At 55.6% G+C, this 57,108-nt stretch carries 43 protein-coding genes and 3 pseudogenes; 25 read left to right on the top strand and 21 right to left on the bottom strand.

Annotation, left to right across the window (positions count from 1 at the left end; all coding sequences use genetic code 11):
• The coding region (locus OHL14_RS01025; RefSeq protein WP_263377446.1) for a hypothetical protein at positions 1-876 on the bottom strand (876 nt) is incomplete at its 3' end.
• A gap of 410 nt (positions 877-1,286) precedes the next feature.
• Complete coding sequence (locus OHL14_RS01020) at positions 1,287-2,129, bottom strand: oxidoreductase (protein WP_263377445.1); 843 nt, start codon at positions 2,127-2,129, stop codon at positions 1,287-1,289.
• A gap of 93 nt (positions 2,130-2,222) precedes the next feature.
• Between OHL14_RS01020 and OHL14_RS01015 the strand changes: the two genes are divergently transcribed.
• The gene (locus tag OHL14_RS01015; RefSeq protein ID WP_263377444.1) at positions 2,223-2,834 is read left to right on the top strand and encodes a TetR/AcrR family transcriptional regulator; all 612 of its coding nucleotides are present in this window, start codon (positions 2,223-2,225) and stop codon (positions 2,832-2,834) included.
• Between the two features lie 187 nt (positions 2,835-3,021).
• Here OHL14_RS01015 and OHL14_RS01010 read toward each other — a convergent pair whose 3' ends face one another.
• Positions 3,022-4,842, bottom strand: coding sequence for a winged helix-turn-helix domain-containing tetratricopeptide repeat protein (locus tag OHL14_RS01010; protein ID WP_263377443.1), 1,821 nt, complete (start codon positions 4,840-4,842; stop codon positions 3,022-3,024).
• Between the two features lie 241 nt (positions 4,843-5,083).
• Here OHL14_RS01010 and OHL14_RS01005 point away from each other — a divergent pair, with 241 nt between their 5' ends.
• On the top strand, positions 5,084-7,912 hold the full coding sequence (locus tag OHL14_RS01005) for an FG-GAP-like repeat-containing protein (RefSeq protein ID WP_263377442.1): 2,829 nt from the start codon (positions 5,084-5,086) through the stop codon (positions 7,910-7,912).
• A gap of 275 nt (positions 7,913-8,187) precedes the next feature.
• Here OHL14_RS01005 and OHL14_RS01000 read toward each other — a convergent pair whose 3' ends face one another.
• The 4 genes from OHL14_RS01000 to OHL14_RS00985 form a co-directional block, all read right to left on the bottom strand.
• Positions 8,188-8,700: a phosphate-starvation-inducible PsiE family protein gene (locus OHL14_RS01000; protein ID WP_263377441.1), complete on the bottom strand. Its 513-nt coding sequence runs from the start codon at positions 8,698-8,700 to the stop codon at positions 8,188-8,190.
• 117 nt (positions 8,701-8,817) lie between these two features.
• Positions 8,818-9,339 (bottom strand): Hsp20/alpha crystallin family protein, encoded by a 522-nt coding sequence (locus OHL14_RS00995; protein WP_263377440.1) that lies wholly within the window; start codon positions 9,337-9,339, stop codon positions 8,818-8,820.
• A gap of 189 nt (positions 9,340-9,528) precedes the next feature.
• Complete coding sequence (locus OHL14_RS00990; RefSeq protein ID WP_263377439.1) at positions 9,529-10,377, bottom strand: DUF3300 domain-containing protein; 849 nt, start codon at positions 10,375-10,377, stop codon at positions 9,529-9,531.
• 739 nt (positions 10,378-11,116) lie between these two features.
• Positions 11,117-11,242, bottom strand: coding sequence for a hypothetical protein (locus OHL14_RS00985; protein ID WP_263377438.1), 126 nt, complete (start codon positions 11,240-11,242; stop codon positions 11,117-11,119).
• A 402-nt stretch (positions 11,243-11,644) separates the two neighbouring features.
• Between OHL14_RS00985 and OHL14_RS00980 the strand changes: the two genes are divergently transcribed.
• From OHL14_RS00980 to OHL14_RS00960, 5 genes are all read left to right on the top strand, one after another.
• Positions 11,645-13,996 carry an Ig-like domain-containing protein gene (locus tag OHL14_RS00980; RefSeq protein ID WP_263377437.1) on the top strand — a complete coding sequence of 784 codons (2,352 nt, stop codon included), beginning with the start codon at positions 11,645-11,647 and terminating at the stop codon, positions 13,994-13,996.
• Positions 13,997-14,228: 232 nt separating this feature from the next.
• Positions 14,229-15,521 (top strand): OmpA family protein, encoded by a 1,293-nt coding sequence (locus OHL14_RS00975; protein ID WP_263377436.1) that lies wholly within the window; start codon positions 14,229-14,231, stop codon positions 15,519-15,521.
• A 980-nt stretch (positions 15,522-16,501) separates the two neighbouring features.
• Positions 16,502-16,957 carry a type II RES/Xre toxin-antitoxin system antitoxin gene (gene parS / locus OHL14_RS00970; RefSeq protein ID WP_263377435.1) on the top strand — a complete coding sequence of 152 codons (456 nt, stop codon included), beginning with the start codon at positions 16,502-16,504 and terminating at the stop codon, positions 16,955-16,957.
• Between the two features lie 10 nt (positions 16,958-16,967).
• The gene (locus OHL14_RS00965; RefSeq protein WP_263377434.1) at positions 16,968-17,414 is read left to right on the top strand and encodes an RES family NAD+ phosphorylase; all 447 of its coding nucleotides are present in this window, start codon (positions 16,968-16,970) and stop codon (positions 17,412-17,414) included.
• Between the two features lie 285 nt (positions 17,415-17,699).
• Complete coding sequence (locus tag OHL14_RS00960; protein WP_263377433.1) at positions 17,700-20,033, top strand: alpha-L-fucosidase; 2,334 nt, start codon at positions 17,700-17,702, stop codon at positions 20,031-20,033.
• Between the two features lie 405 nt (positions 20,034-20,438).
• Here the strand turns inward: OHL14_RS00960 and OHL14_RS00955 are convergent, their stop codons facing one another.
• The 4 genes from OHL14_RS00955 to OHL14_RS00940 all read right to left on the bottom strand — a co-directional run bounded on the left by OHL14_RS00955 (position 20,439) and on the right by OHL14_RS00940 (position 22,715).
• Complete coding sequence (locus tag OHL14_RS00955) at positions 20,439-20,639, bottom strand: CsbD family protein (RefSeq protein WP_263377432.1); 201 nt, start codon at positions 20,637-20,639, stop codon at positions 20,439-20,441.
• 107 nt (positions 20,640-20,746) lie between these two features.
• Positions 20,747-21,436 carry a lipid-binding SYLF domain-containing protein gene (locus OHL14_RS00950; protein ID WP_263377431.1) on the bottom strand — a complete coding sequence of 230 codons (690 nt, stop codon included), beginning with the start codon at positions 21,434-21,436 and terminating at the stop codon, positions 20,747-20,749.
• A 75-nt stretch (positions 21,437-21,511) separates the two neighbouring features.
• Positions 21,512-22,381, bottom strand: coding sequence for a hypothetical protein (locus OHL14_RS00945; RefSeq protein ID WP_263377430.1), 870 nt, complete (start codon positions 22,379-22,381; stop codon positions 21,512-21,514).
• A 58-nt stretch (positions 22,382-22,439) separates the two neighbouring features.
• On the bottom strand, positions 22,440-22,715 hold the full coding sequence (locus OHL14_RS00940) for a CsbD family protein (RefSeq protein ID WP_263377429.1): 276 nt from the start codon (positions 22,713-22,715) through the stop codon (positions 22,440-22,442).
• A gap of 255 nt (positions 22,716-22,970) precedes the next feature.
• On the opposite strand from OHL14_RS00940, the gene OHL14_RS00935 reads away from it, so the two are divergent.
• From OHL14_RS00935 to OHL14_RS00925, 3 genes are read left to right on the top strand one after another with little or no spacing between them, the layout of a single operon-like run.
• Positions 22,971-23,510, top strand: a complete 540-nt coding sequence (locus OHL14_RS00935; protein ID WP_263377428.1) for an RNA polymerase sigma factor — start codon at positions 22,971-22,973, stop codon at positions 23,508-23,510.
• Positions 23,507-23,788, top strand: a complete 282-nt coding sequence (locus tag OHL14_RS00930; RefSeq protein ID WP_263377427.1) for a hypothetical protein — start codon at positions 23,507-23,509, stop codon at positions 23,786-23,788. The genes OHL14_RS00935 and OHL14_RS00930 overlap by 4 nt, the downstream gene beginning before the upstream one ends.
• Positions 23,785-24,606, top strand: a complete 822-nt coding sequence (locus OHL14_RS00925) for a mechanosensitive ion channel family protein (protein ID WP_263377426.1) — start codon at positions 23,785-23,787, stop codon at positions 24,604-24,606. Before OHL14_RS00930 ends, OHL14_RS00925 begins: the two co-directional genes overlap by 4 nt.
• A gap of 1,091 nt (positions 24,607-25,697) precedes the next feature.
• Here the strand turns inward: OHL14_RS00925 and OHL14_RS00920 are convergent.
• Positions 25,698-27,107, bottom strand: a complete 1,410-nt coding sequence (locus tag OHL14_RS00920; RefSeq protein WP_263377425.1) for a hypothetical protein — start codon at positions 27,105-27,107, stop codon at positions 25,698-25,700.
• 282 nt (positions 27,108-27,389) lie between these two features.
• Between OHL14_RS00920 and OHL14_RS00915 the strand changes: the two genes are divergently transcribed.
• Together OHL14_RS00915 and OHL14_RS00910 are read left to right on the top strand one after the other, a co-directional pair.
• Complete coding sequence (locus tag OHL14_RS00915) at positions 27,390-30,713, top strand: carboxypeptidase regulatory-like domain-containing protein (protein WP_263377424.1); 3,324 nt, start codon at positions 27,390-27,392, stop codon at positions 30,711-30,713.
• A 79-nt stretch (positions 30,714-30,792) separates the two neighbouring features.
• Positions 30,793-31,992, top strand: coding sequence for a CehA/McbA family metallohydrolase (locus OHL14_RS00910; RefSeq protein ID WP_263377423.1), 1,200 nt, complete (start codon positions 30,793-30,795; stop codon positions 31,990-31,992).
• Between the two features lie 695 nt (positions 31,993-32,687).
• Here the strand turns inward: OHL14_RS00910 and OHL14_RS00905 are convergent.
• Entirely contained in the window at positions 32,688-32,888 is a 201-nt protein-coding gene (locus OHL14_RS00905) for a hypothetical protein (protein ID WP_263377422.1), read from the bottom strand.
• Between the two features lie 566 nt (positions 32,889-33,454).
• Between OHL14_RS00905 and OHL14_RS00900 the strand changes: the two genes are divergently transcribed.
• A complete protein-coding gene (locus OHL14_RS00900; protein ID WP_263377421.1) occupies positions 33,455-34,324 on the top strand; it encodes a hypothetical protein in 870 nt (289 codons plus the stop codon).
• Between the two features lie 265 nt (positions 34,325-34,589).
• Here the strand turns inward: OHL14_RS00900 and OHL14_RS00895 are convergent, their stop codons facing one another.
• Positions 34,590-35,135, bottom strand: coding sequence for an integrase core domain-containing protein (locus OHL14_RS00895; RefSeq protein ID WP_263377420.1), 546 nt, complete (start codon positions 35,133-35,135; stop codon positions 34,590-34,592).
• Between the two features lie 312 nt (positions 35,136-35,447).
• On the opposite strand from OHL14_RS00895, the gene OHL14_RS00890 reads away from it, so the two are divergent.
• The 3 genes from OHL14_RS00890 to OHL14_RS00880 all read left to right on the top strand — a co-directional run bounded on the left by OHL14_RS00890 (position 35,448) and on the right by OHL14_RS00880 (position 42,322).
• On the top strand, positions 35,448-39,434 hold the full coding sequence (locus tag OHL14_RS00890) for a TonB-dependent receptor (protein ID WP_263377419.1): 3,987 nt from the start codon (positions 35,448-35,450) through the stop codon (positions 39,432-39,434).
• A gap of 264 nt (positions 39,435-39,698) precedes the next feature.
• Positions 39,699-41,891, top strand: coding sequence for a polysaccharide lyase family protein (locus tag OHL14_RS00885; protein ID WP_263377418.1), 2,193 nt, complete (start codon positions 39,699-39,701; stop codon positions 41,889-41,891).
• A 125-nt stretch (positions 41,892-42,016) separates the two neighbouring features.
• Positions 42,017-42,322: a helix-turn-helix domain-containing protein gene (locus OHL14_RS00880; RefSeq protein ID WP_263377417.1), complete on the top strand. Its 306-nt coding sequence runs from the start codon at positions 42,017-42,019 to the stop codon at positions 42,320-42,322.
• A gap of 555 nt (positions 42,323-42,877) precedes the next feature.
• Here the strand turns inward: OHL14_RS00880 and OHL14_RS00875 are convergent.
• From OHL14_RS00875 to OHL14_RS00865, 3 genes and pseudogenes are all read right to left on the bottom strand, one after another.
• Positions 42,878-43,096: pseudogene (locus OHL14_RS00875) on the bottom strand (transposase); the annotation flags it as partial.
• Positions 43,097-44,252: 1,156 nt separating this feature from the next.
• Entirely contained in the window at positions 44,253-44,525 is a 273-nt protein-coding gene (locus tag OHL14_RS00870) for a GlsB/YeaQ/YmgE family stress response membrane protein (protein ID WP_263377415.1), read from the bottom strand.
• 109 nt (positions 44,526-44,634) lie between these two features.
• On the bottom strand, positions 44,635-45,177 hold the full coding sequence (locus OHL14_RS00865) for a YciE/YciF ferroxidase family protein (RefSeq protein WP_263377414.1): 543 nt from the start codon (positions 45,175-45,177) through the stop codon (positions 44,635-44,637).
• 237 nt (positions 45,178-45,414) lie between these two features.
• Between OHL14_RS00865 and OHL14_RS00860 the strand changes: the two genes are divergently transcribed.
• Positions 45,415-46,515 (top strand): IS110 family RNA-guided transposase, encoded by a 1,101-nt coding sequence (locus OHL14_RS00860; protein ID WP_263377413.1) that lies wholly within the window; start codon positions 45,415-45,417, stop codon positions 46,513-46,515.
• Positions 46,516-47,202: 687 nt separating this feature from the next.
• Here OHL14_RS00860 and OHL14_RS00855 read toward each other — a convergent pair.
• The gene (locus tag OHL14_RS00855) at positions 47,203-47,598 is read right to left on the bottom strand and encodes a putative quinol monooxygenase (protein WP_263377412.1); all 396 of its coding nucleotides are present in this window, start codon (positions 47,596-47,598) and stop codon (positions 47,203-47,205) included.
• A gap of 69 nt (positions 47,599-47,667) precedes the next feature.
• Positions 47,668-48,621 (bottom strand): AraC family transcriptional regulator, encoded by a 954-nt coding sequence (locus tag OHL14_RS00850; protein WP_263377411.1) that lies wholly within the window; start codon positions 48,619-48,621, stop codon positions 47,668-47,670.
• Between the two features lie 179 nt (positions 48,622-48,800).
• Here OHL14_RS00850 and OHL14_RS00845 point away from each other — a divergent pair, with 179 nt between their 5' ends.
• The 7 genes from OHL14_RS00845 (at position 48,801) to OHL14_RS00815 (ending at position 53,687) form a co-directional block, all read left to right on the top strand.
• Positions 48,801-49,568: an SDR family NAD(P)-dependent oxidoreductase gene (locus OHL14_RS00845; RefSeq protein WP_263377410.1), complete on the top strand. Its 768-nt coding sequence runs from the start codon at positions 48,801-48,803 to the stop codon at positions 49,566-49,568.
• Between the two features lie 32 nt (positions 49,569-49,600).
• Positions 49,601-50,452, top strand: a complete 852-nt coding sequence (locus OHL14_RS00840; RefSeq protein WP_263377409.1) for a carboxymuconolactone decarboxylase family protein — start codon at positions 49,601-49,603, stop codon at positions 50,450-50,452.
• A 26-nt stretch (positions 50,453-50,478) separates the two neighbouring features.
• On the top strand, positions 50,479-50,973 hold the full coding sequence (locus OHL14_RS00835) for a (R)-mandelonitrile lyase (protein ID WP_263377408.1): 495 nt from the start codon (positions 50,479-50,481) through the stop codon (positions 50,971-50,973).
• Between the two features lie 19 nt (positions 50,974-50,992).
• Entirely contained in the window at positions 50,993-51,367 is a 375-nt protein-coding gene (locus OHL14_RS00830; protein ID WP_263377407.1) for a DUF2255 family protein, read from the top strand.
• 50 nt (positions 51,368-51,417) lie between these two features.
• Positions 51,418-52,398, top strand: a complete 981-nt coding sequence (locus OHL14_RS00825; RefSeq protein ID WP_263377406.1) for an aldo/keto reductase — start codon at positions 51,418-51,420, stop codon at positions 52,396-52,398.
• A 28-nt stretch (positions 52,399-52,426) separates the two neighbouring features.
• Entirely contained in the window at positions 52,427-52,822 is a 396-nt protein-coding gene (locus OHL14_RS00820) for a (R)-mandelonitrile lyase (RefSeq protein ID WP_263377405.1), read from the top strand.
• Positions 52,823-52,895: 73 nt separating this feature from the next.
• Entirely contained in the window at positions 52,896-53,687 is a 792-nt protein-coding gene (locus OHL14_RS00815) for a shikimate dehydrogenase family protein (protein WP_263377404.1), read from the top strand.
• Positions 53,688-53,768: 81 nt separating this feature from the next.
• Here the strand turns inward: OHL14_RS00815 and OHL14_RS00810 are convergent.
• Both OHL14_RS00810 and OHL14_RS00805 read right to left on the bottom strand, forming a co-directional pair.
• Positions 53,769-54,933, bottom strand: a pseudogene (locus tag OHL14_RS00810) (helix-turn-helix domain-containing protein).
• Positions 54,934-55,288: 355 nt separating this feature from the next.
• The gene (locus OHL14_RS00805) at positions 55,289-56,425 is read right to left on the bottom strand and encodes an IS481 family transposase (RefSeq protein WP_263377402.1); all 1,137 of its coding nucleotides are present in this window, start codon (positions 56,423-56,425) and stop codon (positions 55,289-55,291) included.
• Between the two features lie 364 nt (positions 56,426-56,789).
• On the opposite strand from OHL14_RS00805, the pseudogene OHL14_RS00800 reads away from it, so the two are divergent.
• Positions 56,790-56,987, top strand: a pseudogene (locus tag OHL14_RS00800) (DUF1738 domain-containing protein); the annotation flags it as partial.
• Positions 56,988-57,108: the final 121 nt, after the last annotated feature.

The raw sequence follows: 57,108 nt of genomic DNA, 5'->3' as shown, positions 1-57,108 counted from the left end.
CGGTTTGAAAGGAGACCGGGTCCACGTGAATGCGGCAGTGCTATGTGATGTGCCAAGATCACGATGCCATTCCCTCATCAGGCGGAGCATGGACGACACTGTTCGCCCTTTCATGCAAAACGAAGGCTGCGGCGGGGCGGCTTCCATAATGCCGTCCTGTGTCTCTATTTGGATTCGATCGTGCCGGATGGACTGAATGTAGTCGATTATGGGCCCAATCTGTGTAGGCTCAAGTTCTTCGACGTGCGCGATGAAGAACATCCAGACGGTGCGCCAGAAGCCACCATTGCGCAAATCCGTCGCTAGTCGCGTGGACAGGATGGCATTCATAAATGCGGTAGGCATGCCTAGAGCAAGCAACTCGGCTCTGCGAAGTGCTGGCTCCAGCCCCAAATGGTCGTCCGATGCAAGAAAGATATGTTCCATCTTTCGCGTCATGGTGACTGGCAGATCGAGTGAACGAAAGCTCGCTCCGCGTGAATGTGCGATCACCCATGAACGTTTCTCGTCCCCTGCGGCATCAACTGCAAACCAGACCGAGGCCATAAAAGCGGGGATTTCGTATCGACAGGTCAGATGGTGCGCTAAGGACGCCACTGAGGAGCGCCAGGAGGCTAACGTACCCGTCCACTCCGCTGTTGGGCGAATGTGCGCGCTTCGGAAGCGAGCCAGGTGGAAGAGCGCGTCGACGCCGAGATGCCTGCCATCCTTGACCGGCGCATCAAACAATCGTGGCGCGCGGGTGCGAGCACAAATCAGCAGCTCGTGGAACTTTGCAAAAGTAAGTGGATCAGAGGCGAGGTGGCTGCAAGCGCGATGAATGGCGCGATCCGTCCGCTTCCTGTGATCCTGAACGAGACGTTCAGACCAGGACATAAAATTCCCCAATTTCTAAACCGGTGAGTGGACGACGGTGGTATGCGTCGTCGAGTCAGATTTAAGGCAGGGATACATATGACCGCTGGTAGCAGCCTGCCTGCTTCTGAATCCGGTTTAGCTCTTGGAGAAATACATCGCACTAACATCATCCCATCGGGCAGATAAGCGCGTCAATCGGTATTTAGTCGGGCAATGGGTGCAGTGACCTTTAGAAAACACGCGCGAAAGCTCGACTGTTGATAACTCCTCATAAACGCTCATCTCGTCATCTGTGATATGGATGAGTGCATAATCGTCAATGCGCTGATCGATAAGTGCAGATCACCTCCGATGAGCCTATGTTTCGTTGCCCAAGGGCCTCGGACAGATTGTGAGTGAACCTATACGAAGCCAAAGGCAGTGGCGTCTTAGGCTGTCTGTTCGAAGTTGGTGGATCGCGTAAGGGGTTTCCAGGTCGAAAACTCGCTTTGGAGTACCTCCAATTCCTTATGCACGTAGTCGAATGCGTCAGACCCGAGTAGCAGATGCAGCGGTGGCTCAGGCGCAATGATGAATTCCGCAATGGCCTTCCCGGCCTTGGCCGGATCACCCGGCTGATGGCCGCTTCGCGATTTCCGAGCCTCGCGAATCGGATCGAAGATCGCGTCATAATCAGCGATCGTTCGTGCCGAACGCACCATCGAGCGACTGGCCCAGTCCGTTCGAAACATGCCAGGTTCAATTGCGGTCACATAAATCCCCAAAGGCCTCACCTCTTTGGCGAGAGAGGATGAAATTCCCTCGAGCGCAAACTTACTGCCGTGGTAACACGAAAGTCCGGGCATTGTCATAAGGCCTCCCATGGAGGTCACATTGAGGATTCGGCCCTCCCGCCGTGCACGCATATACGGCAGAACGGCCTTCATCATTGCAACCGCACCGAAGACATTGACCTCGAACTGCTGCCGTAGCTCATCCAACGAACTCTCCTCCAGCGTTCCTTCATGGCCATACCCCGCATTGTTGATCAACGCATAAGTCGGGCCGACATTCTGCTCTACTTCTCCGACGACGGAAGAAAGTCGCTCGGGTGTATCCGTTACGTCAAGAATGCGCGCAAATGCCGAGCCGGGCTTGAGCTGCTCGAAGTCTTCCACAGCCTCTTGCTTTCTCACAGTTCCAACTACTTTGAACCCCGCTTGAAGCAAAGCTGTTGCAAATGCCTTGCCCAGCCCACTGCTGACGCCAGTAATAACCACAACCCTGTCCATTGGATCTCCTTACGATACCCATGGTATCGATTCGTATAGAGCATATGATACCGTAAGTATCGAAAAGGGTGCATTCGTGGAGAGGAATTCTAAATGGGTGAGATCGGGAGACCGCGAAGCCAGGCTGCACACGACGCCGTACTTAAGGCTGCTCTGAAGATGGTGACGAAGCGTGGCTTTCGGGCCGTCAGTGTAAACGAGATCGCGGCCGAAGCTGGTGTGGGGAAGATGACGATCTACCGTCACTGGCCCAATAAGGCTGCCCTGGTCATGGATTCGCTTCTTGTTCTCATCGGAAGCGAGACCGACTTTCCGGAAGCCCGCAGTGCAGTCGAAAGCCTTCGGGGGCAACTTGAACTGCAGGTAGCGTTCTTTCGGAGTTCCCGCGGGAACCTCATCCGCTCCCTTGTCGCCGAGGCCCAATCCGATCCCGAGCTCGCGGTTGCATTTAGGGAGCGCTGGCTAAATCCACGACGTGCAGGCGTTCGCCAAATCATGCAGGCAGCTATGGCGGAAGGCTCTCTCCGAAGTGACTTGGATATCGACGCCGCGATCGATCTCTTGTACGGATCGCTCTACTATCGCCTGCTCGTGGGTTCAGGCGCACTCGACGAGCGTTTCTCTGACCACATCTACCGTCAGTTCCTCAAAGGACATGGCACGTCTGCGCAATCGCGAACAAGGCGCGTACCCATCACTGATTAACCTGAGAAATTGGAACAGTCTGCTCCTTTTCGGGAGGCACTGCTCATCCCATTTCTAGGACTGATCCCGTTGCTGAGCGCATCGGTGGTTCGGCGTTTGTTGACTCTTCGCAGCAGATGCGGGGGGGGGGAGAGGCCCATTTCGCCTACAGCGGTTCGTCGCGCTGGGTCCGTCTAAACCGATCCACCTACTGATGCATACGTTTTAGGAGAGCTACGTAGCGGGAGTCGCGGCGCACGGAGTCAAACAGCGGGTCTACTCGGATGAGCGTCATGTAGAAGCAGTGGGTGTCGAGCGCGTGTTGGAAAGCGTCGAAGGCCTGATTAAGTTCGTTCACTCGAAGATCGTTGATACCGATCTCGTAAGCAGTGCACGATCGGGGAGAGTCCTTAAGAAGCGCGCGGGTGCGAGCGTGCCAGTAGGGTTGCCAGCCTTGCTGCTGATACACCCTGAGAAGGGCGACAGTGTCGAGTTGTCTTTCGCCCTCGTGCAGCGCTCTCAGATCGTGCTGTACCGCTTCATCCTGGTCACCCTTTTGCTCGTAGATGAGACTCACATATTTCTCGATGGAGGCGGGTTGGTTTTCCAACTCGGAAGTACGTTGCAGCTGAGCGAGTGCTTCGTCGAATTCGCGCGCAAGATAAAGGGTAGCGCCAAGACGTCGGTTCGCGATAAAAGATAACGGATCCAGCTGAACGGCGCGCCGCATATGAGTGACTGCATCCTTTACTCGGCCTACGCCGTCAAGGTAGATGGCATACTTAAATTCCGCAATCGAGTCATTAGGGTTTAAAGAAACGCCGCGGACAAGGTTCTGCTCGGCTGCAGTCCAATTCCACTCGTAGATGTTCTGAACGCTACCAAGCGCGGTGTAGGCCTCGCCGTTTTGCGGATCGAGCTGAATGGCCTGCTGGGCGGCAATTAGGGCTTTGGGCATCAGTTGTTCCGGGGTACCGATGTCGAATGTTGCGGCGGCATCAAGCGCGGAAGCGTAACCCGCGTAAGCGGGTGCGTACTTCGAGTCGAGGGCAATGGCCTGCTTGTACGATTCGAGGCTGTGGCGAAAATCCTGTTTGTTGAAGAAGTATCGGCCACGGAGATAAGCATCGTGCGCGGCGGGACTGATCGGGGCGCGTGGCGGGGAAGGGTCAAGGACAAGACGCGCCTGGTTGGCGATCTGCTGGGCAACGCTGTCCTGTAGCGTGAGGACATCGGACGCAGAACCTTCGAAGGACTGAGCCCAGAGGTGACGGTCGGTGTGAGCGTCGATGAGCTGGGCGGTAATACGGATACGGCCGCCGGAGCGGACAATAGAGCCTTCCAGGATCGCGTCGACATTCAACTGGCGCGCGATATCGGGAAGTGAACGGTGAGTGCCTTTGCCGGCAATCACGGAGGTGCGGGAAACGACCGTAAGGTTGGGAATGCGCGCGAGCTCCGTGATCAGCTCGTCGGTCATTCCATCGGCGAAGTATTCCTGGGAGGGGTCTCCGGATAGATTGTCGAGCGGAAGCACCGCCAGGGACCGAATAGGCATCGATCGCTGACGATTCGCTAGAAGCCGAGAGGCCGCAACCGCGGCTAGACAGAAGATCACGAGCGCGGCAAGGAGTAACTGTGAGCGAGTCCCGGGATAGGTCTCCGCCGGTGCGTCGGGAACTGGCGTGGGGACAGGTTCGCTGACAGCTGGTTCCTCCGTGCCGAGTTCCACCTGAGCGATGAACCGGAAACCTGCGGTCGGGATGGTCTCAATGAAGCGGGGCTCGCGCGAATTGTCGTCCAGGGTCTTGCGGAGTAGCCCGACGGAACGGGTAAGCGCGCTATCCGTCACCGCGGCATCGGCCCAGACGGTATTAAGCAGTTCTTGCTTGCGGACCAAGCGCCCGCGGTTCTCGATGAGATAGAGCAGCAGGCGCAAAGCCTTAGGCTCCAAGGGAACAGGTACGCCATCGATTTTCAGGCAGAAGGCAGAGTCGTCTGCCTGAAATCGACCGAAACGGAAGATCACTGCGGCTCCTTTGCGCTGCCCGAAGGGAAGTCTTTCTGGTCAATTATGGACGAAGTGGGCGAACTTTGAGAATCATCACGGTTCCATACGAGTTCCATGAGGACATCACACCCATCGTTTCAGCATGATCTCTACAGTTTCGAAGCGACACACAGACAACAAGACTGGCATTGTCCATCACCGTTGCCGCACACCGGAATAGCTTCGTTAGCAAGATTCTCCACAAGGATTATCCAGGACGATGACCCCAGGAAGACGTACAGTTCACTCGATATCGAAGCCGCTCCGTGCCCTCTGCTTTGCCTTGGCGGCGCTCACCTCTGCCCTTGCTCCGCTCGCTGCCCATGCCGCTGCTGCGCCTACAGCCACAGCGCTCACCATCTTGAGCGCAACCCACGAGGTCACAATTGTTGCCTCAGGTACAACGGTGGTCTTGGAAGCAGTTGTGACGCCAACGGCCATTGGACTGGTCAAATTTTGCGACACGACAGCACCCTATTGCACCGATCAGCATCTGCTCGGCACGGGGCAAGTGACATCGTCTGGCATAGCCTCCTACACATTCACCCCTGGATCAGGCCAGCACAGCTATAAGGCGATCTTCGTAGGAACGTCAACTCATTCCAGCAGCACTTCAGCAACGGAACCACTTACAGTCTCCCCAAAACCGATTTCAACGGCGGTCACAGCGACTGGGGTGCCGGGGAACTACACGCTGACTGCGACTCTTGCCGGACGATTGCCAGCGGCCACCGGCAGTATCTCGTTTCTGGATACTACGAATGCCAACTCCGCTCTAGGTACAATCGCGCTGAACCTATCGCTTCCGACTTTCGCGGCTCCATACACGCCCCCCAACGTTACAGCGTTTGGTGCGAGAGCAGTTGCAATAGGGGACTTCCGTGACAAGGGCATTACTGACCTCGTCGTGGCAAATGAGAGGGCCAGTATTGGTCCTGGCAATGCTGTGACGGTGTTCCTTGGCAACGGAGACGGCACGTTCAACTCTGGGGTGACATACGGCGTCGGTACAAGTCCCGAATCGGTCGCGGTCGGCGACTTCAATAGCGATGGCCTCTCGGATATCGTCACGGCCAACAATGGGGACAATACTGTATCGGTGTTACTGGGCAATGGAGACGGTACTTTCAGGGCCGCTGTGACGTATTCGATCAACAGGGCTCCCAATGCGGTGGTGGTCGGCGACTTCAACGGCGACGGCATCCCGGATCTTGTCACGGCCAATATCCAGGACGAAACCTTATCGGTGTTACTGGGTAATGGAGACGGTACTTTCAAAGCGCCCATAACGCACTCGACCAATAATGTTCCCACTGCAATCGCTGTGGGCGACTTCAATGGGGACGGTATTCTGGATCTTGCTACCGTCCCCAGCGAAAGTAATATCGTGAATGTTATGCTCGGCAATGGAGACGGGACCTTCAAAGCCGGGGTGGCGTACGAGGCCGACGTTGATCCCTATTCAGTCTCTGTGGGCGACTTCAATGGCGACGGCATCCCGGATCTTGTCACTGGGAACGTCGGCAGCGTGACCGTGCTGTTAGGCAATGGGGATGGCACCTTCAAAGCCGGATTGCGGTACGTGGCCGGTAACATATCCTATTCAGTCGCCGCAGGTGACTTCGATGGCGATGGCATTCTGGATATCGCTGCGGCCAATAGTGGTGACGATACCGTAGCAGTACTGCTGGGCAATGGGGATGGTACTTTCAAAGCTGCTACGCCCTACGCGCTCGTCGCTTCTCCCATTTCCCTCGCGGTCGGCGACTTCAATGGCGATGGCCACCCGGACCTTGCCACCGCAGACCTCAGCGGCGCGCCCTTAACAATTTTGCTGGATCAATTTCCAACGTCAGCCACCGCGACCTTACCCGGTGTCGTGGTTCCCGGCGGTGGGACCCATGTAATCGATGCCAGTTATACTGGTGACACGACCTATAGTCCCAGCCTCTCCGGCAATACGGTGGCGTTGATCGGCACCCAGATTTCAACGACGCTGACGCTGAGTTCCAGTCTGAGTGCCTCTGCATTCGACCAACAAGTAGTGCTGACGGCAAAGCTAAGCCCCTATAACTCCAACAATCTCAGCACCAACGCGGAGACAGTCGTCTTCCAGAGCAACGGCGCCAACATCGGCACCGGCTCGCTATCTTCCGGTGTTGCGGTGCTGAACATCACAGCGCTGCCAGTGGGCACCGATGCTGTTACCGCGGTGTACGGTGGCGACCAGAACTTCATCACGTCAGTGAGTACAGCCACGACCGTTACCGTTGCGCAGACGGAACAGACTCCCACACTGACCTTTGCGCCGATTGCCAACCAGACAACCAGCGCTAATCCTTTTACAGTGAGTGCGACATCGGCCTCTCCTGGTGCGGTGACGTACGCGGTAACCTCCGGCCCGGCGACGATCTCCGGCGCCACGGTTACGGTACTTGGAGTTGGAACAGTGGTATTGGCAGCTACACAAGCTGCAGCGGGCAGTTATACAGCAGAAACGACGACGACGAGCTTTACGGTGACGGCCCCCGGGGCAGTCCCGGACTTCACGCTGGCTTCAGGCCAATCAGCGACGATGCAAACGGTGAACGCAGGTGCGGCGACCACTTATAGCCTCCAACTCGCGCCGACAGGGGGAGCTTATCCCAACACTGTAAGCTTTACCGCGAGTGGACTCCCTAATGGAGCTTCCTTCAACTTCTCCCCAGCCCTGGTGCCGGCCAACAGCGGACCGGTAACGGTTAACTTTACGGTGGACACCTCTGCCGCCCAAGCGCTCAATCGTGCCGTGCCACAGAGAGACCCGATGCCTCTGGTTGCCTTCGGACTGCTATTGTTGCCTCTTGTCGGCATCCGCAGGTTTCGTAAAATTGGATGCAAGGCCATACACCCGCTGCTCATTCTATTGTTGGCTGGCGCTGCGATGGTGGTGGCTGGGTGTAGCGGAGGCGGATCCGAAGAGCGGAAGACTCAGACCTCTTCCATCACCATCACCGCGACCAGTGGTGCGATCTCACACTCAACCACCGTCACACTCACGATCAAATAAGTGATCTTACGTGAACGCATTCACTCGACGCGCCACCGCAGGTGGTCTGCTCACATAAATATTAATCCGCTAAGGGATACTTGATTCACATCAGTAACGGGAAACGCTTTTTTCGGAGGTTGGGATGATTACTGACGAGAACGGCGTTTCCCATTGCGCAGCAGCCCAAGTGGTCGAGAGAAACAACGGCAGTATCTTTCCCAAATTCTTTTCGTGAGCAGGGTCACAAAATCCTTTCATTGATTGATTTCCACTTATTGTGTCAGTACTTCGCTTCACGCCGCGTTCAAGGGCGTACTGCGATTTGAACTCTCATCATGGATCGGCTTTTGAGACTCATCATCATCCTGATTACGCACCAGCCAGAAGACAATGCCGAGCGATAGAGCAGAAGCAGCCAATGCGAACACGACAGCGGGTTGAGTTTGGTAGATATCCAGGATGATGAACTTCCGCACCAAGGCAAGCAGTGCGATCAGAACTACCGAACGAATCTGAACGATGTCGCGCTGCTGGTGGAGCACGATCAGAAGGGAGTGCTTGAACTCCATCGCAATCAGAACAGTCAGCACCATTCCAAAAATGGCCTGAAATACCTGAGCGTCTCTCGGATCCAGCAAGCGACTGCGTACCAAATCAAACGTGTGAAGGATGAGCTGCCAAGTTGCCACACCTACGATCGCTGCGATTACCACTGTCAGTAACGAAATGATGAGATGTTCGAACTTCTCGTAGATCGAAAAAGTTCCCCAGCGCTTCTGAAAGTGGATATTGAAGAATCGCGTCATGGCATCCTTCTCCGGTACTGCTCCTCTCAGTACCGCCGCGGCAGTGTGCGCTCGCAGGAGCTCACACTGCTGCGGCTTGGTTGGTTTGTATTGTTGGCTTGTTGCTGAACGCGGGTCTTAGGCTGCCCGCGAGGCTTCCATCTGCTTCGGCGCTGGCTTCGAGTCTGAGCCCGAGCCGATTTCAATCTTCAACTGCTTTGGCTTGGCAGATTCCTTCTTCTGAAGCGTCACCGAAAGAACACCGTGCTCGTAGCTTGCACGCGCTGATTCAGTGTCGATCGAAGAGGGCAGACTAAAGCTTCGGATGAAGCTGCCGTAGCGGCGCTCGATCCGATGGAAGTTCTCTTCCTTTTCGTCTTGCACGAACTTACGTTCGCCCTTGACGGTCAGGGTCTGGTTCTCAACATTGATCTGCAGATTCTCTTGGGGAATCCCGGGAACCTCCAGCTTGAGCACCAGCCGGTTCGCATCTTCATAAATATCGACTGGGGGCACGAAGCTCTCTGCGCTGAGGCTTTCACTGCGCAGTTCGCTGTCCGGGTTGGCGAAGTCGTTGAAGATCGAGTTCAGTCGGTTCTGGAGTACAGCAACGCCCTCCAGTGGCGAACGGAACGGAACAAAGCGAGTCATCGTGGTCATAGCACTCTCCTTATAGCTTCCTCAGTTTGGTATATGGAGGCTCATCGCCTCACGGAAATTATGACGCAACATCGCGAAAAAGGTTGCAAGAAAATCGACTGCAAATCACTCACATTTGACTCGAAAACTAAGGGCCGGAAAAACGCAGAGCCCGCCATTCGAGGACTCTTCTTGGGCAGTGAAGAGACATCATCGTCTGTGATGAATCTCCACCCGAGGTCCGACCGGACGAAGCCAGGCATGCGGATACGGATGGACGTAGACGCTGCGGTTGACCCAACCACGCTCCCACGGATGTCCTCCAATCACGATCGTATGGGCAGGCCAATAGAAGGCCGGGCCTGTCCACCATCCCCATGTGCCGAAAGTAGCGGAGATCGTCACCGCCGGAGCGAAATGGATCGCAGTTCCCACAACGAAGCCGGGACGAGGACGAGCGAAGACCACGACCGGATCGTAGAAGGGTACGTAGAAGACGCCCGGGTTCAATGGGAGGATTTCAACGTATCCACCTGCGTCAACGACGTTCATGTACCCATTCGGCACAAGGTATCCGTAGTCCCTGGCCTGACGCCGCATCCGCTGAACAGCGTCCATCACGTCGGGCCGTTGAATGAGAACGGCGTTGCCGAGGCGTTGAGTCCACCCCGTGTCCCGATCCATCATGTCGAGCACTGATGGAAACGGCAGTAGCCCCAGGACGCTCGGATCCCACTGGAGATGATCGTCTTGGATAGCGTGAGCCAAGGCGTCACCGGTCAGATTCGAGTGCCTGTCGGCCCAGGCAGCCGCGTCCGGTATCTCATTCCAGAACGTCGATGCGGTGAGCGTCTGGGCAAGCAGAGGGTCTGGATACAGGGCAATCTGCGAAACCAGATGATCGAGTTCGGGTGGGGGTAATGGTACGGACTGGGCAAACGCGACTGGAGAGAACCCCATCACGAGAAGGACGTAAGGCAGGAGTTTCTTCACCCAGCCAAACGGTTTGGTTTGCGTCGCAGAGTACGTCAAGTTATTCAATTCGGACAGTGCATTCATGGCCTGTCACCTCCATGAAGAAATTCAACTTCCGGGGAAATATGACGCGAGATGCCGCCGAAAGTTGCGCTAAAAAAGTGCAAGAAAAATCACACGAAAACTGTCTGGCAGCCACATCATCTCGACGAGGATTCTCCGAACGGGCTATAGGGAAAAAACTCCTGACTAGGCAGCCGCGATGGCTCTCTTCAACAGCTCCGGCCCGTTGTTTTGCGCGCTCTTGTCTTCAGGAACGAATATGGAGTGACGCGCAATCACAAAGCACTTATTGATCGCGGTTCGGTAACTTAAAGTCGGCTAATGAGATGGTCCGCCGCAGTAACCCTCCGCTGAGGTGGAGGATGTAAGCCGCGGTTTCAGAGTCTCTGATTGCGTCAACGAAAACACTCTCGCTTCTAGGGCGAGTGAGTCCATCCGGGACCGTTTCCAATGTCGGATGAGAAAGTTGTCAATACTAGTCACGAAGGCGTCTTCATAACGAAACTTGAAAGGTGAGTCGCTACTTAGAAACTCCGCATCACCGAAGTGACGACAAGTCCTTCCATCAGCCCGGTGGCTGAGATCTACCTTAGCAATCGAATTTTAGGTTTGCTTGCCGCACGCAACCTACGACACTACTATCCCACTTGAAGCGACATTCCCAGGTCCTTCTAGACCCAGGATTGAGTCCAGTCTCTCCCCGGGAGCAGAGACTGGACTTGATTGTGATCGGACTGTGCAGCCCAGGCTACTCGTCAGCTTAGTACGCGGCATTGCTGGAGATCTCGGTCGGGTCTGAAGTTTCGACGGGAGGGAGACCTTTGGTCGGCTTGATGGTTGAGACAGCGGGAAAGTTGCCAGTGATTTGGGGAGGTGTGTATCGCATATTGCGGTTCCTCTCTTCGTTCCGGATTTCCGTGTGGTACAAGCTAGAAGCCTGTCCACACGGAGCTTGATGGCCGCTAGATTTCTGTTGGTATACGTGCGGGTATGTGATTCGAATACCAAGAGCGAAGCCGATGCGTTCGGATGGTTCCTTGGTCGAGTGGAGCTGATCTGACGATCCTGAGCAAAGGAGGCACCTTGACGTTGGCTTGGACTCTCCGGGTTGTGCATTCGCGATTAGCCTTCAAACTCTGCATATTCCCGATCCGGAAAGACTCGATTTTGCGGCCGAAGTAATTATGTCGTCGTGTTATGAAAAGCGGCTAGTGTCAGCTTATGCCCCCGTTTGCGTTCCACCTTCAAACCGTGTGGTTCGGCTCGCGGCATAGAGAGTTGTGCATTTATGCGTATATCGCAGAGTTTCACTGGACACATCACGAGCTGGCTCACTGGGGCTGCTCTTCTTGCTTTGGCCGTTGGTTGTTGCACACCTAGCCTTGTCGGTACAGCTCCTCCTACGGTTCTCGTGATCGGCCCGTTGAGTGGCTCTACCACGACCTGCCCCAATGCGATTCTCACTGCCAATTTCAGCGAACCCATGAATCCCGCTACGATCTCTGGGGCAACCTTTGTGGTTTCCGGTTCCGGGGGAGCGCTGGTAGCTGGAAGTGTCACGTACAACTCTGCGAATAACTCCGCAACCTTTACCCCAACCGCTGTGCTGGGGTCGGGCGTTACCTATACTGCGACGATCACCGGCGGTGCGCTCGATTTGTACGGCAACAAGCTGGCGGCACCTTATACCTGGGCTTTCACTACGGCAGCGAACGGCTGTCATCCAGCCCCTGTGATCACAAGTCTCACGCCGACAGCGAACTCAACGGGTGCCTGCCCGAATGCGACGGTGGTCGCGACCTTCAGCGAGGCGATGAATCCAGCGACGATCAGCGCGGCTGATTTCACGCTCGCCCCTGGGATCATTGGCACGGTCAGCCATAACGCTGCCAACACCGTCTTTACACTGACACCTTCCAGCAGTCTTTCCGCGCAGGCGACTTATACGGCGACCATTACGACAGCCGCGCAGGATACCTATGGGAACAGTCTGGTCTCCAACTATGTCTCCAGCTTCACCACAGCTTCCAATGCCTGTATGCCTGCGCCCACGGTGATCTCTGTCACTCCAGTGGCAGGAGTGACGGCGGTGTGCCCGAACAAAGTGATCGGGGCTACCTTCAGCGAACCCATCGATCCCACGAGCCTCAGTTCGACCAGCTTCCTCATCACGGGACCCGGAGCAGCGCCGGTTGCTGGAAAGGTGAGCTACTCCTCCGCTGCGAACCAGGCACTCTTCGCGCCAGGCACGGTGCTCGCGCTCAACACGACTTATACGGCAACGCTTACGACGGCGGTTCGCGATCTCTACGGAAACATTCTGGCGGCGCCTTTCGTGTGGAGCTTTACAACGGGAGCCAATCCCTGCGCTCCTCCCGCACCACCAGCCACGGTTACGCCTACAAACGGTGCAACGGGTGTATGTCCAAACACCGTTATTACGGCGACGTATGCGCAGGCGATGAATCCGCTATCGATCAACGCGACGGATTTCACGGTCGTCGCGGGAGGCATCGCGGTTGCAGGCAATGTCGCTGCGAATGCAACGGATACGGTGTTCACCTTTACTCCAACCGCACCTGTCGCTTTGAGTACCGCCTATACCGTCACCATCACCAACGCGGCGCAGGACAGCTTTGGAAATGCGATGGCCGCAAACTACGTCTGGACGTTCACGACGGGTGCAAGCAGTTGTGCCTCGGTGGCCGTGCCGACGGTCACCAACGCGACTGCGCCTGCCGGGGCGATTGGTGTTTGTCCCAACTCGGTGGCAACCGCCACCTTCAGCCAGGCGATGAACCCGTCCAACATCAATACCAATACCTTCAGCATGATTCCCAATATCGCTGGGACCGTCACGTTGGATGCGACCGATAAGGTGGCGACGTTCACACCGGCAACTCCTTTTCTGGCAAGTACGGTCTACACCGCCACGATAAATACCGGAGCGCAGAGCGTTGCGGGCGTGGCCTTGTCGAGCAACTTTGTGTGGAGCTTCACCACTTCGAGTCAGACGTGCCAGTCAATCGTGAACCTGGGTACGGCTGCCAACTTCGGCATCCTGGGCGCAAGCACGGTGACGAACACAGGCTTCACGGTGATCACAGGGGAGAATCTGGGATTAAGTCCGGGTACATCCGTGACAGGTTTTCCTCCAGGGATTCTGGTCAGTCCTGCGGTGCAGAACGTTACGGACGCGACTGCGGCTCAGGCAGAGCTTGACGCCACGATCGCTTACAACAACGTCGCGCTGTTGGCCAATCCGGCTGTGCTCCCTTCAGAGCTCAGCGGACTCACGTTGACTCCTGGCTTGTATAAGAACGCCTCTTCGGTCACGCTCACCTCGGGAAATCTGACTCTCGATGCGCAAGGAAATACGAACGCTGTCTTCATCTTTCAGATCGGGTCGTCGTTTGTGACCCTCGGGAATACGAAGATTGTTCTGCTGAACGGAGCGCAGGCCAAGAACATCTTCTGGCAGACCGGAAGTTCAGCAACGCTCGGCGTCAACTCCGTCTTCGACGGAACGATCTTGAGCTTTTCTTCCATCACGCTCGACACCGGTGCCAATCTTACCGGCAGGGCGCTGGCACTCAATGCGGCGGTCACTCTCGATACAAACATCGTCACGGCTCCCTAGCACCGGTGCCGAGGCCTATCGCAGATAGATTCTCGGCTTTCCCGGCTACCAGCCTGCCCACACAGCATCGCGCACGGAACCGCACGGAGGATTTTGTATGTCAGCCATTATTACGACTCGCAGCACTCTCGCCATTCAATCAAGACAGTACGTTGCTGGGAGGCAGTTCAGATATGCGGCGTCTCTTGCCGTTGCTTTGCTTGCAGGAAGCGTCATTAGCTCAGCTCAGAGCATGAGCGCCGGATACGCCGCGGAGACACCCCGTGTCGAGATCTTCGGCGGTTACTCCTACCTTTATCCGAACACCGTTACGAGCGGGCTGTTACCCAGTGGCATTCTGCCGGTGAGTAGTTGCCTCTGCGCGATGACCAAGGGCGCCGGGGCCAGCATCACGATACCCATCACGCGCTGGGTGGGTGGCACCATCGATGCCAGCGGACACTGGGACGGAAAGAGTGGAACACCTGCACAACGGGCCGGCAATGGCGATGCCTACAACATCGCCGCCGGACCGCAGTTCCTGTTGCGCACTCGCCATATCACTCCCTTCGCGGAGGTTTTGTTTGGGGTGGACCGCCTGTCACCATCTGAGTTTCATCAAGACACCGCGTTCGGCCTGATCGCAGGAGGCGGCCTGGACATCCCTGTTGCTCACCATATCTCCGTGCGACCGGTGCAGGCGGACTTTGTGTATTCCAACCATCGCTTTGGACCTTCGCCCACTGTTCCTGCCAGCAATCTGCGTGGCCTGCGAATTCAGGCTGGCGTGGTGTTCTCCTTTGGCGGGAAAGCAGCATTCGCCGCACCTGCCGCGCTTGCTCCAGCGATGGTCGCTCCGATAGCGGCACCAGCCCCGGTCATCGCGGCGCCGGTCGATGTCGTCACACTGGCGGCGACGGCTGTTCCAGCGCAGATCAATGCCGGAGAGTCGTCGACCATTGCGGCAAATGGAGTCAGCTCTCTGGGACGTCCGTTGACCTTCACCTATGCAGCGAATGAAGGCACGATTGCAGCCAATGGCTCAACCGCTCTACTGACGACCGCAGGTCTCGGAGCAGGAACAGCCCTGGTCACGGTACATGTGGTGGATGATCTGGGCCATGGTGCGACGCAGACTGTCCCTGTCTTACTGACGGCAGTGGTTGTGCCGGTTATACCCTTCAACGATCTCGGAGCCATTCTCTTCGGGCGCGATCTTCGCAGACCCACGCGCATCGACAATGAAGCAAAGGCATTTCTTGATCACGTAACTTTAGCGCTGCAGCATGACTCCGGCGCCACGGTGGACCTGATCGGTTATGCGGCTAAATCGGAGAGAGACGGGGTAGCCGTTGCGTCTCTGCGCGCTATCCACGCCAAGGCGTATCTCGTGGAGGATAAGGGCATCGACCCCTCACGCATCTCGCTCTACACCGGGCAGGATGATTCAAAGCGCGTCGAGGTCATTATGATCCCAGCCGGTGTCGTCTATGACACCTATGGGCTTGTCAGGGTCAACGAAAAGGAGAGACGACAGAATAACTAACGTCTCCCTGAGCCTCCGCCGATCGAATCGACATAGCCTCGAACGGCGGAGGTGCTATCGTACGCGGACAAAGCGTCGAAGAGATCAACCCCCGGAGCCTAAGCCACTTAGTCAGTCTGCACAGCTGTCATTGAGGAAGGTCGGCTTCAACAACATTGTCTTCGCTCCGTCGCATCTTCGGCACATTTCCCGATGCGGTACTGCCTACTCTCCCTAACAGCTTGCGGTTCGCTGGGAATGGTCGGGATCAGCTATCGTTGCTGTAAACTCAGGATCTACACACTGGCCCTCCGACTTCTATCAGTTCTCAGAAAGGCAGCTGATGGCCGTTATTTGTAAGCAGCTGCAAAGGCTGATGCTCTGATCGTATTGCTCGAAAATGCATCACGGTGATCCCCTCTAATCAGAGGACTATGTGGGACAGAGTATGCAGTCGTGTCGCAGAGCTCGAAGGGATCATCCAGCAACTTCAAAGTGTGATCGAGGAGAACAGCTAGGGCGGTCCAGTCTAGCCACGAGCGACGTGAACGGACTGAGTCGCTCTTGAGGGCGTCGCTGAGCCCGGTGGAAGGCGGACCGTGGCATCCATGCGATTTCGTCAGAGGAAGTGTTGGCAAAGTTTGTCGACGCGATTCAATGGAAGCTCCACAAAGTGGTCAGCTCTATATATGCTCTTACACTACGATCAGAGAATGCGCGCGTTCTTTCACAGACAGATGCCCGACAGGTCGTGGGTTTCTATCTGTAATGCTTGCTTTTTGACGGTTGCCTCTGTTGAGCCCATTCGAAACGAGGCCGATCTCGCCCAAGCTGAGAACGCACATTCTTGCTACCTATCTAGCTTGGATGTCGAGACGCGTAGAGCTACCTAGGCGCAATTTACTTCCGAAAAGTTGGATTATCGGGAAATACGATCTAGGCCTCGATTACCGTTTGAGCAGAATGCCCATATAATTATGGCAAGCTGTACTGGAGGGTCTTTGCCTCAGACTGCCGAACCCCGCGACAAGCGTGAACCAGCCATGTTCTATCGCCGGCTTGAGATCAAACTCGGAGTCACGCCACTGCGGTCTGACAAGGACCTCGCTAGGTTGGTGCATGATCGGCTTCCTCTAGCCTCGGTTGAATCCCTCTCTCAACACGGAATGAGCAATGAAGAAATCTACAGCTTGATCGTCCCACGCCGCACATTGGTTCACCGGAAAGCCCGCCGTGAATCTCTGACCCACGATGAGTCTGATCGAGCCGTCCGGATTGCTCGGATTACCTCTTTAGCTGAAGAGGTATTTGGTGATGATGCGAAGGCCTCTCGGTGGCTGCGCAAGATCAAAACACATTTCGAAGGACACAGTCCGTTGGAGATGTTGCGTACAGAGGCGGGCGCGCGTCTGGTAGAGGAGATGCTTTTGCAACTCGACTACGGCTTCGCCGCGTGAGCATCATCCCATGATCCTATGGCGAGTCAGCAATTACGAGACCTTGGACGGAATTGGCGGCTTATATGTATCGGGGCGGTGGCACACGAAAGGTCATCCCGTCGTCTACTGCACACTGAATCCTGCTACCGCCTTGCTTGAGACGCTCGTCCATATGGAGATCGATTCAGAAGATCGTCCTGAACGTTTCCGGGTGCTGAGGATCGGAGGACCGAACTCATTCTCCGTAGAAAAAATCGCACTGACATCCTTGCCCTTTGACTGGGCGGAGGAGTTGAGTATCACTCAAATTGTTGGGGATCGCTGGCTCACGGAAGGGCGCTCGTTGTTCTTGCAGGTTCCAAGCGTTCTCGTGCCGGAGACGTGGAACGTGTTGGTGAATCCGCGGCATCCCGAAGCCAAAGCTCTCAAGATCGCTGCCATGTACGAGCACGCTTTCGACTCTCGCTTATTCTGAGCGGATTTAGTCTTGTCCAAGGGTGCGGAGAAGTGATAGCGGATCAAAATCCGAATTCTTCCACGCTTGGGGAAGAATGTGGGGATGGCTTTGAAAAACGCATCATCTCCTCTTTTCAACGCCGGTAGAGCCCTGTGGGACGCAAATCGGAGTTCCAGATGCCTTGCAGGTTCGCGGGCTGGGTTCAGGGTCGTGAGCTTGCCAGCAGTTCGGGCACGGACCCGACCCGGCGTTGACGCTACTAGTCTCAACCCCTAGCAACACCAATTTGGAGATGCTGAACCTATGGAATTCGCCCACGTAATCGCGACCGTCGCCGTGCTGACTGCCTTCACTTTCATTTCGTCTCCGGCGGGAGGACAGGAAAAAGACGGAGGGGATAGACCGGTCTCGGGCGTCAGCTATTCCAACTTGCAGCAGATCCTGCCTAGCGATTCGAGTGAGGTGGTCACGGAGAAGGCATCACGGGTGCTGCCTCGCCAGAACCAGACAGACTGGATGCGCCTTGAGCGTACGTTTTTTATCCACTTCGGCCCGAACACCTTTCGCGGTGTGGAGTGGGGCAATGGTCATGAGAGTCCTTCTGTCTTCAATCCAACGCAGTTCGATGCGGATCAGTGGATGCGCACCGTGAGAGACGGCGGAGGCAAGATGGTGATTCTAGTATGCAAGCACCATGACGGCTTGAATCTGTGGCCGACCCGTTACTCCGATCATTCGATTGCGTTCAGTTCCTGGGAGGCTGGAAAAGGAAATCTCGTTCGCGACGTGGCTGCTGCGGCAAAGAAGTACAACATTAAGCTTGGCGTGTATCTTTCGCCGGCTGACCTCTATCAGCTGACGACGAATCCCACGAACCTTAAGGGTTATTACGGCAACGGAAGCCAAAAACTGGCGTCGGTGATTCCGACGGAGCCGACCACCTTCAAATCTGATCCATCCAAGGGGCGGGCGCCGTCTTATGGTTTCGGTCATTTCACGTATCAGGTCGATGACTACAACCGCTACTTCCTCAACGAGCTCTACGAACTATTGACGGAATACGGCCGCATCGATGAGGTATGGTTCGATGGCGCAAACCCCGACCCGAGTGTCCATGAGACGTACGACTACAATGCCTGGTACGACATGATCCGCCATTTGCAGCCTCATGCGATCATCTTCGGTAAAGGCCCCGATGGTCGTTGGGTCGGCAACGAGGGCGGTGTCGGGCGGACGACGGAGTGGAGTGTGATTCCTCTTCCCACGCCGCCCGATCAGTTTCGGTGGCCCGACATGACGGGGCAGGATCTGGGCAGCCGTTCGAAACTAGTCCCGGGTTCGTATTTGTGGTGGTATCCGGCAGAGACGAATGTGCCGATTCTGCACGGCTGGTTCTGGGCAGAGGACAAGAGTGCACGAACGGCTTCGGAGCTTATCGATATCTACTATCAATCCGTCGGTCGCAACAGCAATTGGCTCCTCAACTTGTCGCCGGACAATCGTGGCCTTATCCCAGAGTTGCAGGTCGCCAACGTTCGACTCATGAATCAGATAGTGACTGAAACCTTTGCGAAGAACCTCGCGAATGGCGCCCGACTAACGGCTGATTCAAGCCAGAAGATGCACTCGCCTTCGAATGCTCTTGATGGCAATCTGGACAGCTGGTGGGAGGCTGCATCTGGTCACAGCACAGCCACGCTCATGATGAAGCTTCCGCATCGGGTCACCTTTGATGTGATCTCCCTGCAGGAGGCCGTCGATCATCGCAGCCAGCGAATTGATTCCTTTGCGGTTGACGTGAAGCACGGGACACAGTGGAAGCAGGTGGAGGAGCAGACAACGATCGGTCACAAGCGGCTCCTGCGATTGGATTCTCCGGAGACGACAGATGAAGTGCGTATTCGCATTACGGGTTCCCGAGCGGAGCCCACTCTGGCAGAAGTCGGGCTCTTCAAGCAGGCTGCACTCGTTCCAGCTCCGACGATTCGAGATAGGGATGCTCGCGGGGATGTCAGCATCAGCAGTCCGAACGGACTTCCTATTGTCTACACCTTGGATGGGACCGTGCCCACGGCGCAATCGTCCGTCTACTATTCCCCCCTACCTCTACCGAACGGTGGCAAAGTTTTGGCAGCGTGCATTGATGCAGACGGACGGCTGGGAATGCTGGCGCTAAATGATATGCCCGGGTTGTCCCCGATCGGCTGGAAGATCGTCAACGTTTCGAGCGAGTCACCACATCATTCTGGCAGCCAAGCGATCGATGGAGATTCGGAATCCTTCTGGGAGTCCGCGAGCGAGGCAGGTGGAACTCCGCAGATCGAGGTCGACATGCAATCGGTGCACCGGATCTCCGGCTTCACCTATCTTCCTCGTCTAGACCGCAGCCGTTCCGGAATTGTCGAAAGGTACCGCTTCGATACAAGTCTTGACGGCAAGACGTGGAACTCAGCAGTTGCATCCGGACGTTTCGCAAACATCTCGAACAATCCTGAGCTGCAGAAGGTGCGGTTTGCTCCGACAGACGCTCGATACTTTCGGTTTGTAGCTCAGAGTGACATCCAAGGTCGCGGAGAAGTAAGGGCTGCCGAGATTTCGGTCATTTCGTCATCCAACTCCAGGTCTCCGGAGCAATGAAATCTGTGCCGATGCGTTGTCCTAGCTGAAGCACGACAAGTGCATCTCCAAGACGTCTCATTGGTCTTGCCAAGTTAGCCGCTATCACGCTCGAGGAAGCGATGCTATCGGGCCAAGACTCTATTAAATCGAACACATTGATTTCGAGATCTGCACAGGTCTCGCACTCTGCCGCGAAAAACAGTCTAGCGGGATTGTTTGAGAATGCAGCCGAGGCCTTCAAGAGAAGAAATCAGAATCTCTCAGCTTCGTATATGCCACTTGAGAACGGGTTCGGCACCAGTGTCCATCTATCACCAAAGATGAACGTGAGACTCTCATGAGGAAGAACTGAGGCAGACCGCCCACCAAAAAGCGATTCCCCCTCTTGTCGAACAAGTACTTGTCGATAAGAGGGGGAAATCGTTAGCGAGCTTGCTTGTCTATAGTTTTGCCAATGTCCTTGCTTGCATCCTTTGCGCGGCCAACGGCTTCTTCTGCCGAACCCCTGACTTGGTCCAGCTTGCCCTTCGCCTCAAGATCTTTGTTGTTGGTGAGATGGCCGACGGCCTCTTTGATCTTGCCGGTTACTTTATCAACGTTGCCCTTTATGGTGTCTTCATTCATGGTATGTCCTCCTTTGTTTGCAAAACGCCTATTGAACGCGGGTGTGGACTCCGAGCGATAGAACAGTCTCGAGCCAACCGCAGGTTGATCCGTGCTCTGGTACCCGATCAAGCCTTACGCCGGAAGAGCTGCGCGACGCTACGGATCAAGGGGCTGGCCGATTTCGGAGTGGGGGTGCTGCCTTTCAAGATGGTGCCAAACGGAATGTCCTTGCCATAGAACGTTTTTGTATCGTTGATGTTCTGGTTGACGACGTCGCCAGTGAGATCAACACCCGCAAAGACGCCGCGACTGCGGGAATATGTATAAAACTCCGAGTTCGCAAGCTCCGTGGTTGCGGCCTGAGAATCGCGGCCTACTGGCCCGGCCGCGACTGCGATATCCCCGCCGAGCTTTACCTTGTCGTGAAGAAGGTCGTTAAGGCTGCGGCGATTGACACCTACAAGAACGAGGTCCGTGGACTGGCCTCCAGCCTGCAATCCAAAGCTCGCACCGGTCATCTGAATGAACACTGGCGCGCTCCAGCCTTTGGGCGTCCGGCAGGTAGCTATGCCCTGACCGTACTGCGCTCCGACGAGGAAGGCTCCCTTCTTGAAACCTGGAATGACGGCAACACACTCTGCCTTGGCGGCAATGCGCAAGGGAATGCCCTTGTCAGGCGTTGCCATCAGGTCGTGAAGCACGTCGTTGGCAGCCTCAAGTCTCGTTTCAAGTTTTGCAGTGTCGGTGTCGGTTTGAGCTGTCGCTTGCAAAGCACTTATGGATAGAGCAGCAAGCAACACAATACTTGTTTTCATGGCGGTTCTCCTGGTTGGTTCGTACACAATCGTTTCGCTGAGGTTCACAGAGAAAACGATCACAAAGCGGTTGGTTTAGGACAAGACCCGCTCGGAGGCAGGCCGAAACTTCGGAGAAGCTCCAAAGATGCCGCCCACAACTGCTGCAACGAGGCCAAGCAGCAAAGAGAAGAAGCTTCCGAAGCCTGTAGCGGAAACGCCCGAGGCAGCTTTGTCCTCTACTTTGAGAACAGTCGACTTGGCAGACTGGGCGCCATCTACGATCTGGACCTGCCACTTATCGATATCCGTGTTTGCCTGAGCCAAGGACATGTGACCTCTTTCAACGAGCAAGCTCGCAAGAGCCTCACGGTCATCGACACTCAGGCTGCCGTTCTGAACCGCATCGCCAATCACCTGCTGGAACTTCGGATCCGATGCCACGTCGCCCGCTTGGGCTGAGATATCGCTCGACGTAATGCCCGTCGCACGAGAGACCATCCCTGCCACGCTTGGTGCGGTTGACTTGGCCCCAGCACCCAGAAGGGAAGCCGTTCGGCCGATTACAGAAGCTGTTCCGCCGATCAGATTTCCGGCCGCGGTGCTAAGCAGGTAGACAATCACGATCGACGCGACAGCCCATACCATAAAGCCCTGAAGAGCGCCGGTTCGACGATCACCATAGGAAGAGAATTGGCAGGCTGTCCATGCTCCGATAGCCAGTGATACGATCCAGGAAAGAACAAACCAGACGAGCACGCCGACTGCCATTCCCTGGCCTGGCTGATCGCCGTGTACCGCATCAATCGACCCGGCGCCGATTCCGATACCGAGCAGATTGAGCAACAACTGCACTGAAATGGCGGCGAGCACGCCGGCGATGATTCCGCTCCAGGATAGCGAGCGAAATCCTGCCAACCTTTGCCTTAGTGGAAGTTCGTCCTGTATTTCGATGATTTCACGCATGGGAGGTTCTCCGTGAGACGTAGCCCCGTAGGGCGTAGCTGGTAAAGTGTTGAAAGATTCAGACATGGATTGCATCCTTTGCTGACTCAACAGTCTTGCCGACACCCCGCTTCAGGATGCCCTTGGCTTGGTCAAAGATGCCACTGGCGATGAGGGAGCGATCTCCCACAATGCGACCCTTAGTTCGCTTCACGGTGCCTTTGAGAAGGTCCAACGTGCCGGCTAGTTTCTGCCGCTTCGACCAGCTCAGCGCACGTGACGGATTCTGCTCATTACGAATCACCAGCCAAACCACAAATCCAATTGCGGCAGATGCTAAGGCGATCTTCTTCATTTGACTTCCTCCTACGTTGTGCTCGTTCTTGAGGCGGAGAAGCATTTCTCTTCCGTCACACCCTGAGACAGCAAGGCAAGGGGCAGAAGTCACAAGTCGCGAAAAAAATTTAAGCAAAAGTGTGACTTGCCGTCAGAGGATATTTGTCTACAGAGTGACGAGGAAAAAGCCGAGTCGATGAGCGCTAACGAAAGGAGGGGAGAACGTGCTTACCCGTAGAATGAAGGTGTCTATCCACCCACAGCGCTTTGACCCATGAATACCCCTCAAGAAGATCTAGCATTGGTCGCTCGCTGCAAACGCGAACTTCCGCGGGGCCATCAGGCGTTTGAGGAGCTTGTGCGTGCGTATCAAAGCAAAATCTACACACTCTGTTATCGCATGGCACGCAATGCGGCCGATGCTGAAGACCTCTTGCAGGAGATCTTGCTACGCCTGTTTCTCAGCATCAATAGCTTTGATGGCAGGTCCTCTTTCTCCACGTGGCTTTACCGTGTGGTCTATAACCACTGCCTTAACGCTCTCGCCAAGAAGAGGCGCGCAACAGGAAGAGATGAGGAGCTAGCCAGTGACCCACCCGATCCACGTACGTTACCTTCACAGAAAGATGGGCGCGCGCAAGCAGCTCTCGATCGTCTTAGTGACGAGGATCGCGCCGTGTTGATTATGAAATACCTCACGGAGCTAGAGATTAAGGAGATCGCTCAAATCCTCGGTCTCAGCAGCAGCGCCGTAAAAATGCGGCTTCTTCGCGCACGCGAAGTCTTCAAGGGAAAATATAAGGAGTCTTTATGACAGGACGTGCGGAAGAGAACGCAGAGATTCCGGAGGGCATGGAAGCGTTGCGGCTCGACGCTCCCTCAGATACGCTCGATCGTTTTCGGAAGCGAGCGTCCTTGGTGGTCGGAACCCGTTACGTACTGGAACGGCAGTTTTATGGGTTCTGGATCGTCCTGAATACCATGTTAAAGCTTCTGTTCAAGCACACCAAAGTACCTCTTGCAGCTCCCGAAGAACATCTGTCGAGCCGCTATCGTCATTCACTGAACAAGAGCAAGGAAGGGAGACCATGAATAACTTTTTGCAAAACTTTTCGGCGATCCTACATTCAACACTGTTGGTTTCACTCCAACGGATACTCGGGTTTCTGCCGAACCTCTTGAGTGCCATCCTTATCCTGTTCCTCGGATGGGGTGTGGCGATCGTTATCTCAATCCTTACCCGACGAATCTTTAGCTCGCTTAAGTTAGACACACTGTCTGATAGGCGCGGTCTGCGCAGAACGCTGAGTGACATAGGGATCGATACGCCTCTGTCCTCGATCGCGAGCAGCTTCACCTTCTGGCTCATTCTGCTCCTGATGCTCGAGCCTCTGACGGAGGCGTTGAGACTTACTTATCTTTCACATTTGGTGGTTCGCCTTCTGGGCTTTCTTCCGTCCATACTGGCTGCAGCCTTGATCTTGGTGCTTGGACTATCGTTTGCACGGTTGTTTGCCGCTTCTGTAACGCGGACGGCAAAGGCCGCCGATCTCGAATATGCCGAAGCGCTTGGCGCAATCGTGCGGTATTTCATCGCGTTAATCGTCATCATCATCACGTTGGCCCAGTTGGGTGTTCAGACCGCTATCCTGACTGTGATCTTTGCTGTGATCCTGTTGTCCGTTGGTGCAGCTTCAGCACTCGCATTCGGAACAGGAAGTAAAGCAGTCGTGGCGAATATTCTTGCAGGTGCCTTCATTCGGGATCATTTCCCTGAAGGAAGAGAGATTGATGTGCAAGGTGTGCAGGGCAAGATCGTAGCTGTCAATTCAGTTGGAACAACGGTCGATAGCAACGGACGCATCGTGACGGTTCCGAACTCGGTGTTGATGGAAAATGTCGTGGAGTAAGGTCGTGTGGATTGTAAAACGAAGGCATCATTGAATGCGATCGCATGGCCGCAAGATTTGACTTCCATAAACGGCATTGTGGAGAGATGAAGATCTCGATTCACGGCTCCAAGCTCGCGCTTTGATTGCGTCCGTGAACGGCGTGTTGCCGTTCAAATTCCTGCGACCTGAAGACAAGATCTTGCTTCGCCAATTACTATTCGGGTCCGCTGAAAAAGCGGTAAGCTTAGGGCAAGATTCGTTAGAGACAGACCGAAAGTTCGGAGAAGCTCGAAAGATACCGGCCGCAACGGTCACTGCGAGGGCTAAACAGCGGAGAGAAGAAGCTGCCGAAACCTGTCGCGTTTGCGCCCAAGGTTGATGTGCCCTCTACTTTGAGAGCCATCGACTTAGCGCCTTCTACGAGCTGAACCTATCATTTATCGATATCCTCGTTGGTCTGAGGCAGGGACGGGTGGCCCCGTTCAACGAGCAAACGTGCAGGAACCACGCGGTCATCGACACTCAGGCTGCCGTTTTAGACCGCATCTCGAATCAGCTGCTTAAACTTCGGATCCGACGCTGCGTCACCCGATTGAACTGGGATGTCGCTCGACGTGTTGGCATCGAACCTCATTCCTACAGCGCCCGCAGTATTATGCCTTCAGGATCGAAAAGCTTCGTTGGGGAGTTCTCAGTACGGCTGCCATCGGGATCACGAAGGTGATTCCGGCCATGCAGCTATGTCAATTCTGTTCCGTGACTGCCATCGGCTCGCGCGACTTCGGCAGAGCTCGGGAAGCCGCTAATTCTCTCAGTATTCGTAGCGCTTACGGATCGTATGAGGAGCTGATCGCCGATCCAGAGATCGCTATTGCAATGCGGCACGTACCTTCAGTCTTCGAGTTACGGTTTGGGAGTGATTTTGAGGACAAGGCTGTTACCGCCAATTTCAGATAGAGAAATCGTATTTGGCGCGAAGAGTCCGAATCACTGATTGTTGGCCTGCAAGTTGCCGTACGGATCAGGAATTTCAAATATGAAACGCTACAACCAGACGTTGTCTTGCCTGGATCTAGCATGTTCGGCAGTATCCTCAGTCGCGGGGAGTTCTAACGCAAGCCAACCCGTTGAATAACAAGATGGGGAGTCAAAGAATTTGTTGCCACATTCCCTGCGCTCACGAGCAGCTCGAACGGCTGAAGCTCGCCATGCGGATTTCGCGCTCTCTCCAAAGCCGGCTTCATGAGACTTGAATCCATCAGGTAGGAAGCCGCGGCCTGCGTACCAGCGGTGTTGAGACCCGCAACAATAAGAACATGGCCGCTATCGGCAAGGTTGGGCAGGTAAGCGATGATGCCGTAAGTCCGATCTTCCTGTCCTTTGGTGCTGTAAATTGCAGCTTCGCCAGTAAGAGGGTGTAGGTTCACAAATCCCGAGGGTTTGTCTGTATCCGCTTCATATCGAAAGCGCAGTGGTAGCTGAGAATCGAAGAGCTGAATCCACGGGTTCGATTCATCCGATCCCATGAGGATGACATTTCCGGTGCGGAGATCATCCATTCTCAGCTCCCGTGCGTAGCGAACCATCATTCGCTCAGGAACCACTTCTCGCATCTGTCCCAGACGAGTCGCAAAATCTAGGTCGACTACGTTCGTGTAGCGACGCGCGCTCAGCTTCAATATCTCATCGGCATCAGGAAGGTTCTCGGCCTTGAGCTTAGTCCTATAACTACCGCTAATGTATGCAGTAAGAGGTACAGGCCGCTCTACCAATCTCTGCATAATCACCAATCCGGCATCCGAAGGGACAACGAACGTGTCACGGCTGCTGCTAAAGAGCTGCTTCCACAGGAGACTGGTCGTTGCCTCTTCCCGAACAAACGGCAGCCGCGCGGGGCGAAAAAGCATGAGCCCGATGCCAAGCCCGAGGCCTGCCAGCACGGCGAGGAGTGTCGTCAGCATGCTCTTTTTATCTGCAAGCCTCCGGCTGCAGAGGAAGGAACGACTCTCCTTCCTGGGGAGACCCGCATTTGCGGAGATCGCCTCGGTCAGATCAAGTGGGGCAATCTCCTCCCTCGTGTCGGAAGGAGATCCCGGCTCGATATTCCGCGCACACTCCGAGAAGGTCGGCGAGTAGCCGCCGCGTGGGATATCGAGTCGCAGCGTCTCTTCAGAACCTTCAACAGCGAAGTAGTCGTCGATGCGCTTGCGGAGCTTTCGCGCGTAGCTGCGGACAATGTTGTCATCGTTCGGATCGTAGTCCCTGGCCCTTCCGAAGACGACCACGCCTATCCGTTGTTCGGTGATCTCGCTAGCTAGACCCCGGATAGAACGGTCAACGATGTAGAGCAGAAAATCCGAGAGCAGGCCTGAGCGACCGAGAGACCCGCTTGCTGCAATGCGCAGAGCGAGTTGCCAACGAAGATCGTCCGCCTCGACGAGATTGATCGACCCCTCAAAATCATGCGACCGTCGAGAAAATCTAGGACCGGTTTCTTGAGGTGTCTCCAAAGTTGGCATGAGTTGCGAGTACTTCCAGTGAGTCAAAGTCTAAAGCGCCTTGATGAATACTCTATAAATCCATGTGTACACCTTCGTTTGCACCCCTGTGTTCATTGACGTTGCTGAAATATGACTGCTGCTGATTTTGTTATTCTTTTCGGCGATTTGCCGTGTTCGCAAGCTCGAACACAAGAAAAACCCCTACCGCGCTTCTTCCGTGGCCCCAATACTCGGGACAACCACGACACCGGGACGACTCAATGCGCGCCACATCCGCGCCCGGACGTAAAGAGGGAGATTATGAATACTTTTCTTTTTGAGAAGCCGCCAGTGGGGATGCGCGACAGTGCATCAGCGAGCAGACTGATTCTGCAATGGGCGCTAACGATGTTCGTTCTGGCGTTTATCGCCGTCGGCGCGTCGTTCGGTCAGGGTATCACCGGCTCGATCGCCGGCACAGTTACCGACCCCAGCGGAACTCCCATCAGTGGAGCTACAGTCACTGTTCAGGAGATCAGTACTGGCATCAACCATTTGCTGAAGACCTCAGATGCAGGAACCTACCGCGAACCCCAACTGAATCCCGGCAGGTACAGCGTGCATGTGGATGCGCCCGGCTTCACAGGCTTTGAGCAGAGGGATATCACGCTGGCGATCGATCAGGTGGAGCAGGTCAACGCCCGACTCACTATAGGTTCCGATCAGCAGATCGTAGACGTGACGAGCGACGCTTCGGTCATCCAGACAGAGACCTCCTCCGTTGGACTCGTTGTTGAGAGCGCGACCATACAGAACACTCCACTAAACGGACACGTTAGCATTCTTGGCCTCATCAATCTCGTTCCTGGCGTACAGGACGTCGCCGCGCAGGACCAAGTTCCCGTGCGCGGTGTCACGCTGGCCTTCGGCACTAATCAGCGCAACTCCTATGGTGATGCTGGCTTCACCTTCGACGGTGTGACGAACGAAGAAGTAGAGCTACAGCGCGGTGAAGGGGAAGTTCCGCCACTTGACTCTATCTCTCAGTTCAAAGTCATCACACAGGGCGCTCCCGCGGAGTTCAACCAGCCCAATCAGGTGATCGTGGTGAGCGCCAGCGGCGGCAACGCACTGCACGGTGAGATACTCGAGTTCAACCGTGGCCGCGGTACAGCCGCTAAGCAGTGGTTCAACGGCACGCACGCTGCCGCTCCGGCGCGCGCACCCTATCAGCGTAACGAGTATAGCGGCAATCTGAACGGCCCCATCTATATCCCGCACCTTTACAACGGCAAAGACCGCACATTCTTTTTCGCGAGCTATGAAGGTTTTCACCTTACGCAATCCAACTCAGTAAGCAGTATTCAGCCCACGGTTGCAGAGCGCGCCGGTGACTTCAGTTGCTTCCTTCCGGGTGGCAGCTGCGTCTCCCCGGCACAGCCTGCGGTCATCCTCAAGAACCCGCTCACCGGCGCAGCCTTCCCGGGCAACAAAATCAACGTGCCTTTCAATGCGGTTGATGTCCAGCTACAGAATATGCTGATGCCGGCCTCGCAGACGCAGGTTGTCGGCGCGGCGACTCAGGAGTTGATTCCGCACACCACCGACGTCAGCCGCTTCAATCTTCGCATCGATCACAAGGTCAGCGACCGCGATCAAATCCGCTTCACATGGCTGCGTGCGTTTTATGGTCCCTTTTCGGATGTCGGCACTTCCAGCCTCGCTGGCGGCGTGGCGCAGGACGGTGAGCATAACTCCATTTTCGTCGTCGGCTGGACCCATACGTTCTCGCCTACATTGATCATGGACAGCTACGTCAGCTATCTGCACTTGCCGCTCTACCGCACCGCGCAGAATTATAAGACTGACTTTTCGTCTTTTATTCCTGGTCTGGGACCACAGCTGCTCTCCGGCGCGCCTACCCTCTCCATCACGAACATTACAGGTATCACCGAGGCTGGCTCCAAGAACCTCGAGCAGACCTATCAGGGCAACACGTCTGTGACTAAGGTGCTGCCGCGCCACACGCTGAAGGCCGGCGTCTCTTATCTCTACAACGACTCTTGGCAAGACAGCAGTTCGCATGGATCTTTCAGCTTCAACGGCCAATACTCGGGGATCGCCTACGCAGACTTCCTGCTCGGCGACCCCAGCGCTACCGGAAATTCACTGCCGCATGACTACGTCGTTCGGTTCAACTCCGGCCAGTATGCCATCTATGCGCAGGACGACTGGAAGCTTACGCCGAAGCTCACGCTGAACTACGGCGTCCGTTACGATCTGCAGCATTTCCACGACAATCCTTACGGCACGGAGTCACTCTTCGTCCCTAGCGTGGGTAAGATCGTGGTCTTTGCCAACGCTTACCCTGCAGTGACAAACCCGCTATATCAGCCCTATACCGTGCTCGCGCCGTCGGTAAATCTTCCGTCGAGCATGTACAAATACCTCGGGCAGGATTCGAACAATGTTGCTCCGCGCTTCGGTTTCGCCTACCAGGCTCACAAAACTACCGTAGTTCGCGGCGCTGTAGGCCTGTTCTATAACCTGCTTCCTTCCTCGTATATGGATACTGGCTTCAGCAACGTACCTTTTGTAAATAGCGTGAACTACACGAACACTGCGGGCACGCCGACCATCACGATGAATGCGCCGTTTGCCGCCAGCGCCTCCGTGCCTGCCAATCCCACCATAAACGCGCAGCACTCCACAGTCACGCCGTATACCGAGCAATGGAATCTCGCTGTCGAGCAGCAGCTGCCTGGCGCGGTCGACTTGCGTATCGGTTACGTCGGTCAGCGCACAATTCATCAGAACAATCACGGCGGCCCCGGCAATACCGAGCCGGACATCAACTACGCTCCCCCCGGCATGACGACTGAACAGTCGCGCAGGCCGTTCCAGGGTTTCGGAACGGTCACTGAGAACTTCGACCCGATTTATCACACTACCGGCAACTCCCTGCAGATCGGCCTCCACAAGCAATACCGGAATGGCTTCATGATCAATGCTGAATATCAATGGATCCGCGTGCTGGGCGTCGAGAACCATCAGGACCCGACAAAAATCGGCGACTCCTATGGACCCATCTCCAGCATCACCCCTCAGACGCTTCAGATCAGCTACGCCTACGAGCTTCCGTTCGGTCAGAATAAACTGCTCTTCGGACGCGCAGGCAACTTTGAAAACAAACTCATCAGCGGTTGGCAGGTCGCTGGCTTCTCATCCTTCCAGACCGGACAGCCATTCTCCGTGACCTATACCGCGCCCGGTAGCCAGGTTTACGGTGCGAGTGGTCGAGCCAATATCGTCCCGGGCGTAGCCATCTACCCGTCGCACAAGACACATGCAGAGTGGTTCAATACCGCAGCCTTCTTCGCTCCTCCGGCCTATCAGTTCGGCAACTCAGGCTACGATATGCTGCGCGGACCGAACTATCAGAACTGGGATATGAACCTGGAGAAGAACACGGCACTCGGAAAGCGGTGCAAGCTGCAACTCCGTGCGGATGTCTTCAATGTCTTCAACCATCCCAATTTCAGCGTTCCGGGTTCAGCGGTCAGCAACCCTGCTACCAACGGCGTGATCTCATCGACCGTCAACGAAAATCGCACCATGGAGTTTGCGGCTAAGTTCAACTTCTAATCCTTACTGCAACTTTGCTGGTTCTCTCAGTCGACCCCGCCGGGAGCCCAGCACAACACGTACCTCTGAAAGGAATCGAATGCGTATCAAGAGCATCCTTCTCGGTTTGTCCATGGCCCTCGCCGCCAGCGTTCTGACCCATGCACAATCGGCCCACGTAAGCCCATGGGCTCCGGTTGAAGTTGGCCCCTTGCCTCCTATCTCAAGCCTCAACAATGGCGTCTGGCTGAAAGGCGATCTTCATCTGCACTCACGTCACAGCAAGGATTCGAGCAATAACCCCGAAGCCAAGATCATCTCCTTCGCAGAGTCAGTAGGAATGGACTATCTCTGCATCACCGATCACGACAATCATGTACTTGGTGACACGGCACACAATACCTGGACTGATCCAGAGTTCAAATCGAAATCCGTACTGCTGCTGTACGGCGCCGAGTGGACAACGACGCGCGGTCACGGAAACATCTTCTCGGCGAGACCCTATGACCATCAACGGCTCTACGATGTGCGCGATCAGCGCGACGTCGTCATCGGCTCGATAAAAAACGAGCTTGACGTGCATCTGTCGGCCAATCATCCCAGCGGAAAAGACCACTTCGGCTTCTCATACGATATGGTCAACTCCATCGAAGTCTGGAACTCTGCGGTTTGGTCGAAGAACGCAAATGCCATCATGATCTGGGACGACATGCTTTCCTCGGGTCGCAAGATCACAGGCCGCGGTGGCAGCGACTCGCACCATGGCACTCCCGATACTCCTGAACAGGCGACGAAGAACTCCTATCAGCGCCAAGCCAACTACGTTGGCACGCCAACAACCTGGGTCTATGCCAAGGAACGCACTCTGCAGTCCGTGGTGGATGCCCTGACGAACGGTCGTGTAGCGGTGAGCGAGAACCCCTACGCTCCGCGCGTCGAACTCTATGCCGATCTCGATCAGGACGGCAAAATGGACATGATGATGGGCGACAACGCGAAAGCGACAGGGAAGCCGGTCAACTTTCGCGTCCAGCTGATAGGAAATACTGTGGCAGGTTCAACCTACACCGTTCACGTTGTCAAGGATGGCGATCCGTTCAAGACTCTGCAGGCTACAGGTGGTAAGACAACCTCAGTCGAGTTCACGGATACACCGAAGGTCATCGGGCGAACCTACTATCGCGTCGAGGTCGAAGGAGCACCCACTCCGTATCCTCAGGTTCCTGGTTCGATGGCACTGAGCGGGAACATGGTCGGACTTTCGAACCCTATCTACTTCAACTTCGATCCGAACTTCTGACCGGATCATGAGAGCACGGGCTCTCGCAAGGGAGCCCGCTTTCACCGGCCTTTGATGCTGAACCTATATCCTCCCCCGGCTGGCTGTCGTGACGCTTATGCCGGGCGGAGATTATGCATGCGGTGCCGAATGAGAACTATGCACTGGACGCTTGGAACCGCGTAGGCGTCTGGCTCGGTAGTATGGCCCTCGCTGCTACTACCTTGAGCTTGGGCCTGGGGAGCTACGCCGGCGCTAGCATGACTCCAACACTCCCGGATAGACACTTGTTTGCACTTCCCGTTGCTGTCCTATAACTGCCAATCGTCTTGGCTTTCACAAAAGGTAATCGCCGGGGAATCTGGGTGGTGATCGGAGGCGGGATCCTTTTAGGACCTGCAACACGAGCCTGTCTCGACCTCCTACAGTAACTCGGAAGCGCAAATCCATGGAAAGCCCGACAAAGGCGACCCGCTCGTAGGTGGAACCGCCGCATGTATGGTGTACGCCAGTCTCGTCGGTCGCTTGAGCACCGCACTCTATGGTGCATCCTTGAGGATCCTGCGCCGGCGATCCGGTCGTGTCCGCACGGATGCATGATGAAGAGTCCACATAGCGCTACCTCTGAACTCAAACAGCGTTGCTCGTAGAAAGTCTTACAACCGACCTCGCACTTAGGGCCGCGAAAACTCCAGATGAAATCGCTTCCTCGGCTGTCAGCCTCGCAAAGCTCCGAGTAACTCATCGGCCGTCACCTGACGAATCACCCGGAAGCCATCCGCTCCATCGGGCTCAACCTGGTTCACGATGCGTCTTCCTCGATCGTCATTCCACTCTAAAGCCGCGCTGGTAAGCAGCGTCACACTCGCGACTTCCTTGGTGCCGTCCATCACCGAAAAGAATCTCAGGGTAGTCATCGCCTTATTATGCAATAGCCATGGCTGTCGAAATGAGGCTCGGCCTTTGGGCGCAGGTGAGTGCTGCAGCGGGTAAGGGCCGAAGACTCTTCCCTAGCTGCAGCCGCTCTCGCGTCTTCCACGGCCCATCTCCGCGGACCTATGCCTTCCGCAACGCCCTTCCTAGTATTCGGCGTGCATCCTGCACGCCGAAAGCAGAAACCAGCCTTCTTAGGAATTGAGTGAGTGTAACGGTGCATGCGTTACGTTGTGGACTCGAGACCTCCGTTACACGCCCCTTGCGGTGGCGGTGGTTCGCCTTGACTGAGCGCGAAAAAGATATAGCGAGTCGGTGGGAATGTGGAAGTCTCGCAGGGATTTCCAAAGAGTGTGGGGAGGGTAGGAAGCCGGCATCATTGCTTCCCATGCATTCCATACTCTGTCATGTCAATGGCCTGCTTTCCTTCGCAATGCTGGATAGATCAAAATGCCGGGGCCGCATTCGCCACGAGATGCTCATCGATACGGATGGTCGTTGATAAAATCCTTGGAGAGCTTCGGAGGACATCGCGTTGAGATGGCTGCCATTGAGTTTTGTTGTTGCTTCAGTTCTGTTTGCGTCCTCCGTTGTGGCTCAACAGGTAGAGACGCAAGCGGGCAGCCGGCAGCGCCGCTATGTGGAGGGAGCGGTCTCACACTACTTGATGACAGGCGATAACGATGGCCGTAAATACAGCATTCAGGCTACGGACGTAGTGAAACGCGACGCAACAAGTGGCCGGTACTATGAAGAGATTAGCTGGTCTGACCTTACATCGAGCACTCAGCAATCACTCACTCCCGCGAGCCTTGCTCTGAGGCAGACTGTTTCTCTGGACGACCCGGCCTCCTACATGAAAATGCCGAATCTGGCCGTGGTTCAACCTCTCATGATCGGGCCGATCACAGACACACTGACCTTCTACAGCGATCTGCTTCTGGCAATGCGGGCGAACTTGATACAGTCAGGGCAGACCGCGTACGTGCCGCGCGTTACGCCTAATTCGTGGGCTGACGGGCATTATGTTCTGGTTGGCCAGGACGTTGTCGATTTCTCACTTAAAGTAGAGTCCGCAAACTTGGCCGAACACACGGAGACACTACTAATCCAGCATGTCCCACCTCCGGCACTCCACATACAGCTTCCTGCGAAGTGGATGCAAGGGGCGGCGACGACCACGCCCAACAATTTCGTCCAGGTTTCGAAGCAGGGCGATGAGTTTATTGCAGAGACTGGTAGAGAGACATTTGATGTTCGGCTTGTCGTGGACACGGGCGATGGCCACATGCTCTCAGCCGCAATGCACAATCCGGTCGTGCTCGCAGTGCGAACTTGCACCGACCGCGAGCTAACAAAGTGCGGCCCAGAATCTTCTAAGACCATCCTTCGGGAGATTACTTGGAAGCTCGTACCGTAAGTTGTACGCCTCAAGTACCTGCAAGATGGCCAACGTTCGAAAACGCGTTCGGGCAGAGAATATTACTAAGCGATAACAGGCTCGGCAGACTCAGACCACTCGCCGTGCAGCCCTAAAGCGAAGCTCTTCCGCATCGAGTTCCCCGATCTCCATGTCTCGGAAGAAGACCCTATAAAACCCTGGTGTGATCAACTCAAAGGTCAACTCTTCAAAGCGGAATACCTCGCTGATGAACACTCTGCTCTTATGCCAGCTGATATCGCCGCTATTGTTCACCCGTCGCAGGACTAGGCCCTTCGGGTACGTAAACTCCGGCAACTTGCGTGGTAGTAGGACGGAGCTGGGGGTGTAAAGGCTTGCTGCCATTTGGTTTGTTTAGGCCCACATGTGGGCGCTCGTTATTGAACACGTAGCGAAAGCTATCGAAGCGACTCTGCTGTGCGCGAAGGGGTGCCGCAGGCGGTTGCGTCGCGTCCTCCTTCAGCGTGCGATGCATCCGCTCATGGCGACCGTTTTGTTGCGGTCGGCCCGCCTGAATGCGCTCATGCACGATCCCGAGCTTCATCCAGCCGAGTGAGAGTTTTGACAGCCCCAGTAGCCCTGTGCCCGCAAACGGCGCGCCGTGATCGGTTCTGATGCGTGCTGACATCCCGTACTCTCGCATGGCTGCCTCGCAGATCGCCCGGAATTGGCTGGGGTCCATTTGAGAGACGATCTGGCATCGAATCAAGTAACGGCTATACGCGTCGGTGATGGTGAACGGATCACAGCGTTTGCCGTCCCCAGTGGTGAAGTAGCCTTTGAAATCCATGCACCATAGCTGATTCGGGCCCGTGACCAGAGAAGACGGCTCGGACCGGGGCGTGGTGCGTCTTCTCTTCCTCTGCGGACTAGGTAAGCTGAGCGACTTAAAGTTCGGATTGCCTTGTGAGGATTCTAGATTCAGCGATGTTTTTTGCAGTCGACCACGCAGATACGAGCTAGCGATTATTGAGCTCCTCAGCCGCGGCAAATGTATGTGTTCACGGGGAAATAAGTTTCCTATTGACAGATTCGTGTTGTCTGCCCTACTGTTCATGTCGCGCCTCGATAGACATTTGAAAGTAACTCTGGAGGGAGAAACATGGATCTGAGTTTCAGTACGAACGCCGATGGGCATGGAGACGTGCCGCCACGTTGCCTGTTCAGCGTTACCGCAATATTTTGCTTGCTCGTTCTCTTGTGCAGCGGTGTAACCGCTTTTGCGCAGACGGGGGGCCAAGGTGCTCTCGAAGGCACGATTACTGATCCGAGTGGGGCGCTTGTTCCCAAAGCACAGGTCGTCGCTACGGCCCAAGCTTCCGGCGTAATCACGAAGACTATTACATCCTCGGCGGGACTCTACAGCCTTACTCCGCTCGTACCTGACCTCTACACAATCACGATCACAGCACCTGGTTATAAGGTTTTCACCCAGAAAAATATCGAGGTCAACGGTCTCAATGTGACTGGGTTCGATACGAAGCTTGCGCTCGGTTCGGATAACGAGGTTGTCACCGTGACCGAAGCCCCGCCGGTTCTGCAGACTACATCGGCTACCGTTGGTGCAGTCATTACCGATGAGACTTACGAGTCTTTGCCCTTGGTGATGAACAATCAGCAGCGTGATCCAACTGCCTTCGCGACGCTGGCACCTGGCGCGCAGGCGGGTAGCCGTGCGCCGCTCTTCTCAGGTACGGGGAACTACCTCGCTGAGGTGTACATCGACGGTATCCCCACAACGACGGCCAACCAACAGGGCGATAATCGCGTAGTGGTTAATGGCATCCCCGTTGAATCAGTAGATCAGTTGCAGATCATTTCATCCGGCCCTTCCGCTGAATATCAGGGCGCAGGAGCCATCGGTTTCAGCATCAAGTCCGGCGGCAGCAAGTATCACGGACAAGTGGTCGATCTTATTCGCAACACGGCTTTCGACACCTGGGGTTTCGCAGGCAATCAATCAACGACAAGCTCTGTGGTGAATGGCGTGATTACGACCGTTCCAGCTGGCAAGCCCGTCGAACATCAGAACGAACTTTCCGCTTCAGTAGGCGGGCCAATTCCATTCACGCGCCATCGTGGTTTCTTCTTCGTAAATTACGACAAGTTCCATGGTCGCCAGGGAGTTCAGCCTGCAACCTTCACACTTCCCACTCCACTGATGAGGCAGGGCAATTTCACAGAGCTTGGCGGCGGGACCTACATCTACAATCCGCTGACCAACGTTTGCACCACGAGCGCAAGCTGTTCACGTACGCCCTTCATGGGGCTGGTCAATGGAATTCCAACTGCCAACGTTATCCCTTCTACCTACGTTTCTCCGATTTCTCAGTATGAACAGAAGTTTCTCCCGACGCCGAATCTTGCTGGAACGGTAAGCAATTACCTAGAGGGAGGCCTATCTGGCTATGACAATCATGAATTGGTCTTCAATGTAGCGTATGACCTCAATCACGGTCAGCGTGTCTCGTTTGTTTACTCACATGGCGTGCGACAGTCGGTTGGGTATGGAGCAGCTCTCCCTGTGCCTTATACCAGTGGCGCGACATCCATTATCTCGCCAACGATGCTGATTTTTGAGCATTCCGTTCCTCTGACCTCGCATGTCGTCAACCAGTTCAAGTACGGTTTCACGCGCTTTCCGCAGCCAGTTATCGCGCCCACGGATGGTGTCGCAGGATTCAGCGCCACGGATGCGGGCATTTCGGGTCTGCCGGTTGGACAGGCTTCAGGAAACTTCCCCGGTAGCGCTTTTGGCACTACCTCTGCGTTCACCACAGCACAGACTGGCTGGACCGAGAACGGTGCCGCGGATGCCAGTCACAATGTGGTTCCCAATGCCTATACGATCGTCGACAACCTTACTTGGACCAAAGGACAGCACAACATGACCTTTGGCATTCAGACTCAGTGGTTGCAAGACAATACTTCGTCCCAGAGCTCGCCTTCTGGTGTATACATCCAGAATTTCGCAGGCACTTCCACCGCAAATTTTGCGGGCAATACGCTCTCGAGCTCTACCACTGGATATTCGTACGCCAGTTTTTTGCTCGGCGCAGTCAACAGCGGGTCTACTTCCGTGCCGCTCTTCGTAGAAACGGCGGGCCGCTATCATCCGGTCTCACCGTATTTCCAAGATGACTGGAAGATTCGGCCAAACCTCACGCTCAATATCGGACTTCGCTGGGATTACCTGCCTCCTTACCATGAGGCTCAGGATCGATGGAGCTTCTTCAATCCCAACCAGACCAATCCTCTTACGGGCAATATGGGCCTGCTTCAGTACGCCGGTAGTCGCGGTTCCGCTATAAGCTGCCAATGCAGGACACCGGTGCAGACCTACTGGAAAAACTTTGGCCCGCGTCTCGGCATGGAGTGGGCTCCCGATCCAAAGACGGTTTTCCGGGTTGGCTTCGCTATGGCTTACTCACGCGCTGGCGGTGTCGGCGGGCGCGCAGGTGATTCGACGGGCGCGGGTCAACTTGGCTTCGGTTCCAGCATCATTTTGCCCACCGCGATCAACACGGGCGTAGCAGCCGCTCCGTCGTACTATCTCAACAACAGCACAGCATTCACCACGGCTGGTGTTGCTAACACCAACTTCGGTGGCCCCGGTTATGCGATCCCTGCACCAGCTGGGCCAGCAGCTTCGTCGCTCACTCTGGATACGGGTGACTACCTCAACTCCGCTGGGACGTATGTAACCGCAGGCGCAGCACCCGGTTATGCGGACCCGTACCTTTCCGGGCGCGCGCCGGAGTTTGAGTTCTACAACGTCGCTATGCAGAAGGTACTCACTAAGGACCTCACCCTCACCGTGGGCTACTCTGGTAGCGAGTCGCACTTCGTCGCCGGAGCTGGCGTCTCTGGTTTTTGGTCGGGGCAGATCAATCCAGCGGTTCTGCCACAGCTTGGTCCCGTAGTTGGAACCGACGGTGTAACCCCAATCATCAGCCAGCCCGCCAACGCTGCAAACTTTGCGATTGCGCAGCGTGCGTCGTCTTCGGTCGTTTTACCATATCCCACGTATCTGCAGACTGGTACGTCAAATAGCACCGCCACCATCGCGCGCGCATTGCGTCCCTACCCGCAGTACTCTGCTCCACCTGCTCCCGAGTGGGACAATATCGCGAATATTGCCTATAACGCCTTTGAGGTCACATTGAAGCAGCGCGAATTCAAAGGGGTAAGTTTCACTCTCAACTACACCTACTCGCGGAACATTGGCGATGACGGAACGACACGCAGCGCGTTCTATGTGCCGGCTGCGGCGTCGTCCAATGGCGTCGCTATCCCGGGAAACAATCGTGCCGATCGCGACGTTGTGGCTACGGACACACCAGAAAATCTCAATATCTATGGTCTCGCTAAGTCTCCTTTTGGCAAGAATAAGATCGGTGGGGACAACTGGGCGATTCGTAACCTACTCGGGGGATGGCAGACTGCTGGCATCTTTACGTACAACTCCGGCACTCCGATATACGTTGTGGGCTCGGGTTGCACTGCGCCATCGCAAGGTACCTGCATGCCCGACATCGTTCCCGGCAGAGAACGCTCAATCCGTGAGAATGGCGGATTCGGTGGTCACGGTGTTACCTACGCTAACTTCAGCACAAAGCAGTACTTGGATCCCACAGCCTTTCAAGAGATCAACTACTACTCGTTGCCTGCTTCCGCGACGTGCAACGCTACTCCCACAAAGTGCGGCACCCCCGTCACAATGATCGGTGATGCTCCACGCTTCCTTGGCCTCTGGAGCCCCAGCCACTACAACTTGGACATGGCCCTGCAACGTACTTTCAACATAACGCCCGAGCGTGTCAAATTCGTCTTCCGCGCAGACGCCTTCGACGTCACAAACAAAGTCACATTTAGCATCGCTCAAACACAGACTGTAGCGACAGGTATCGTCGCCTCCACAAACAAGCTTGCACCCTACGGCAACACAACCTATGTAGCTCCAGGCACACCTTCGCCTGGACCTACGAATGCGGATGGTTCTGCGAATGCAACAAATGCCGGATTCGGTCGCCTTAGTAGCCAAAGCGGTCAACGTAAATTTCAGTTCTCTGGTCGCATCCAGTTCTAACCTGTTCCAGTACTGCCCAGAAACCCCGCGCTTGTTGGCGTGGGGTTTCTAGTTGGAGTATCACTCGTGAAACCCCTCTCGCGTGACCTGCCTTCGCTGCGTGGGCGCCGATATCGAGGACACATAATTCAAGACCGTTCGGAACAAATAATGACTCGCATTCGTCAAGAAAGCATGATGAAATTCTCACGGACTGCCTCTTTGCGTATGGCTGGCGTCCTAGCTTTAGTGGCCGTATCTTGCGCGGCAGCGTTCGCAGCGCCCGTGGCGTCTTCTGCAGTCAACGCGCCGGTAACGCTAATTGACAACGGCGGCTCATGGACGATGGATAACGGTATCGTGAAAGCCACCATCACGAAGAACAACGCTTTCATGCCATCATTCGTCTTTCATGGGATGGAGATGTTGGCGGCTAGCGGAGGTACATGGGAGCACACTCCGCTTGGAGCGCCTCAGGTTTCCAATACGGTAACGATCGATCCGGCGACCCACAATGGCGATCGGGCAGAGGTTTCCGTGAAGGGAATCACGAACGGAACGTACATGCTCACTCGCAATGCTCCTGGAGGTGGCACGCTCTGCAATATGGAGATTCGTTATTCGCTCGGTCGTGGGGATAGTGGTATCTATGTATACGCCATCTTCAATCATCCGACGTCATATCCTGCTGCAGGCACCGGCGCTGAAGATCGATACATCACGCGCCTGAACCAGTCCTTCGATTGGATCACTGTCGACAAAGATCGCAACATGCTCGAAGCTGCACCAACGGATTGGGGGACCGGTGTGGTCGTTCATGCCAAAGAGCAGCGCATCATGAGCAAGGGAGTCTACAAGAATTCTGTCGAGCATAAGTACAGCTACTCCGGTATGCAATACAAAACCCCAGCCTATGGATGGTCGAGCACAAAGAACCATGTCGGGATGTGGTTCATCAATCCTTCTACGGAGTACCTCTCCGGTGGTCCGACGCGAATAGATCTCGACGCTCACTTTGGCGATAACGACGACCCGGAACCCATCATCCTTGACTACTGGCATAGCGGTCACTATGCAGGAGCGACTACACGCATCGCTGCTGGAGAGGATTGGACCAAAGTTGTCGGTCCTATCTTCATCTACGCGAATGCATTGGAGCACCCAAAGCCTACCAGTGATGCCGAACTCAAGATTCTCGAATCAACAGAGGGAAATCCGACGGTGCCGGAGAGCTGGTCTGCGAACGCTAATGCGCTATGGCAGGACGCATTGCTGCAAGCGAAGAAGGAAAGTGCGAAGTGGCCCTATGGATGGGTGAATGGCGTCGACTACACGCCGCTTTCCCAACGAGGAACCGTGGTCGGCCAGCTCGTACTGGAAGATCCTTTGGCGCCCCCAGGTTCATCGAAGAAATTGCCACATCTGATTGTAGGTCTGACGCACCCGGACGCACCGGCAGATTCCATGCCTGCTCCCCCACCAGCAGGTGCCTCTTCGCGTTTTGACCCGCGTGCCTTCGCCGTATTGAATTCAGGACCTGGCAGTTGGATGCACGATGCGCGTTTCTACCAGTTTTTCAACGATGGATCAGAAAGTGGGGCGTTCATGATCACAAAGGTTCGCCCCGGCAAATACACACTGCATGCGACCTCTGACGGTGTGCTTGGTGAGTTTGACCAAGTGGACGTCACTGTTGAACCAGGAAAGACGGTTGACCTCGGTAAACTGGTATGGAAGCCGGTTCGCTATGGACGTCAGCTATGGGAGATCGGCTGTCCCGACCGTGCAGCGGACGAGTTTTTCAAGGGTGATGGCAACAACTACTGGTTATGGGGCTGGAACCTGCGCTATGCACTGCTGTTTCCACGCGATTTGACCTACACGGTTGGCAAGAGCGATCCAAAGAAAGATTGGTTCTTCGAAGAGGTGCCGCATGCGACGAACCTCTCGTTTGTGAATCCTGAGGCGAAAGACCCAGCCAACCAGCGGTTTGGCTGGGTCAAGGCAGAGTCCCTTTCGCAGTATCCCCAGACAAACCAGACAGGTCCCTGGGCAGTCTATGGGCATGGGGATGCGACGGTGTGGACCGTCAGATTCAATGCCCATAAGCCGCTTCATGGGACGGCATCTTTGCGTGTGGCATTCGCCGGCGTAAACGGACTCCGACAGGGGCTGCCGATCTCCCTCAATGGTCAGCAGGTTGGTTCGCTTGGTGATGGATCGAGCAGCATCAATGCCCGCTTCATCAACACCGACGCTATCCGATACAACACTGATCAAGGTCTTTGGCAGCAACGCACATTACAGTTCGACGCGTCACTTCTTCATGCTGGCGTGAACCAACTCACATTCACTGTACCGGCGGGTGAACTATCAACTGGGGTCGTTTGGGACTACATCAGACTTGAGTTGAATGAGGCCAGCGAATGGAAGTTACATGGAAGCCTTCAGGACAGTCCTTCCCAAGGGTTGCGGTGATGAGCCCTTGACGCTTCGTCACCCGAGTTCGCGCCCTGTTACCTGCGGCTGAAGTATCCAGGCACAAAACTAAAGATACCGAAGGCAAGAGTTGTAATTGATCTCAAATGAAGTCCAGGAGTTCCATGACCGATGAGATTGGTAAACCTAAGCGCAAAAAGCGAACGGGTCTGCAAGGGGCGCATGTCGATCCCCTACGCGAACGTGAGTATCAAGAGGATCGCGAATACATCGTGCCTGTCCTCTGGCACGCCCTACAAGTCATTGAGGTACTTCGTGCCAAAGATACAGGACTGAAGCTAGAGGAAATACATCAGACAACCGGCATCGCGAAGTCGACCGTGTACCGAATCGTAAGAACACTGGTTGCCAAAAGATACGTTGCTCGTGACCAGCAGTCTCTCTATAAATGGTCATCGTTTTCGGAATAACAACTTTCAAGCCGGCGACCGAACCAGAATCCCCGAGTGCAGATGCAGGCCCTATCGTAAGTTTGAATGTTAAGAGTCCCTACCCAAAGGAATCCAAGACATTCGACAGTCCTTTTCTGCGCCCTTCTTCTCGCATACCTCACGGCAACTCTGCACGCGCAACGTACGCGCGAAAACTTTCATTTGGGCTGGCTCCTTCCGACGGGTAATCCGACGGGAGCAGCCCAGCCTGCCTTCGACGATTCTACAAGGAAGCATGTGATGCTTCCTCATGCCCAACGACGATTCTCTTCGCGTTTGAAGGTGATCTGATCCGGGAAGCGTTGCCTGACAAGCTCTCCTTCCAAGTGGCCCGGAGGTGGATCGGCGGAAGCGCGAACGATGATAATTCGGTAATCCCAGCGGGCATCCTCGCTGGTGTGGAGGCTTGGAGCGTACACCGTCAAATCCTTGACTTAGCCGAGCTTTTTCTGTCGTTCAAGGATGGCAATCTGCTATGCCATACGACCCCATTAGTGCCTCCACCATCGGTCACACCGTGAAGGCTTCACCATTTTTTGAGAGCACATCCTGCAACATCGCCTTGTCCAGCGTTAGCTCCGCCATCAGCTGCATCCGGCGTATGTTCTCTTCTTGCACCTGCATCATCCTCCGAACCTCGTCTACCTCCAGGCCAGCATGCTTATCCTTCCATCGGTAGAACGTCTCTTCGCTGATCCCAGCCTTCCGGATTACCTCAGCCACAGGGACACCCACCTGCGCCTGCTTCAACACGCCAGCATAGCAAACGGCGAGAGCCTGTCAACTGTACAACTGACCGCTGACTATCCTAAAGACCTCATCATCCGTACCATCCACAAATATTCAGCTTTTACGTGGTCTTCCTTTACCTTGACCATCGGAAACGCCTGGAAACTCCTAGGTTTGGCGGGCGAGATTCATGAGGAGCCGCGTGTCTTATCTCTCAGACAGGCAAGCGATCTTCCGCTTTTTGCGCGAACGCGAACGAGAGATCGATAGGCTCGCGGATTGCGATTGAGGTTCTGAGGCGGTGGACCGGTCACCCCAGACTCGCGAAGATTTTCTTGACGATTCCAAAGTTTCTCCGTCGTCGCTGAAAGATCTCCAGGACACCTGGCTGCTCTTATGGCCTGCGCATCCATCAATTTTGCTCGGGCACATCGAAGCGATTCATCGATCCATGTGCCTAACGAAAGAAAACTCCCCACAAAGGAGCTCAAATCTTTAGGGCTTCATCGGAACCGAGGCCCCCTTCCTGAGCTTTGGCGCTGCCAAAGATTCGAGGTGCCGAATGAAAACCCCCCGCTTGAAACCTCTGCCTCTTCACCGCCGATTGAGAAACCGCTCACCGCACGGGAACTCTCAAAAGTCGTTCCATTACATTGGGCGACCATCCTGCGATGGGCTCGAGCGGTTAAGATCCCTCATCGCCGCTTCTCCGCACGGAAGATATTTCTTATTCCTTCAGAGATTCCGGTTTGGATGTCAGCGCGTAGGTGTTAAATGTGCCGCCGAACCCGAAAGGACGGTAGCATGAACCCCAAGATTCGGAAACAGCCTTTCACGCTCAGGCGTGACCGGTATCAGCAAGGCTCATTGACAAGAGAAAAGAGAAACACGGGACCTGATGTTTGGGTCTATCGGTGGCGCGAGAAAAACCTCCGGGATCACGCTGGAGATATATTCACAGGCGGTCGACCTGGATAAGGGACAGGCTCAATGTTTCGGCTGAGCCAGCGTTGGAAGCAGTCGCTCCCGTTCCATACCGTTTAGACGGGCGCCTGACCGCAAATAAAAATTGAGTGTCAGCCTCATATTGAAGTTTTCGCATGGAGGAGGTAGGGGAACGCCTACTGGCGTCCCCTTCTTGGCCTTCACGTGATGATGTGATCCAGTACCGTTTCCTAACTTACAACTCCGCCGATCTGTTTCCGGTCACAAGACGCACCAGGGACGTGAGAATCACGGCGCCGATCACTGCGATGACAATGCTTATGATCAGGCCATGATCTCCGACTCCGCCCATACCGAGGTGAGAGGATATGAATCCTCCGATAAGTGCTCCGATGAGTCCGATCACCATGTCCATAAGGACTCCGAATCCGGAGCCCTTCATAATCTTGCCCGTCAGCCAGCCTGCAACGATACCGATGATGATCCAGGCAATGATTCCGTGTCCCATACTGCCTCCTAGGGGTTCGTGACATTTGTGAATCGACGTTCCGGGTGGCTTTATCAGCCGACCCACATTAACTTCTCCTCTAGAGAGAAGGTGCCGCTTCCGCTTCATCCTATTTGCTCTTCTTTGCCGAGTACTTTTCTTTACCCGACTTCGGTTTTATCGGAGCCTCCGGCTCCTTAGCGCTTTGCTTCAGGATCGGACCGCCGGCAGACATAATTTTTTTGGCGGCAGCCAATTCTTCTTTCAGGTTCGCATTGAGTAGCTTCACGACCTTTGTGAGGCCGAGAGAGGTTGCCATAGAAATGCACGCCTCATAGCCGGCAATTTCATAATGCTCCGTTCTCAGTGCGGCTCCGATCAATCCAGCGTCGAAAGAAGCTCCTTCCTCATCCTTCTCAAGCGCATCCTTGCCTTCTTCGATGACGCCTTCCATACCATTGCAGTGCTGGCCGGTGGGTTTTTCATCCAGTTCGGCGAAGACCTTCTTTAGCCGTTCCACCTGGCCCTTGGTTTCCTCGAGATGCGCTGAAAAGAGCTGCTTCAGTTTCGGGCTTTCAGCGCCCTTGGCCAACTTAGGCAGGGCCTTCACCAGCTGGTTTTCCGCACTGTACATATCGCGAAGCTCATCGAGCAGAACATCCTTCAAAGCCATGTGTGGCCTCCCGTGGTCTAGATAGACCGAGAAGTAAGATGCACGCCAGGCCTTGCAAGCGGTAGCACTCTCCGCGAAAACAGAGACGATGCTTTTTTTTGAGGGGGGAGGAGTTTCACTCCTCCCTGGCTGCAGCCGCTCACGCGTCTTTCGCCACCCACCTCAGATGGGATGAGAGTGCTGCCAACCATGTGGCAGGCTGAAGTGGTAGTCCACTTCACGAGGGAGGGCAAGGGCATGAAGGCAGCGAAGAAGTTGAAGTCGATCGCGAAGGAAGCGGCACGAGAGCTAGTTTCGGCAGTTGGCGTGGATCTCGGTGACCGTTGGAGTCACTGGTGCGCCTTGTCATCGACAGGCGAAGTGATTGAACGAGGACGAGTGAAGACCACGGCTGAAGATCTGTCCGAACTCGCTGCCGGTTGGATTGGCGTGCAAGTTGCGATTGAGAACGGAACTCACTCTGGGTGGATCAGCCGGACACTTGAGAAGGCCGGCTGCATCGTGTGGGTCGCTAACCCTTCAAGGTGGCGTGGCACGGCGCATTCTTCGAAGAACGACGCCAACGATGCAGAAGCTCTTGCCCGAGTCGTCCGAGTCGATCCGAAGCTGCTTTTCCCGATCACGCACCGCACGCAAGAGCAGCAGGAAGATCTGTCAGTCATACGGATTCGGGCGCAGCTTGTTAGAGCGAGAACGATGTTGGTGAACACGGCGCGGGGCGTGGTCAAGACTGTAGGGGCTCGTCTTCCAGCCACCGATGCGGACGCATTTCACAACACCAGCTGGCAGTCGGTGCCAGAGGCATTGCGGGAAGCGTTAAGGCCCCTCTATCAGTCGCTTGCTGTAATCACAGAGCAAGTGCGTGCTCTGGACCGTCGGATTGAGCAACTCTCGAAGGAGAAGTACCAGGCGACTACGCTATTACGGAGCGTCCCCGGGGTCGGGCCCGTCACCGCGTTAACCTACGTTTTGACCTTGGGTGATGCGGAGCGTTTTTCGACGAGCCGAGATGCAGGCGCTTTTCTTGGCCTAAGACCCCGACAACGACAGAGCGGATCACGTAACCCTGAACTTGGCATCGCCAAGAACGGGGACAACTATTTGCGTGGGCTTCTTGTGGAGTGCGCTCAGTACGTTCTCAGTCGAGGTCCAGATTCAGTTCTTAAGCGTTGGGGCCTAGGCTTGGCTCAAGCGGGTCCTCCAGCGAAGCGAAGAGCACTCGTCGCGGTCGCGCGGAAGCTGGCAGTGTTACTTCATTGCCTCTGGAGCAACGGAGAGCTGTACTGTCCGTTTCCGGAAAGCGTAGTCCCGTCGCAACCCGGACTGCTGCCAGCTTAACAGGTTGAACAAGTATGACGATGTGTGGTGACTGCGGCGTCCCGCTAGGCCTTTGAGGCCGCTCCTCAGCCTGCAGCACCAGACAAGATTTGGGAGACGCACCCCATTTTGCACCCAGTCCTTTGACTGATCAGAGTGCGTATGGAAGCGGGTCAGCAACTCTTAAGTCTTGACAACGGGCAGCCCTCTCATGGAAGCGGGAGGCTTCCTCCCGCAACGCCCACCCTGTAATTTGGCGTGCCTGCTGCACGCGATAGCGGAACCAGACCTTCCTAGTGGGTGAGTGTACCGGGACATGCGTTACGCTGTGGACCTGAGACATCCGTTACAAGCCCCTTGCGGTGGCGATGGTTTTGAGTTGAGGAGGTACGAAAAGACAACTATCTAGTCGTCGAGGCCGTGGGAATGTGGGAATCCCGAAGGGATTTCCAAAGAGTGTGGGAAGGGTGGGAAGCCGGCTTCTTGGCTTTCCATGCTTTCCATACTCTGTCATTTCCATGGCCTGCTTCTCGCCCGGGCGACGCTGAGTTTTTACGGCTACATCGACCAGCGTAATGGGCCGTACTCGGAAGGAATATTCGTCGTTATTGTTGTCGATGAGTGCTTTGGCGACCTAGCACACACCAATGCACACGCTCCCGAGAAGCACGTAGCCGGATCCATGGCCCGTCCTATAACGATAGCGTTTCATTTTGAGCCAAGAAGAATCGGATCAGTCTCAATCAACGTGAGCGACTTCACCATCGTTTGCGTAGTGGCTTTGTACTTCAGAAAATGGGCCGTCCGGAGGTGCGATTCGTATGCAGACTGGCTGCTGTAACTTTCGAAGAGCCGAACTTGGTTGGGTTGATCTTTCACCGACACGGCATAGAGAGCTGACACTCCGGGCTCCAGCCGGATCGACGCCTCAATCTCTTCTTTGAGTGCCGCCTTATAGGCCGCCAGTTGACTCGGATCAATCTCCAGCTCTGCGATTCTCACGATGCGTTGTTCAGTCACTTGTGCATACCCCGGCGGTACAAGGATGGAAGCAGCGAACGCTGCCAATGGAAGGACGCCGTAGATGATTCGCTTCAGAAACATGGTTCCTCCTGGCGACATGAAGTCATCAGAGGCTATTGCTTTTTGGCAATTCGGTCGCCTGCAGAGAGATCATCCGACCCGCGCCTCAGTCATCAGACCGTTTGACTTGAGTGCTCGGATGTCCCGGATCGGCGGGAGACCAAAGCAACGGCTGTATTCACGGCTGAATTGGCTGATGCTCTCGTAGCCAACCTCATAAGCGGCGGTGGTCGCATCAAGACCATCCATCAACATGCGTTCCCGTGCAGTTTGCAGCCGGAGCATCTTCTGGTATTGCAACGGACTCATGGACGTCAAGGCCCGGAACTGATGATGAAGTGTGGAGACGCCCATGCGCGCTGTGATGGCAAGTTCCTCCACGCTGAGCGGCTTTGTAAAATTGGCGCGTAGCCAGGAGATGGCTCGTGCCGTTCGCTGCACGAGGTCCCCACTTGTCGCGATCGCGCGGAGGCGGCCAGCCTGAGGTGTCTTGAGCAAACGGTAGATGATTTCACGCTGGATCAACGGGCTAAGAAACGGGATGTCCGCTGGCGTATCTACAAGATCGAGCAAACGTTGGCACGCAGCCAGCAGGTCCACGGTGGTCTCGCCCACTGCCAGCCCCTGACGGTGCGAGTTGACTTCCGGTTCCGGCAGATCATCGCGGGTCAAGACCTCGCGAACCAACGGCATATCGAATCGCAGGAACATCACCAGCAATGGCGTCTTCTCTGATGCCTCCACAATCTGGCTCCGCGCAGGCACGTCGATCGAAGAAAGAAGAAACGACGAGGGATCGCAAACGTATTCAACTTCCCCCAGAATGACGCGTTTTCGCCCTTGTACAAAAATGCTGAGGCTGGGCTCATACGAGGCTCGGTAGCACGGCGTCGGCTCGTCACGGTTATACAGAACAACACCGGGAATTGCAGTCACATGTTCGCCTGCACCCCCCGTAATCGAAGCGATGCGACGAGCAAGGGATCGCCTCGCTTCCTGTACGGCTGGGCTGCCAAGGGCAACGTTTTTCTTCTTATCAGGCATCTGAGGGCTCCCAGATCAAGGGTAGTACGTTTTGCCACAAATTTTAGGACAGAACAGGATTGTGCAAACAATCGGCAGGATTGGGTAAGTAAAGGATCGCCCCTCTCTCTAGGCTTGATCTTGACCTCGAAGTCGGCCGAACGGGCCGAAATAGAGAAACGGATACGAGAGGAAGAGACATGAACATTTCTTTTGCAGGCAAGGTAGCGCTCGTTACGGGCGCGGCATCTGGACTGGGCTTTGCAACGGCGAAGGCTTTCGCAGAATCTGGCGCAGCCGTTGTTCTGGCGGATGTGGACGAGAAGGCTGTTCAGGCAGCGGCCAAAGAGCTTTCAGATAGAGGATTCAAGACGCTGGCGATCCGCTGCGACGTCTCGAAGGACGACGAAGTCGAAGCGATGGTCAAGCAGACAGTGAAGACGTTCGGACGCCTGGATGCGGCCTATAACAATGCAGGCATTCAGAACGTACTTGCTGAAACCGCTGACTCGCCGCGCGACGATTACGACCGCGTCATGGGAGTGAATCTTCGTGGCGTATGGAGCTGCATGAAGTTCGAGCTGCAGGTGATGCGTGAGCAAGGCAGCGGCGCGATCGTGAACTGTTCTTCGCTGGGCGGCTTGGTCGGCGGCAATCAGCGTGGAACTTATCACGCAGCAAAGCACGGCGTCATCGGCTTCACCAAGAGCGCGGCCCTTGAGTATGCGACTCGCGGTATCCGTGTGAATGATGTTTGCCCCGGTCTTATCCGCACGGCAATGGCCGATCAAATGGAAGCCGGTGGGCAGGGTGAGGCACTCAAGACAATGCGCGAGATGTTCGTTCCCATGCAGCGGGAAGGCCGTCCCGAAGAGATCGCCAACACCGTGCTCTTCCTGTGCAGTGATGCAGCCAGCTACATTACCGGCCAGTCGATTTCCGTCGATGGTGGCTATGTGATGCGCTAGGCATTCGTATGAGTCAGATCACACTTGGTGATATGGCCGAAGAACCGAATGGAGTGCCGACCGATGCTGGAAGGCGCTACATCCTCAAGGCTGGGCTGGCAGCGAGCATTCTGGCGCTATGGCAGTCTGATCCCGTATGGGCTCTGGAGAATGAAATGTCCAAAGAAACTCAACACCGCGCACTTCCCAGCGTTTTGACGATGAGCGATGTTCAAACAGTCTCACTGGCATTGGCTCACTACACAGAGGGTCCACTGTTGAATGGCTTGCGGAAGCGCCCAGGGCTTTCACCGCGTGATCGGAGCGTCGTCACCGTGGCCGCGTTAATCGCCCGTATTCAGTCCGTAGATATGTCGCATCACTTCGCGCTCGCGCTCGACAACGGCGTGAAGCCTGCAGAGCTTTCCGAGATCATCACTCATCTGGCCTTCTATGCGGGATGGCCGAATGCGATGGCGGCAGTCGTGGTCGCGAAGGAACTCTTCGATGCCCGCAGCATCGGCGTGGATCAGCTCCCAGCGGCTCAGGGCAACCTGCTCCCCCTAAATGAGGAAGCAGAGAACCAGCGTGCAACGCAGGTGGGAAACAACTTCGGCGCGACCTCGCCGGGTCTTGTGCAGAACACAACGGATCTGCTCTTCCGCGATCTCTGGCTTCGCCCCGCTCTGGTGCCACGCGATCGCAGTCTCGTGACGGTAAGTGCGCTTATCGCGAACGGGCAGACGGCGCAGATCCCCTATCACCTTGGCCGCGCAATGGATAACGGCCTGACGCAGGAGCAGGCCTCGGAAGTGCTGACACACATCGCGTTCTACGCGGGGTGGCCATGCGCCTTTTCAGCTCTGCCTGTGGTGAAGGATGTCTTCGAAAAGCGGCAGAAATAGCTGGGCGCGAATCCAGAAAGGAATCTATGAAAAGCCTACGTTTCGTGATGCTCGCGCCGCTCGTATGCGTGACAGGATTTGCTCAGAGTCCGGCGACGACGCCTGACGCTTCGAAAAGCCTTGCCATTAGCCATGCCGGTGTGCGGCCAGTGGTCGATGGCTCACCGAAGTTCTTTACCGGCACAGCGAAGGTCGAACAGTTGTTCCCTGCGAATGCACCTTCGCGTGTCTCTGCCGGAATCGTGACCTTCGCTCCGGGAGCTCGAAGCGCATGGCACACCCATCCACTCGGTCAGGTCCTCATCATCACCGCTGGTACGGGACGCGTCCAAATGGACGGCGGTCCAATCCAGGTTGTCCACGCCGGGGATGTCGTCATCATCCCAGCCCATGTGAAGCACTGGCATGGAGCCGCTCCTGATTCCTCTATGTCTCACATCGCGATTCAGGACAACCTCGATGGCAATGCAGTGGACTGGCTTGAGCCTGTGACGGCCCAGCAATATAACGGCAGCAAGTAAGAGTTCTTGGAGGTAAAGGATGAGTGCATGGACGAAGGAACGGCTTCACGAGATCGCCACAACAGACGACCTGCATATCGCTCCGTTCCGCGAAGATGGCACAACAACTGGCACGCCGACATGGATATGGTCTGTGGTGGCCGATGGCGACTTGTATGTGCGGGCCTATAACGGAACGTCGTCACGTTGGTATCAAGCGGCAGCAAAACAGAAGGCCGGACAGATCACTGCAGCTGGCACGACGAACGATGTCTCGTTCGAAAAGGTGCAGGGTGAGATCAACGATCAGATCGACGCTGCGTATCGCTTGAAGTACGCGTCCAGCCCGTACTTGAACCCGATGATCGGTGACCGCGCGCGTGTGGCCACGATACGCATCCTGCCGAGACCCTAGCGATTCTCTGAACTCAAGCCGCACGCGTTACCGAAACGAAGGAGTATTCCATGCAGTACGCATATCTAGGAAGAACAGGCTTACAGGTCAGCAGGCTCGGACTTGGCACAATGAACTTCGGAATGGTCACGGATGAGGCGACAAGCTTCGAGATCATGGACGAGGCATTGAAGCAGGGCGTCATCCACTTCGATACAGCAGACGTCTACGGTGGCCCGCAGAAGCCTGACATCGAGAAGGGGTATGGCGTGTCCGAGGAGATCATCGGACGCTGGCTCGCCCAGGGTGGACGACGGGAGCATATCGTTCTTGCCACCAAGGTGTATCAGCCGATGGATTTGGGGCCGAATGACCGCAAACTCTCTGCGTACCACATACGCAAAGCCTGTGAAGACAGTCTTCGCCGTCTGCAGACAGATCATATCGATCTATACCAGATGCACCACATCGATCGCCGCACGCCGTGGGAAGAGATCTGGCAGGCGATGGAACTGCTAGTGCAACAAGGCAAGGTGCTCTATGTGGGCAGCAGCAACTTTGCAGGTTGGGATATCGCGACGGCCCAGAGCGAAGCAAAGGCCCGGCACTTCATGGGTCTCGCATCGGAACAGAGCCTTTACAACCTGACGGCTCGCACGATTGAACTGGAGGTAATCCCTGCCTGCAAATACTATGGGCTTGGTCTATTCCCATGGAGCCCTCTTGGCGGCGGCTTGCTCGGCGGCGTATTGCAGAAAGCGAAGGATGGTCGTCGCTCGTCAAAGCGCAGAGAGACTGAGAAGCTACGCCCTCAGTTGGAGGCATACGAAAACCTCTGCGAGGAACTTGGAGAGAAGCCCTCTGACGTGGCGATGGCCTGGTTGTTGCATAATCCTGCCGTAACCGCTCCCATCATGGGGCCGCGAACGAAAGAACAGCTAACCGAAGGACTTCATGCGCTGGACGTTAAGCTCTCTGAAGACACGCTCAAGCGTCTCGATGAGATCTGGCCCGGACCGGGCGGAGAAGCTCCTCAAGCGTATGCCTGGTAATCACAATGAAGCTGTTTGAAAGGACATCATGAAAATCACACGAGTAGGCACCACACCCTCTATGGTTGGCCCCGCAGACTGGTTCACCGGCAATGTCCGCGTTGACTCCCTGTTTCCGCCGGATGGCGGACGGCACTCGAACGGCGGCATCGTCACCTTCGAACCCGGCGCACGTACCCGCTGGCACACACACCCTGCAGGTCAGACAATCATTATCACGCAGGGACTTGGATTCGTTCAGCGCGAAGGCGGCCCCATCGAAGAAGTCAGACCGGGTGATGTTGTCTTCTTTGAAGTTGGCGAGAAGCATTGGCACGGCGCCTCCTCTCAAGTTGGCATGACACATATCGCCATCACGGAAGTACTCGATGGCAAGGCAGTCGACTGGCTTGAACCCGTCACGGACGAACAGTACGCGCAGTGAAGTGTTCATGATAAAGAGCAAGAGCTACCGCAATGGTGTCGATTGCGGTAGCTGAAGGGTAGGAGGTTTTGGCTTGTTCGAATCACTGAGTGGCGAAACACAGTTGTATCCAATTCTTGGTGACCCTATCGGCTTTGTGAAGTCACCGCAACGTCTCACCGCGAATTTCGCGGAGCGCAAACACAACGGTGCCTGCGTGCCGATGCTTGCCCCGGAGGGCACACTCAGCGACCTGCTGCGGGGCATCGCTCCAGTGTCCAATGTGCGAGGGCTGCTCGTGACCATGCCGCACAAGTGCACCATGTTTCAACACTGCGCGACGGCCTCTGAGACGTCGAAGTTGTTGCAAGTGGTCAGCATTGTTCGGCGTAACGAAGACGGTTCGTGGCATGGGGACATGCTTGATGGCCTGGCTTTCGTCGAGGCCCAGAAGAAGGCTGGAGCAACGGTCGAGGGCGCGCGAGTCCTCCAGATTGGAGCAGGGGCGGCCGGTAGCGCCATCGCGGCTGCCATGCTGGATGCAGGGATTCGTGAGTTGATCCTTCATGATGTCGATACCGCGAAGGCGGAGGATTTAGTTAAGCTCCTGGCGCATCGCGGTCAAGTGGCATCCGGCCCGCCTGATCCCACAGGTTTCGACATGGTCATCAACACAACGCCGATGGGAATGCATCCAGAGGATCCATTGCCTGTTTCGAGTGAGCTCCTCACCGCATCCATGTTTGTTGGAGATGTGGTCGCGGGACATGGACAGACACCGCTCTTGGAGGCCGCTCAAGCCGCCGGCTGCAAAACAGCCGACGGCTCCGGGATGGTCGACGCTGGATTGGACTTGATGCTTGAGTTTCTGCTGCAGAAGCAGTGATCTTTTACACCATCCCTCGTGGCCTGTGTTGAGCGATGCCGAACTCATCTGACGAGAACAGGCCGATGCACTCATTGAGGATCAGAAGACTCTTCGTGCCGCCCTGAAACGAAGCTCTTCCGCGTTCAGCTCTCCGACCTCGAGGTCTCGAAAGTAAACTCTGTAGAACCCAGGTGTGGTTAGCTCAAGCGGGAGCTCTTCGAAGCGGAATACTTCGCTGATGAAGATTCTCGTCTTGTGCCAGCTGATGTCGCCACTGTTATTCGCTTTTCGCAGAAGAAGCCCTTTGGGGTACTTGAACTCCGGCAATTTGCGTGGCAGTCGGACAGAACTGGGATGATAGAGACTGGCCGGAACTGCGTTGTTCAGGCCCTCATGTGGACGCTCGTTATTGAACACGTAGCGAAAATTATCGAAGCGGCTCTGCTGTGCACGAAGAGATGACGCAGGCGGTTTCGTCGTGTCCTCCTTCAGTGTGCGATGCATGCGCTCGTGACGACCGTTCTGTTGCGGTCGGCCTGCTTGAATCCGCTCGTGAACAATCCCCAGCTTCATCCAGCCGAGCGCGAGCTTCGAAAGTCCCATGAGCCCCGTGCCCGCGAACGGCGCGCCGTTGTCGGTCCTGATTCGCGCTGGCATTTCGTACTCCCGCATAGCTGCTTCACAGATCGCGCGAACCTGGCTAAGGTCTATGCGCGAGACGATCTGGCAACGAATCAGATAACGGCTATACGCATCGGTTATCGTAAACGGATCGCATCGCTTGCCGTCGCCCGTCACGAAGTAGCCTTTGAAATCCATGCACCACAGCTGATTGGGTCCTGTGACCATTGAGAACGGTTCTGAGCAAGGCGTGATGCGTTTTCTTTTCTTCTGTGGACTCGTCAAGCCCGCCCGGCTCAGGATGTTTCCGAACGTGCTGGCTGCAGGCCATACCAGTTCTGGCTGTAACATTTCCAGCCTTGCCTTGAGTTTGCGTGCGCCCCAGGACGGACGCTTGGCTCGGAGCACAAGAATAGCGTTCTCCATCGGCTCAAGGGTTGCGTGCGAACAGGTATGTGGCCGCCGGCTGCGATCCACGAGTCCTTCGGGTCCGGTCTCGTTGTAACGGTTGATCCAGCGGTAAGGCCGTTGGACGTGAGATTCCGTACGCGCGACACAGGTCCGCCACTGACATCTCTTCCTTCTGATAACTCGATAAAAACTGCAAACGTTGATCCAAGATACAACTCTCTTTCCAGGGCATACACCATCGTCGTGTGTCACCCCAACGGCGCGTGTCCGTTAGCGTCGCGCTTCGCTGTAAACCATGTCTCCGGTCTATTTCGTAACGCAAGTGCTAAGTACGCTCATGGGTGAGCGAAGCGGGACACTGTTTACGTTTTGGACCGGAGAGATGGTTTACAAGCCCCTTGCGGAGGAAGTGGCTCTGGTTCAGGGTTATGGCTTGCTAGGCCCGGTCTTAATAAGATATCTCGTCGCCGTCGAAGCGTTGGGAATGTGGGAATCCCGAAGGGATTTCCAAGGGGAGTGGGAAGGGTGGAAAACCGGCTGTATGGTTTTCCATGCTTTCCACTCCTCGGCATTTCCAACGCTTGCTTTCATGGGCGAAGCCCGGGCCGAAATCGCATGTCGTCGACATTGAACTCACCGACTTCCAAAGAGCAGAAATACACTCGGTAGAAGTTCTCCTCTACTTTTTCAAGCGCAATATCTTCACCACGGAAGACCTCGCTGATAAAGACCCTGCTCTTATGCCAGCTGATGTCTCCCGCATCGTTCACGCGCCGTGTCTGGAAGTGAGCTGGGTACTGATGAGCCTTCGTGTACCGTGGCAGGAGCCGCGAGCTCGGGACGTAAATGCTGCCTGGAGTCTCGTTCCGCAAAGCTTCATGAGGACGCTCATGGTTGTAGACGCGAACGAACTCATCGAATCGCTTCTGCTGCGCATGAAGGGTCTTCGCCGACGGGTTGGTCGTATCCTGCTTGAGTGTGCGGTGCATGCGCTCATGGCGGCCGTTTTGCTGCGGCTTGCCTGGCTGAATGCGCTCATGCACGATCCCAAGTCGTACCCAGCTCAGCGACAACCGCGAAAGCCCCATCACACCAAGTCCAGAGAACGGATTTCCGTTGTCCGTGCGAATCCGTTCGGGAACACCGTACTCGCGCATCGCGGCCTCGCAGATCGCAAGGACGTGCGCAGTATCCATGCGAGCCACTGCCTGACAACGGATCAGATAGCGACTGTAGGCATCGGTGATCGTGAAGGGATCGCATCGGTTCCCGTCGCCAGTGCGGAACCATCCCTTGAAGTCCATGCACCATAGCTGATTCGGAGCGGTGACCTCGGCGAAGGGCTCTGAGTACGGGGTCGTTCTACGTCTCTTGCGAACAGGGTTGGTGAGTCCCGCCCGGCGCAGAATCTGACCGACGGTGCTTGCCGCCGGCCACACGACGTTCGGGTTCATCTTCTCCAGACGAGCCTTCAGCTTCCGCGCTCCCCAGGATGGAAAGCGCTTGCGCAATGCAAGGATCTCGTTCTCGACCTCCAACGACGTTGCGTGAGCACAGCCGTGGGGCTTGCGCGAAATATCCAGCAAGCCTTCCGGCCCGACTTCGTTATATCGCTTGATCCACTTATATGCGGTTGGGCGAGAGATGCCGTACTCGTGGCACAGGTCCGTAACAGACATCTCTTCCTTCTGATAACTCGACAAGAACTGCAAGCGCTGATCCACAATACGACTCTCTTTCCAAGGCATAAACGCATTTTCGTGCGTTCAACCAATGCTTAGGAGCCCTCAGACCTCCATATCTGTAAACGATGTCTCCGGTCTTTCGTGTAAACCATGTCCTCGGTACCTACTTGGGCTCTGCCCCCCGCGCGCGTCAAGGGGTCTCCCGCAGTCTTCCGCGCTGCGCTTGTGCAGACCTCCGCTTGCGCTCCGCCCTTTCCGTTCCGCCTTCGACTCCCTCTCCAAGGGTGGGAGATACCCCTCCCCTTGACGCTTGCTACCCCCGCCTTCGCCAGGTGGCGTTCGGCATGTACATGCCGCGTTTCAACGCGGACGTGCCAAAGCCAAACCCCAAGGAGAAGACGCCATGAGCAGCAACGCCACCACCAACATCATCGACAGCAAGAAGCCACTCAGCAAGCAGGAACTGATCACCGCGAATATCAAGCTCCTCATCGAGCAGCTGGAGGCAGGCAAGTCCGACGCCCTCACAAACTATCTCTCCGCGATGAGCCGCTTTCACAACTATTCTTTCGGCAACGTTCTAGAGATCGCCCGACAGAAAGCAGTGACATAGTGCTATACCTCGCTGGCGTCAATAAACATAGGGGTTTGGGCGTTGCTGGTGACGCGCGATGGAGAACGGCGGCCAGTATGGATGAGGCGGACGGCTCTATGGACGGCTG

It is taken from the genome of Granulicella paludicola, assembly GCF_025685545.1.
In the GTDB taxonomy this organism is placed as follows: Bacteria; Acidobacteriota; Terriglobia; order Terriglobales; family Acidobacteriaceae; genus Granulicella; species Granulicella paludicola.
This window is presented reverse-complemented; position numbering and strand designations above follow the sequence as displayed.

What these genes read in the sequence shown, in the direction of transcription:
- OHL14_RS01020 (WP_263377445.1), bottom strand. Translation starts at nt 2,129, where the DNA reads ATGGACAGGGTTGTGGTTATTACTGGCGTCAGCAGTGGGCTGGGCAAG.
- OHL14_RS01015 (WP_263377444.1), top strand. Translation starts at nt 2,223, where the DNA reads ATGGGTGAGATCGGGAGACCGCGAAGCCAGGCTGCACACGACGCCGTA.
- OHL14_RS01005 (WP_263377442.1), top strand. Translation starts at nt 5,084, where the DNA reads ATGACCCCAGGAAGACGTACAGTTCACTCGATATCGAAGCCGCTCCGT.
- OHL14_RS01000 (WP_263377441.1), bottom strand. Translation starts at nt 8,700, where the DNA reads ATGACGCGATTCTTCAATATCCACTTTCAGAAGCGCTGGGGAACTTTT.
- OHL14_RS00995 (WP_263377440.1), bottom strand. Translation starts at nt 9,339, where the DNA reads ATGACCACGATGACTCGCTTTGTTCCGTTCCGTTCGCCACTGGAGGGC.
- OHL14_RS00990 (WP_263377439.1), bottom strand. Translation starts at nt 10,377, where the DNA reads ATGAATGCACTGTCCGAATTGAATAACTTGACGTACTCTGCGACGCAA.
- OHL14_RS00985 (WP_263377438.1), bottom strand. Translation starts at nt 11,242, where the DNA reads ATGCGATACACACCTCCCCAAATCACTGGCAACTTTCCCGCTGTCTCA.
- OHL14_RS00980 (WP_263377437.1), top strand. Translation starts at nt 11,645, where the DNA reads ATGCGTATATCGCAGAGTTTCACTGGACACATCACGAGCTGGCTCACT.
- OHL14_RS00975 (WP_263377436.1), top strand. Translation starts at nt 14,229, where the DNA reads ATGAGCGCCGGATACGCCGCGGAGACACCCCGTGTCGAGATCTTCGGC.
- OHL14_RS00965 (WP_263377434.1), top strand. Translation starts at nt 16,968, where the DNA reads ATGATCCTATGGCGAGTCAGCAATTACGAGACCTTGGACGGAATTGGC.
- OHL14_RS00960 (WP_263377433.1), top strand. Translation starts at nt 17,700, where the DNA reads ATGGAATTCGCCCACGTAATCGCGACCGTCGCCGTGCTGACTGCCTTC.
- OHL14_RS00955 (WP_263377432.1), bottom strand. Translation starts at nt 20,639, where the DNA reads ATGAATGAAGACACCATAAAGGGCAACGTTGATAAAGTAACCGGCAAG.
- OHL14_RS00950 (WP_263377431.1), bottom strand. Translation starts at nt 21,436, where the DNA reads ATGAAAACAAGTATTGTGTTGCTTGCTGCTCTATCCATAAGTGCTTTG.
- OHL14_RS00945 (WP_263377430.1), bottom strand. Translation starts at nt 22,381, where the DNA reads ATGCGTGAAATCATCGAAATACAGGACGAACTTCCACTAAGGCAAAGG.
- OHL14_RS00940 (WP_263377429.1), bottom strand. Translation starts at nt 22,715, where the DNA reads ATGAAGAAGATCGCCTTAGCATCTGCCGCAATTGGATTTGTGGTTTGG.
- OHL14_RS00935 (WP_263377428.1), top strand. Translation starts at nt 22,971, where the DNA reads ATGAATACCCCTCAAGAAGATCTAGCATTGGTCGCTCGCTGCAAACGC.
- OHL14_RS00930 (WP_263377427.1), top strand. Translation starts at nt 23,507, where the DNA reads ATGACAGGACGTGCGGAAGAGAACGCAGAGATTCCGGAGGGCATGGAA.
- OHL14_RS00925 (WP_263377426.1), top strand. Translation starts at nt 23,785, where the DNA reads ATGAATAACTTTTTGCAAAACTTTTCGGCGATCCTACATTCAACACTG.
- OHL14_RS00920 (WP_263377425.1), bottom strand. Translation starts at nt 27,107, where the DNA reads ATGCCAACTTTGGAGACACCTCAAGAAACCGGTCCTAGATTTTCTCGA.
- OHL14_RS00915 (WP_263377424.1), top strand. Translation starts at nt 27,390, where the DNA reads ATGAATACTTTTCTTTTTGAGAAGCCGCCAGTGGGGATGCGCGACAGT.
- OHL14_RS00910 (WP_263377423.1), top strand. Translation starts at nt 30,793, where the DNA reads ATGCGTATCAAGAGCATCCTTCTCGGTTTGTCCATGGCCCTCGCCGCC.
- OHL14_RS00905 (WP_263377422.1), bottom strand. Translation starts at nt 32,888, where the DNA reads ATGACTACCCTGAGATTCTTTTCGGTGATGGACGGCACCAAGGAAGTC.
- OHL14_RS00895 (WP_263377420.1), bottom strand. Translation starts at nt 35,135, where the DNA reads ATGGATTTCAAAGGCTACTTCACCACTGGGGACGGCAAACGCTGTGAT.
- OHL14_RS00890 (WP_263377419.1), top strand. Translation starts at nt 35,448, where the DNA reads ATGGATCTGAGTTTCAGTACGAACGCCGATGGGCATGGAGACGTGCCG.
- OHL14_RS00880 (WP_263377417.1), top strand. Translation starts at nt 42,017, where the DNA reads ATGACCGATGAGATTGGTAAACCTAAGCGCAAAAAGCGAACGGGTCTG.
- OHL14_RS00870 (WP_263377415.1), bottom strand. Translation starts at nt 44,525, where the DNA reads ATGGGACACGGAATCATTGCCTGGATCATCATCGGTATCGTTGCAGGC.
- OHL14_RS00865 (WP_263377414.1), bottom strand. Translation starts at nt 45,177, where the DNA reads ATGGCTTTGAAGGATGTTCTGCTCGATGAGCTTCGCGATATGTACAGT.
- OHL14_RS00860 (WP_263377413.1), top strand. Translation starts at nt 45,415, where the DNA reads ATGAAGGCAGCGAAGAAGTTGAAGTCGATCGCGAAGGAAGCGGCACGA.
- OHL14_RS00855 (WP_263377412.1), bottom strand. Translation starts at nt 47,598, where the DNA reads ATGTTTCTGAAGCGAATCATCTACGGCGTCCTTCCATTGGCAGCGTTC.
- OHL14_RS00850 (WP_263377411.1), bottom strand. Translation starts at nt 48,621, where the DNA reads ATGCCTGATAAGAAGAAAAACGTTGCCCTTGGCAGCCCAGCCGTACAG.
- OHL14_RS00845 (WP_263377410.1), top strand. Translation starts at nt 48,801, where the DNA reads ATGAACATTTCTTTTGCAGGCAAGGTAGCGCTCGTTACGGGCGCGGCA.
- OHL14_RS00840 (WP_263377409.1), top strand. Translation starts at nt 49,601, where the DNA reads ATGGCCGAAGAACCGAATGGAGTGCCGACCGATGCTGGAAGGCGCTAC.
- OHL14_RS00835 (WP_263377408.1), top strand. Translation starts at nt 50,479, where the DNA reads ATGAAAAGCCTACGTTTCGTGATGCTCGCGCCGCTCGTATGCGTGACA.
- OHL14_RS00830 (WP_263377407.1), top strand. Translation starts at nt 50,993, where the DNA reads ATGAGTGCATGGACGAAGGAACGGCTTCACGAGATCGCCACAACAGAC.
- OHL14_RS00825 (WP_263377406.1), top strand. Translation starts at nt 51,418, where the DNA reads ATGCAGTACGCATATCTAGGAAGAACAGGCTTACAGGTCAGCAGGCTC.
- OHL14_RS00820 (WP_263377405.1), top strand. Translation starts at nt 52,427, where the DNA reads ATGAAAATCACACGAGTAGGCACCACACCCTCTATGGTTGGCCCCGCA.